Below are 57671 nucleotides of genomic sequence, written 5' to 3' on the forward strand. Positions count from 1 at the left end.
GAGAAGTACCAGCTACGCCCCCGCGACTGGGAGGCCGCCGCCCGCGAGGGCCGCACCATCGCCCCCCTCATCACCAAACTCAACACCATCCGACGCCACCACCCCGCGTTGCAGCGGCTCAGGAACCTCCGCTTCCACCACACCGACAACGACGCCGTCATCGCCTACAGCAAGCGCACTGGGGCCGACACGGTGATCGTGGTCGTCAACCTCGACCCCCACCACACCCAGGAGGCGACGGTCTCGTTGGACATGCCGCACCTCGGCCTGGACCAGGGCGCGTCCCTGTCCGTGCACGACGAGCTGACGGGTGCCACCTACCAGTGGGGCAGCACCAACTACGTGTGCCTGGATCCCGGCCGGGCGCCGGCCCATGTGCTCCACGTCAGGCGAGCCGCACCGCAGATCGGAGGGTCAAGAGCGTCATGACTGTCAACTCGCCCGTTCCGGACACCTTCGAGGACACACCGGCCAAGGACCGGGATCCGGACTGGTTCAAGCGCGCCGTCTTCTACGAGGTCCTCGTCCGCTCCTTCCAGGACAGCAACGGCGACGGAATCGGCGACCTCAAGGGCCTGACCGCCAAGCTCGACTACCTCCAGTGGCTCGGCGTCGACTGCCTCTGGCTGCCGCCCTTCTTCAAGTCACCCCTGCGGGACGGCGGCTACGACGTCTCCGACTACACGGCCGTCCTGCCCGAGTTCGGTGACCTCGCCGACTTCGTCGAGTTCGTCGACGCCGCCCACCAGCGCGGCATGCGCGTCATCATCGACTTCGTCATGAACCACACCAGCGACCAGCACCCGTGGTTCCAGGAGTCCCGCGCCAACCCGGACGGGCCCTACGGCGACTACTACATGTGGGCCGACGACGACAAGCAGTACCAGGACGCGCGGATCATCTTCGTCGACACCGAGGTGTCCAACTGGACGTACGACCCGGTGCGCGGGCAGTACTTCTTCCACCGCTTCTTCTCCCACCAGCCGGACCTCAACTACGAGAACCCCGCCGTGCAGGAGGAGATCCTGGCGGCCCTGCGCTTCTGGCTGGATCTGGGCATCGACGGCTTCCGGCTCGACGCCGTGCCCTATCTCTACGCCGAAGAGGGCACCAACTGCGAGAACCTCCCGGCCACCCACGAGTTCCTCAAGCGGGTGCGCAAGGACATCGACGCCCACTACCCGGACACCGTGCTGCTGGCGGAGGCCAACCAGTGGCCCGAGGACGTCGTCGACTACTTCGGCGACTACGCCTCCGGCGGCGACGAGTGCCACATGGCGTTCCACTTCCCCGTCATGCCCCGCATCTTCATGGCCGTGCGCCGCGAGTCGCGCTACCCGGTCTCGGAAATCCTCGCCAAGACCCCGGCGATCCCCTCCAGCTGCCAGTGGGGCATCTTCCTGCGCAACCACGACGAGCTCACGCTCGAAATGGTCACCGACGAAGAGCGCGACTACATGTACGCGGAGTACGCCAAAGACCCGCGCATGCGCGCCAACATCGGCATCCGCCGCCGCCTCGCGCCCCTCCTCGACAACGACCGCAACCAGATCGAGCTGTTCACCGCCCTGCTGCTCTCCCTGCCCGGCTCGCCGATCCTCTACTACGGCGACGAGATCGGCATGGGCGACAACATCTGGCTCGGCGACCGCGACGCGGTGCGCACGCCGATGCAGTGGACTCCCGACCGCAACGCGGGCTTCTCCACGGCCGATCCCGGCCGCCTCTACCTGCCGACCATCATGGACCCGGTCCACGGTTACCAGGTCACCAACGTCGAGGCATCCATGTGCTCGCCCTCGTCGCTGCTGCACTGGACCCGCCGCATGATCGAGATCCGCAAGCAGAATCCTGCCTTCGGACTGGGGTCCTACACCGAGCTGCACTCCTCCAATCCCGCGGTCCTGGCGTTCCTGCGGGAGGCCCCCTCGACACAGGACGGAGGGGACGACCTGGTGCTGTGCGTGAACAACTTCTCCCGGTTCTCGCAGCCCACCGAGCTGGACCTGCGCGAGTTCGAGGGACGCCACCCGGTCGAGCTGTTCGGCGGGGTGCGCTTCCCCGCCATCGGCGAACTGCCGTACCTGCTCACTCTCGCGGGCCACGGCTTCTACTGGTTCCGGCTCGCCCGAGTCGCATCCCGCATCGGCCGCCGCCACTGAGCGTGCGCCGAGGAAAGGACGCGTCACCATGCCGAAGACCGCATCTCTCGACCCGAGCAGTACCGGCATCGCCCAGCCGATGGCGTCGCTCGGGGAGTTGTTGCGCGAGTGGCTGCCGCGGCAGCGCTGGTTCGCCGGCAAGGACCGACCGGTCACGGATCTGCGTCTGCTGTCCATGACCGAGCTGTATCCGGGCTGTCTGCACCTGCTGGTGCAGGCGGACCACGCGCCGGTCCCCACTCCGGGCGGCGGCACCCCCACGCCCGGCGGCGACTGCTACCAGCTCCTCATCGGAGTGCAGGAGCATCTGTCGCCGCGTCTCGGCCGGGCCCTGATCGGACGGGCGGACAGCGGTCCGTTCGCCGGTCTGACGGTCTACGACGCGCTCCTGGACCCCCGTTCGGCGCATCTGCTCCTTGAGCGGATGCGGCACCCCGGCACGCTGGGTCCCCTGCACTTCCACTCGGACCCGGCGGTGCCGCTGCCCTCCGGCCTCGCGCCGCGGCTGTTGGACGCCGAGCAGTCCAACACCTCGCTGGTGTACGGCGACGCGTTCATCCTGAAGGTCTTCCGGCGCATCCAGCCGGGCGTCAACCCCGACCTGGAGGTGCCGGTCGCGCTGGCCGGCCAGGGCTGTGGGCGGGTGCCCGCGCCGGTGGCCTGGTTCCGCACGACGCAGCCGCAGGAGGCGACGCTCGGCGTGCTCCAGCCGTTCCTGCCCGACGCCTCGGACGGCTGGACGCTGGCCCTGCACGCGCTGTCCCGGGGCGAGGACTTCACGGCGGAGGCGCACGAGCTGGGGCGGGCGACCGCCGACGTACACCTGGCGCTGGCCGCGGCCTTCCCCGGGGGTGACCCCGGCGGGGGCGGGGCGATGGCGACGGCGATGACCGAGCGGCTGGAGGCGGCCGCGCTCGCCGTGCCCGCCCTGCGGCCGTTCGTGCCCGGGCTGCGGACCGCGTTCGCCGCCCTCGTCGCCTGCGACTCCGGGCCGAGCGCCCAGCGCATCCACGGCGACCTGCACCTGGGTCAGGTGCTGCGGGCGGGGCGCGAGTGGTTCGTCATCGACTTCGAGGGCGAGCCGTCCCGTCCGCTGGCCGAGCGGCGCAGTGTCCACTCCCCCGTGCGGGACATCGCCGGCATGCTGCGCTCCTTCGACTACGCCGCCCGGCAGCGCCGCCCCTGGCGGCCCGGGTGGGCGCGCCGCTGCCGCGAGGCCTACTGCGCCGGTTACGCCGTACGAGCGGGCTGGGACCCGCGCAAGAAGCACGCCCTGCTCCGTGCCTACGAGACGGACCGGGCCGTGTACGAGGTTCTCTACGAGGCCCGGCACCGTCCCGCCTGGCTTCCCGTACCGATGGCGGCGATCGAACGTCTCGCCGTCCGAGGAGGCTGACCCCGATGGTGGCACTGCGCGACACGTCGCTCCCCGAGTCGGCGGGCCCGATCCCGCCGACGGCCCCCGCCCTGGACGCCGGCGAGCGTGCGCGCCTGCTGTCGGGTGCCCATCACGACCCGCACGCCCTGCTGGGCGCGCATCCGGTGCCGGACGGGGTCGCCTTCCGTGCCCTGCGCCCGTTCGCCGACGCCGTGAGCGTCGTGATCGACGGCGAGCGCACGGCGCTCACCTCGGAGGGCGAGGGCCTGTTCTCCGCCGTACTTCCGCTCGACGCGATCCCGGCGTACACGCTGGTGGTGGTGTACGGCGGCGACGAGCACGAGGTGCACGACCCGTACCGTTTCCTGCCGGCGCTCGGTGAGCTGGACCTGCATCTGATCCGGGAGGGGCGGCACGAGCAGTTGTGGCAGGCGCTCGGGGCCGAGCCGATGACGCACCAGGGCGTGGACGGCACCCGGTTCACGGTGTGGGCGCCGAACGCGCAGGGCGTGCGGGTCGCCGCGGACTTCACGTGCTGGGACGGGACGGCGTTCCCGATGCGGTCGCTCGGCGCGTGCGGGGTGTGGGAGCTGTTCCTGCCGGGCGTCGGCGAGGGCACGAAGTACAAGTTCGAGATCACCTCGCGGTACGGCGAGCGGTTCCTCAAGGCCGACCCGATGGCGCGGCGCACGGAGGTGCCGCCGGACACGGCGTCGATCGTGACGGCCTCCCACTACGAGTGGGGCGACGCGGAGTGGCTGGCCCACCGCGGTGACACGCCGGTGCACGAGGCCCCGTTCTCGGTGTACGAGGTGCACCTTCCGTCCTGGCGGCAGGGGCTGACGTACCGTGACCTCGCCGAGCAGCTGCCGCCGTACGTCAAGGACCTCGGCTTCACGCATGTCGAGCTGATGCCGGTCGCCGAGCATCCCTTCGGCGGCTCCTGGGGCTACCAGGTCACCGGCTTCTACGCGCCGACCTCGCGGCTGGGCACGCCGGACGACTTCCGGTATCTGATCGACTCCCTGCACCGGGCCGGCATCGGTGTGATCATGGACTGGGTTCCGGCCCACTTCCCCAAGGACGACTGGGCGTTGGCCCGCTTCGACGGGGACGCGCTGTACGAGCCCGGGGACTCGCGCCGCGCGGAGCACCCGGACTGGGGCACCTACGAGTTCGACTACGGGCGCACCGAGGTGCGCAACTTCCTGGTCGCCAACGCGGTGTACTGGTGCGAGGAGTTCCACATCGACGGCCTGCGCGTGGACGCGGTCGCCTCGATGCTGTACCTCGACTACTCGCGGGAGTCCGGGCAGTGGGAGGCGAACGCCCACGGCGGCCGGGAGGACCTGGCCGCGATGACGTTCCTGCAGGAGATGAACGCGACCGTGTACCGGCGGGTGCCGGGTGTCGTGACCATCGCCGAGGAGTCCACCGCCTGGGGCGGGGTGACCCGGCCGACCGACGGCGGCGGTCTCGGCTTCGGCCTGAAGTGGAACATGGGCTGGATGAACGACTCGCTGGAGTACATCAGGCACGAGCCGGTGCACCGCAAGTACCACCACCACGAGATGACCTTCTCGATGGTGTACGCCTACAGCGAGAACTACGTCCTGCCGATCTCCCACGACGAGGTCGTCCACGGCAAGCAGGCCCTCGTCTCCAAGATGCCGGGCGACTGGTGGCAGCGGCGCGCCAACCACCGTGCCTACCTGGGCTTCATGTGGGCCCACCCCGGCAAGCAACTGCTCTTCATGGGGCAGGAGTTCGCACAGGGCGGCGAGTGGTCGGAGGCCCACGGTCCCGACTGGTGGCTGCTCGACCCGGCGTACAGCGCCGAGCCGGACCACCGGGGTGTGCGTGACCTCGTCCGCGACCTCAACGTCCTCTACCGCCACACCCCGGCCCTGTGGCAGCGGGACACCGACCCGTCGGGCTTCAGGTGGGTGGCCTGCCACTCCGCCGACGACAACGTCTTCGCCTTCCTGCGGTACGACGCCGACGGCACCCCGCTCCTCGCGGTGAGCAACTTCTCTCCCGTGGTGCGCCACGACTACCGCCTCGGCATCCCCGACGACGTCCCCGCCTGGCTGGAGGTCCTCAACACCGACGCCGCCCGCTACGGCGGCAGCGACGTGACCAACCCGGACCCGGTGAAGCCGGTGGACGGGTCGATCGGGCTCACGCTGCCACCTCTTGCCACGGTGTGGTTGATGCCTTACCCCGTGTGAACCACGCCCGACGGGGCATTCGGGGGCGTACGACCGGGGCGTCCCCGTCGTCGCCGCAGTAGGCCAGCAGAAAGGGCTGCATCCCGTGCGCACCGTCGGAGTGGAGGAGGAACTCCTCCTGGTCGACCCGGAGACCGGCGAACCGCAGGCGCTCTCCGCCGCTGTCCTCGCCCACGCCGAGCGGGAGGAGAAGGAGCAGGACGTCTTCGAGAAGGAACTCCACGACCAGATGCTGGAGTTCGCCACGCATCCGCAGTCGGGCATGGAGGCGCTGGGCGAGGAGATCGTCCGCTGCCGGAAGGAGGCGGCCCGGCACGCCCGGGAGACCGGGTGCGCGGTCGCCGCGCTCGCGACGTCTCCGCTGCCGGTGAGCCCCGCGGTGGGCATGAACCGCCGCTACCGGTGGATGGCGGACCACTACGGGATCGCGACCCGTGAACAGCTCGTCATGGGCTGTCATGTGCATGTGTCGGTCGAGTCGGACGAGGAGGCGGTGGCGGTCGTCGACCGGGTCCGGCCGTGGCTGTCGGTACTGATGGCACTGAGTACCAACTCGCCCTTCTGGATGGGCCGGGACTCGGGCTACAGCAGCTATCGCAGCCGGGTGTGGCAGCGCTGGCCGTCGGCCGGTCCCACGGAGCTGTTCCACTCACCGGAGCGCTATCACCGGCGGGTCGCCGACATGGTGGCCACGGGCACCATCCTCGACGAGGGCATGATCTACTTCGACGCCCGGTTGTCCCCCCGCTATCCCACGGTGGAGATCCGCGTGTCGGACGTGTGTCTGCACGCCGACACGGCCGTCCTGATAGCGGCGCTCGCCCGCGGCCTCGTCGAGACGGCCGCCCGGGAGTGGCGGGCCGGCCGGGAGCCGGTCGACCACAGCGTGAGCCTGCTGCGGCTGGCCGACTGGCGGGCCGCCCGCTCCGGCCTCACCGGCGAGCTGCTGCACCCGACGACCATGCGGCGCACGCCCGCCGAGATCGTCGTACGGGCGCTGCTGGAGCACGTCGAGGACGCGCTCGGCGACACCGGGGACCTCGACCTCGCCCGCACGACCTGCCGGGATCTGCTGCGGCACGGCAACGGGGCCCAGATACAGCGCGCGTTGCTGGAGCGGACGGGCAGCCTGCGGGACGTCGTCACGGAGTGCGTGCGCCAGACCCAGGCCGGCTGAGGTCAGAGGATCAGGATGAGCGCGTAGACCAGGAAGAAGGCCGCGATCAGCACGACGAGGCCGAGGATCAGGGTCAGTGGCGCCTTCGCCCAGCCCTTGGGAGGGTTGTGCGTCTCCCGCGGTCCGGCCCCTGGGAGGCTGCTCTCCGCGGGTGGGGTTTCGCCCGGGGGTACGCCCCCACCGGGTTCGAGACCGGTGGTGCGTTCGGGCTCGGGATCGGGATTGATGTGACTCATGCCGTCCGAGTCCCCCGATCCGCCCCGGACCACCCACCGTCGGAATACTTCTTGATTCCCGGCACCATCCGGATCTCACCTGGGCTACATTCGACCACCGCCGATGACGGTTCTCGTCGGTGGAGTCACACCCCGTACACGTCAGGAGCAGTGCATGCGCGACTTCGCTCTCGCTCCCCCAGTCGTCTCGCCCCTGGCCGGAGGGCTCGCCGACAGCGTCTTCGAGACCGCGGACCGCGCCCCCGCCCTGCCGGTGCTGGCGCGTCGGTCCGATCCCGCCTCTGCCAGGTGGGAGGCGGTGACCGCGATCGAACTGCGTGACCAAGTGGTCGATCTGGCCAAAGGTCTGATCGCCTCCGGAATCTCCCCGGGGCAGCGCGTGGCGGTGATGGCCCGCACCCGGTACGAGTGGACGGTGCTGGCGTACGCCCTGTGGGCGGTGGGCGCCGAGGTCGTCCCGATCCCGCCCGCGTCGTCGCGCGACCAGGTGGAGTTCATCCTGCGGGACTCCGGCTGCGTCGGCGTGGTCGTCGAGGACGAGCAGACCGTCATGACGGTGGGCTCGGTGTGCGCGATGCTGCCGACGCTGCGGCACGTGTGGCAACTGGACGCCGGGGCGCTGGAGCAGCTGGTGGCGCGGGGCGAGGACGTACCGCTCGCCACTGTGGACTCGCTGCGCCGGATCGTGATGCCGGACTCCACCGCGGTCGTCGCCTACACCTCCGGCTCCTCGGGCCGCCCGCTGGGCTGCGCGCTGAGCCACCGGGGCCTGGCGAACCCGTGCGACACGCTCCTCGCGGGCTGGGGCCACACGGCGGCGCGGCCGGGAGAGCAGCCGGCCGTCCTCGCCTTCCTGCCGTTCTCCCACGTCTACGGCCTGATGATCCAGGGCCTGTGTCTGCGCGGCGGTCTGCTGCTGGGGCATGAGCCCGAACTGGGCGAGGAGGCACTGGCGTCGGCGCTGCGGTCGTTCCGGCCGACGTACTTCTACGCCGTGCCGTCCGTGTTCGAGAAGATCTACAAGACGTTCCTGCGCACCGCCGAACAGGCGGGCCGGGGCGCGCTGTTCGAGCGGGCCGCCGAGACGGCACGGGACTTCGCCGCGGCCCTGGAACGGCAGCGGCTGGGCCGGGGGTCGGGTCCCGGTCTCGACCTGCGGCTGCAGCACGCGCTGTACGAGCGGACGGTGTACCGCAGGCTGCGCGCCGCGTTCGGCGGCCGGGTGATCCGCGCGGTGTCGGGCGGCTCCCCGCTCAACCGCGAGCTGTCCCTCTTCTACGAGGGCATCGGCATCTACGTGCACGACGGCTACGGGCTGACCGAGACCAGCGGCGGCATCACCATGCAGCCGCTGGGCCGGGAGAAGTCGGGCACGGTCGGGCAGGCCCTGCCGGGCTCGGAGATCGCGGTGGCCGAGGACGGCGAGATCCTGGTGCGCGGTCCTTCGGTGTTCCAGGGCTACGTGGGCGACGAGGCCGCGACCCGGGCGGCCCTGTGGGGCGGCTGGCTGGCGACCGGTGACCTCGGGCATCTGGACTCCGAGGGCTATCTCACCATCACCGGGCGCAAGAAGGACGTCATCATCACCAGCGGCGGCACGAGCGTGGCCCCGGCCCTGCTGGAACAGCGGCTGCGGATGCATCCACTCGTCCACCAGGCGGTGGTCGTGGGCGACAACCGGCCCTGCGTGGGCGCGCTGATCACCCTGGACCCGGACTTCTTGGCGCACTGGCGCGGCCGGCTGGCCATACAGGGCGACACGCCCAGCCGGGAGGCACGGGAGGAGAACGCGCTGCGGGACGAGATCGGGCGGGCGGTGGCCGCGGCCAACAGCGCCGTCTCCCGCTCGGAGTCCATCCGCGCCTTCCGGGTGCTGCCGGAGCCGTTCGACCTGTCCAACGGGCTGCTGACGCCGTCGATGAAGCTGCGCCGGGACTCGATCGTGCAGCACTACGCGGCGGAGATCGAGGCGATGTACCAAGCACGCGCTCCGCTGCCCCGGCAGAACCCGGTCGAAGACGTACTGAGCTGGGACGACTCGGACAACGTGTTCCGGTAGGAGCGGTTCCCCTTTTCCCGGCCGAGGATCATGCTGGGCGCACGCGTTCGTCTGCCTGCCGTGCCCGGCTGGCGGGAAGGCTCCGTGCGCGTTGGGATCAATGAGGTGCCAAGACGCGATCCGAGGGCACGCGAATGGCGTTGAGGCATACCGCCTGGAGCCGCAGAAGGGATGGAACATCGTGACACGACCCAGGATCCTGGTGGTGGGCGCGGGCTTCGCCGGCGTGGAGTGCGTACGGCGTCTGGAACGCAAACTCGCCCCTGACGAGGCCGACGTCACCCTGGTGACGCCGTTCTCCTACCAGCTCTACCTGCCCCTGCTGCCCCAGGTCGCCTCGGGTGTGCTGACACCCCAGTCGATCGCCGTCTCCCTGCGCCGCAGCCGCAGGTACCGCACCCGGATCATTCCGGGCGGCGCGATCGGCGTGGACCTCAAGTCCAAGGTCTGCGTCATCCGCACCATCACCGAACAGATAGTCAACGAGCCGTACGACTACATCGTGCTGGCTCCCGGCAGCATCACCCGCACCTTCGACATCCCCGGCCTCACCGACCACGCCTTCGGCATGAAGACACTCGCGGAGGCCGCCTACGTCCGCGACCACGTCATCTCCCAGCTCGACCTGGCCGACGCGAGCAACGACCCGGCGGAGCGCGCCTCCCGGCTGCAGTTCGTGGTGGTCGGCGGCGGTTACGCGGGGACCGAGACCGCGGCCTGTCTGCAACGGCTGACGCACGCGGCCGTCAAGCGCTATCCGCGCATCGACCCGTCGCTGATCAAGTGGCATCTGATCGACATCGCCCCGAAGCTGATGCCCGAGCTGGGCGACAAGCTGGGCCGCAGCGCCCAGGAGATCCTGCGCCGACGCGGCATCGAGATCTCCCTGGGTGTCTCCCTGGACAAGGCGGGCCCGGACGAGGTCACCTTCACCGACGGCCGGGTGGTACCCACCCGCACGCTGATCTGGACGGCCGGTGTGGCCGCCAGTCCGCTGATGGGCACGCTCGGGGCGGAGACGGTGCGCGGGCGGCTCGCGGTCACCGCCGAGATGAACCTGCCCGGCAACGACGGTGTCTTCGCGCTCGGTGACGCCGCCGCCGTGCCCGACAAGGCGAAGGGCGACGAGGCCGCCGTCTGCCCGCCGACCGCGCAGCACGCCATGCGGCAGGGCAAGCATGTGGCGGACAACGTCATCGCCACGCTGCGCGGCCGGCCCCTGGAGCCGTACGTGCACAAGGACCTGGGCCTCGTCGTCGACCTCGGCGGCACCGACGCCGTCTCCAAGCCGCTCGGCATCGAACTGCGGGGCCTGCCCGCGCAGGCCGTCGCCCGCGGCTACCACTGGTCGGCGCTGCGCACGAACGTCGCCAAGGCCCGCGTCCTGACCAACTGGACGCTCAACGCCCTGGCCGGCGACGATTTCGTACGCACCGGCTTCCAGGCCCGCAAGCCCGCCACGCTCAAGGACTTCGAGTACACGGACGCGTATCTGACACCGGAGCAGGTACGGGAACAGGTGGAGGCGGCGCCGAAGCGGGAGCTGTGACAGGCCTGTCGGGAAGCGTCCGACAGGCTGCCGGGGCCCGTCCGACACGGCGTTCGCCGGGCGGGCGGGCCCCGGGGCGTCCGTTACCGGTGCCCGGACGGGACTCGTCGGGCGTCGCATGCCATGCTGGCAGCGGGATCTTGGTGCGAGGCTAGGCGGGAGAGCGCGACGGCGTGAGGGTGGCGGGACGGTCGGTGTGGGCGGGGCTGCGGGATCGGGCCGCGGCGTCCGATCCGGGGCTGCTGCGGCTGGCGGCCGGGCTCAGAACCGTGTCGGCGATCGTGCTGACGCTGGTCGTCCTCAGCCTGCTGCGGGCCGATGTGACGCATCTGGTGGCCGGGGCCATGGCGGCGATGGTCTCCACCTTCGCCATCCGCGAGAAGCAGCGCGGCCCGCAGGCCGTCACGCTCGCCCTGGGCCTGCCCGTGGCGCTGGCCTCGGTGTCGCTGAGCGCGCTGCTCAACACGCGTGTCGTCGTCGGTGACCTGTTCTTCGTCGCGCTGATCTTCGGCGCGGTCTACATCCGCCGGTTCGGCGACCGCGGCACGGCGCTCGGGCTGATCGGGTTCCAGATCTACTTCCTGTCCCTGTTCGTCGGCGCCACCCTCGGGCAACTGCCCGAGCTGTACGCGGCGATCACGGTGGCCTTCGGATGCAGCGCGCTGGCACGCTTCGTCCTGGTCCCGGAGACGCCCACCGGTGTCCTGGAGCGGCTGCGCAAGGCGTTCCGGGCCCGGCTCGCCCAGCTGCTGACCGCGCAGATCGAGTTGCTGGACGCGGATCCGGACGACCTGGAGAAGGCGCTGGACGACGCCCGCGAGAAGACCGCGCGATTGCACGAAAGCGCGCTGATGATCCAGGCCCGGCTGGGCGAGGGCACCTCCGACGAGGCCGTGGCCCGGCTGGTGCAGCGCCGGATCGCCGACGCCGAGATCACCGCCGAGCGGCTGGGCCTGCTCCTGCTGAACCTGCGCAGCGCCGAGCGGGCGGACACGCTCACCATGCATCTGCCGGGCGCCTCCTTTCCCGCGGCGGCGCCGCTGCCCGAGCGGGACGAGGCCACCGTCACGCTGCGCCGGGACCTTCAGTCGCTGCGGCTGCTCGTGCTGCGGCCCGGCGGCGCGGGCCTGAGCACCGCGCTGGCCCAGATCCGCAACCGGCTCCTCGGCTACCGCGACGAGGAGAACCTCCCGCCGGCGTCACCGGCCGTCCAGGACGCCTTCCGGGGCGTCGGCGAGAGCGCGCGGGCCGTCCTGGGCCTGAGGATCGCGCTGGAGGGACCGCTGGACGAGTCCGACGAGTCCGACGACTCCCCCGCGACGACCCGCTCGCGCGAGGAGCTGGACGCCGAGGACGCGGCCATCGGCGCGGGCGAGGAGAGCGAGGACGAGGAGGCGCGGGACACCGGGCTGCGACGCCCGACCACCCGTGCCGCCGTGCAGGTCGCGGTGGGGTCGGCGCTCGCCATCGTCGGCGGTGAGCTGCTCTCCACCCATCGCTGGTACTGGGCGGTGCTGACCTGCTGGATCGTCTTCCTCAACACAGCCTCCACCGGCGAGATCCTGGTCAAGGGGTACCGTCGGCTGCTGGGCACCGTGTTCGGCGTCGTCGCCGGCATCGTGCTGGCGGGAGTGGTCGGGCAGCACACCTGGACGGCGTTCGGGCTGGTGCTGCTGCTGATCTTCGCGATGTTCTACTCGGCGCCGCTGTCGTACACGCTGATGTCGTTCTTCGTGACCGCGATGCTGGGGCTGCTCTACACCCTGCTGCACACCTACAGCATGTCGGTGCTGGTGCTGCGGGTGGAGGAGACGGCGCTCGGTGCGGCCTGCGGGGTCGTCGCGGCGGCGCTGGTGCTGCCGGTGCACACGGACCGCCGTACCAACGAGTTGCTCGCCACGGCGCTGGACCGGCTCTCCGACGTCACCGAGGCGGCCGTCGACCAGCTCAGCGGCGAGCCCGCGACCGAACTGCTGGACAAGGCGCGGGACCTGGACACGGCGGTGGCCGATCTGCGGGCGTCCACGAAGCCGCTGACCCACCCGATCACCCCGTTGCGGACCCGTCGCGACACCGCGCTGTACGTGGTCGCGCTCCTCGAGACCTGCGCGTACCACGCGCGCTCCCTGGCCGCGACGGCCGAGCTGCTGCCCACCCATCCGTCGATAGCGGCGGATCCCCGGCTGCGCAGGGCGGGCCGGCGCATCGCGCGCAACCTGGAGGTCATCGCCGCGCACGTGGCCAACGAGCCGGACGCGGGCGAGGTCGGGACGGGATCCAGCATCGCGTCCCTGCTCGGGCCCGACGTCCCCGGCTCCTCGCGGTACGGGCGCGTCACCGACCGGGTGCTGCGGCATCTGCAGCGCCTCGACGAGGGCGTGGTCGGCCTGGCCAGGCCGCTGAAGGTGCCGGTGGCCGAGCCGAAGCGGTGATCCCGCCCGGCCCGGCCCCCTGCCGGGTCACACCCGGCGCCAGCGTGCCATCGCGAAGGAGAACAGCCCGAACAGGACGAGCCCGACCGCGACGCAGACCAGCAGCCACGGTCCCAGCGGGGTGGCGGCGAAGGTGCGCAGGGTGTCGTCCAGGCCCTTGGCCTTGTCGGGTTCGTAGTCGACCGCCGCACGCACCGCGAAGGCTCCCGCCGCCGCGAACACCGCGCCGCGGGCCACGCCACCACCCACGCCCGTCACGTCCACCAGCCGCCGCGCGCGGGCCGACAGCTCACCGAACTTGAGCTTGTCGTGGTACGACCGGCGCAGCGCCTGTACGGCGATCCACACGCCCGCCACCACGACGCCGACGCCGACCACGGCGACGAGCCACTGTCCGGCGGGCCACCGCAGGACCTCGGCCGTGACGTCCTTGGACTGCTTGTCGCTGGATCCGCCGCCGTTCCCGGCCCCCGCTGCGAACGCCAGTACGGAGTACGCGACGAACGCGTAGAAGACGCACCGGACCAGCGACAGCAGCCGCTTGCGCGCCTTGCGGCCGTTCGGGCCGGTCGAGCCGAACAGCGCCTCGGACAGCCGCCACACCGCCATGCCCACCACTCCGATGCCCAGCGCCCACAGCATGACGGCGCCGAAGGGCTTCTGCGCGATCTCGGCGAGGGCGCCGCGCCGGTCCGCCTGCTCTCCCTTGTCGCCGAAGGCGATCTGCAGGGCCAGCACACCGACCAGGAGGTAGATCACTCCCCTCGCGGTGAACCCCGCCCTGGCGGCACCCTCCGCCACCGAACCCTTCGCCGCCCGCTCGGCCTCCCTGCGGCCGGTGCGTGCCATGACCCTCGTATTCATCTCGGCCTCCCGAAAATCCGGATGCCCCGGGCCGGGGCGGACATACGCGGCCCCGCCCGGCCAAGGGCGCGGGCGGGGCCGGAGGATGTTCATCCAGCCACTACCGGGTCATTCGGCCCCCGACGTCGCTCCGGTCAGGGGACCGCGTTCGGCGGCGGGGTCGGCCGCCGCGAGCCAGCGGCGGGCGGCCTGAAGGGCATGTCTCACGTCACGCGTCCCGGTCGACACGCACAGGGTGTACGCCAGGTCCTGGGCCCGCGGGTTCGACATGGACCCGCGTGTGGTCTGCTCCACTGCCAGCAACGCCTCGTACTCCTCGACGAGCCGGCGCAGGACGGCGGGATGGGGCCTCAGCATCTGTGTCGCTCCTTGGGTCCGTTCGGGGTGTCACACCGATCGAGAACACCGCGGAGACGTGGACACCGTCCGGACCGCCATGAAGGCGCTCGATGCGGTGGTACCGCTCCGCGGGCGCGCCTCCGGTCCGAAGCACGACACAGCGTCTGCCCCCCGCCCTTCACGGCAAACACACGTGTGTGAGGGCGAGTTCAGAACACGGGCACCACGGCCGTGATGCGTTTCCCCCCGGCGGGCAGATCGGACACACGGACGTCACGCGAGAGCCGGCAGACGATCGGCCAGCCGCGGCCGCCGGGGCGCCTGCGCCCCCGTTCGTCGAAAGGATCGGTGGCCACGGGCAGTCGATCGCTGCGGTCGCTGACGGACACCCGCACAGCCTGTCCGTCGACCTGGACGTCGTACTCCGTGACGCCGCCACCGTGCAGGATGGCGTTGGTGGTCAGCTCCGAGGCGACGAGCAGCGCGTCGGAGAGGCCGTCCTCGTCGCACGGCGAGCCGGTGTCCCGGCAGCGGCACGCCACGGCGCACCGTATGGCCCTGCGTACGTCGGCCGGACGACACGGTCCGTGCCCGTGGGGCCGGCCCCGGGCATCCGGCGTGTCGATGGGTTCGGTCCTGTACTTCGCACGCATCCCCTTCGCTCCCTGAGTCGTGCTGCCTCGCTGGTCTGGAAGTGCCGGGCCCGGCAGAGGTCCCTCTGTCCGGCTCACCGTTCGGTGGCTGGTCAAACCGGACCCGGCGCTTCATTCCGTCCCCTTCCGCCCGTTCCGCTTCCTTTGAGCCAGAGGTGATCGGGGGGTCATCGAAGTGCGTCGAAGGGGTAGGCGGACGCCATGACGGATGTCGTGGACTCAGACGAACTGCTGCGCCGTATCCAGCGCGCCAGGGCCTGCGCGGAAGAGGAGACGCGTACCTGGCGGGCGCGGGGAGAGGAACTGGAGCTGACCGATCCAGGAGGTGCGCGCGAGGCGGTCGTGCGGGGGCTGGCCTACGAGGCGGTGCTCAGGGTGCTGGACGAGATCGTCACGCCCGGGGCGCACACCGAGGAGGCCGGACCGGCGGCCGGCGGCGCGCGCTGATTGGGGGCCGTCGGCCAGGGAACCCGCCCCCCATGGCTGTCGATCACACCCGCGCACCGATCCTGGAAGCCCTGACCGACTATCGCCGCAAGGGGCGGCTGTCGTTCACGCCGCCCGGGCACAAGCAGGCCCGTGGCGCCGACCCGGCGGTACGGCAGGTGCTGGGGGACGCGGTCTTCCTCGGTGACGTCCTGGCCTCGGGCGGTCTCGACGACCGGCTCACGCGGGGGCAGGTGCTGGAGAAGGCCGAGCAGTTGATGGCCGACGCGGTCCATGCCGAGCACACGTTCTTCACGACGTGTGGAAGCTCTTTGTCCGTCAAGGCGGCGATGCTGTCCGTCGCGGGCCCGCACGAGAAGCTGCTGGTCGGGCGGGACGCGCACAAGTCGGTGGTGTCGGGACTGATCATCTCCGGCATCGAGCCGGTCTGGGTCGAGCCCCGCTGGGACGCGCGGCGCCACCTCGCCCATCCCCCGTCGGCCGAGGAGTACGAGGCCGCGTTCCAGGCGCACCCGGACGCGAAGGGCGCGCTGATCACCAGTCCGACGCCGTACGGCACCTGCGCCGATCTGCGGTCGGTGGCCGAGGTCTGTCACCGGCGCTCGGTGCCGCTGATCGTGGACGAGGCGTGGGGCGCCCATCTGCCCTTCCACCCCGATCTGCCGTCGTGGGCGATGGACGCGGGCGCCGACATCTGTGTGACGAGCATCCACAAGATGGGCAGCGGCCTGGAGCAGGGATCCGTCTTCCACGTCCAGGGCGACCTGGTCCCGCCGCAGCTGCTGAAGAACCGCGCGGACCTGCTGGGCACGACCAGCCCGTCGGTGCTGATCTTCGCGGGTCTGGACGGCTGGCGTCGGCAGATGGCGCTGCGCGGTCAGGAGATCATGGGCGGCACGCTGGCCCTCGCCGCGGAGGTCGGGGCGGCGATCGAGGAGATCGACGGGCTGCACGTCAACGACCGCGCCGACTTCTGCGGGCCCGGGCTGGCCGACGACTTCGACCCGTTGCCCGGCGTCATCGACGTGACCGGGCTCGGGATCACCGGCTTCCAGGCGGCGGACTGGCTGCGCGAGGAACGGCGTCTGGACGCCCACCTCACCGACCACCGCCGCATCGGTGCGCAGATCACCCACGGGGACGACCGGGAGACGACCGGCGAGCTGCTCGCCGCGCTCAAGGACCTCGCGCGGGCCGCGCCGGACCTGGCCCCGGCGCCGCGGGTGGACGTTCCGCCGCCGTCCGAACTGCGCCTGGAGCAGGCCATGTTGCCTCGGGACGCGTTCTTCGGGCCCGCCGAGGACGTGCCCGTGGGCGAGGCCGCCGGGCGGATCGCGGCGGAGATGGTGACGCCGTACCCGCCCGGGATCCCGGCGGTCCTCCCCGGTGAACGGCTCACCGAACCGGTGCTGCGCTATCTGCGCACCGGGCTCGCGGCGGGCATGCACCTGCCCGACCCCGGCGACCCGGAACTGGAGACCGTCAGGGTAGCGGCGAGGGACGCCGAGTGAGGTCGCGGGCACATGACGTGACATCGGAGCGCCGCGAAGTGAAACAGGTCACGCGGCCGGGTTTCGAGTACGCGAAATCCGCGTAGATGGTTTACCGTTCATTCATAAGTGGTCACGGGGCCGACGGTATCCGTCCCCCGGCGCCACCCTTGACGGCCCTGGCTGGCCTCCCCCGTCCAGCCAGGGCTTTTTCATGCCCGCGAGGAGACCTCCCGCACGCCGAGGTGCCCGTGGCGCCGTCAGCGGCTGAAATGGGCGTAGGGAAAGCACCGCATCCGCTCGTCGGCGAGGAGCTGCGCGCCATGACCAAAGCGACCAAACTCCTGACCGCCCTTCCCCCGCCTCAGCGCCAGCGCCTGATGACACTCGCACGGGAGGTGCAGTTCCGCGAGGACGCCCGCATCTTCGACGCGGGTGGCACCGCCGACCGCTTCTGGGTGATCCGCTCGGGCGCGGTCTCCCTCGTCCAGGAGGTGACGTCGCGGCAGTGGGTGACCGTCGCCGGCCTCAGCGCGGGTGACATGCTCGGCTGGTCCTGGCTCTTCCCTCCGTACCAGTGGGACTTCAGCGCGGAGGCCTTCAGTCCCGTACGGGCCTACGAGTTCGAGGCTCAGCCGGTGCTCAAGCTGTGCGAGGAGGAGCCGGCGCTGGGGCTGTCGCTGGTGCGGATCGTCGCCGAGATCCTGGCGCACCGGCTGGAGATGACCCGGGGCAAACTGCTGGAGGTGTACTCGACACCGCGGCGCGGCCGGCTGTAGGGCCTTCCCGCGCGCGTCAGATCCGGTAGCGGCGCAGGGCGGGTGCCGCCGCGGCCAGGCCCAGCATGAGGGCGACCACCAGCAGGCCGCCGCCCGCGACGGCCGCGCGCGGGCCGAAGGCCGAGCCCGCCGTGCCGTGCAGGACGTCGGCGAGGCGGGGGCCGCCCGCCACGACGACGGTGAAGACGCCCTGCATCCGGCCGCGCATCTCGTCGGTGGCGGCGGACAGCAGGATCGCCCCGCGGAAGACCATCGAGACCATGTCGGCGATCCCCGCGACGGCCAGGAACACCACCGCGAGCCACAGACTGCCGCTCAGCCCGAAGCCCGTGATCGCGGCGCCCCAGGCGACGACCGCGCCGATGACCATCCAGCCGTGCCGCCCGGCCCGCGAGAAGGTGCCGGAGAACAGCCCGCCGAGGACCGCGCCGATGGGGATCGCCGCGAACAGCAGGCCCAGGGCGAGTCCTTCGCCGTACGACGCGTAGGTCTCGGCGGCGAGTTGCGGGAACAGGGCGCGGGGCATGCCGAAGACCATGGCGATGATGTCGGCGAGGAAGGACAGCAGCAGCACCTTGTGCCCGGCGATGTAGCGGAAGCCCTCCGCGATCTGCCGTATCCCCGCCCGGCGCACGGTCGTGGCCACCAGCGGGGGCAGCGGGGGCAGGCGCAGCACCGCCCACAGCGTGACGCACAGCGCGACGGCGTCGATGAGATACAGCTCGGGCAGGCCGACGACAGGGATGAGGGCGCCGGCGAGCAGCGGTCCGGCGACCAGTCCGGTCTGCATGACGGTCGAGCCGAGCGCGTTCGCGGCGGCCAGTTCGTCGGCGGGGACCAGCCGGGCGATGGAGGCGTTGCGGGCGGGCGAGTTGAGGCCGAAGAACGCCTGCTGTACAGCGAGCAGGACCATCAGGGTCGCCACCGAGTCGAGCCCGCCGACGGCCTGCAGCCAGAACAGCACCGAGGTGACGGCGATACCGCCGTTGGTGACCAGCAGCAGCTTGCGGCGGTCCACGGTGTCGGCGACCGCGCCGCCCCACAGTGCGAACAGCACCATGGGCACGAGGCCGGCGAGGCTGGCGTAGCCGACCCATGCCGAGGAGCCGGTGATGTCGTAGATCTGCTTGGGCACGGCGACGGCGGTGAGCTGGCTGCCGACGGCCGTGACGATGGTCGAGGACCACAGCCTGCGGTAGGCCGGGCGGCGCAGCGGCCGGGTGTCCATCGCCCACCGACGCCAGCCACGCCGCGCCGCCCTCTCCTGTCCCCGGGCGTTCTCGTCCTCGGTCCCCGGTGCGGTGCTGCTCTCGCTGGTGTCCACGCGCTTCCTGGTTGCTCGTTACATCTTTCGATTCGGGGATCACTATGGCAGGGCTCGCTCGACGCGCCGCGGGAGATTCCACCGGCCGAGACGGCGGCTACGCTTCGCGCGTCGCGAGCCGGCCCGCCGCGCTGTCCAGGAGCATCTCCAGGGCGGTCGGGTAGGCGCTGGTCACCATGCGGGAGGCGAGGAGGGGTGCCGCCTCTGCGATGCGGGGGTGGGTGGTGCGGGGCAGGCGGGCGTACGTGGAGCGCCACATGTCCTCGTCGGCGCGCAGCGCGGCGCTCGGCAGGGCCAGCGAGGCCGCGTCCAGGGCGGCGAAGGCCAGGGTCTGGTCGATGAAGGCGTGGTAGATGCGGACGGTGTCCGGGAGGGGGAACCCGGCCGTGCGCAGGACGTCCAGGATGGCCTCGTCGGCGGCGAGTTCGTTCGCGCGGCCGGTGACACGGCTCGCCGTCAGCTGGGCCGCCTGCGGGTGCTCGAGGTACGCGGCGTGGATGCGCAGCCCGATGGCGTGCAGGTCGGCCCGCCACTCCCCCGTCGGCTCCCAGCCCCGCAGGGCCTGCCCGATGAGGGCGTCGCCGATGGCGAGGGTCAGCTCGTCCATGCCCCGGAAGTAGCGGTAGAGGGTGCTCGGGTCGCAGTCGAGGACGAGGCCGAGGCGGCGGGCGGTGAGTCCGGCGCTGCCGTGTTCGCGCAGCAGGCGCAGCGCGGTGTCGACGATCAGCCGCTCGGACAGCACGGTGCCGCTCCGGGTCGGCCGGCGCCGGCGTCGTTTCTCCTCGGGCACCACGGGCTTCGGCACAGCCGTCCTCCTTATGCCAACGCCATTGACCTTATGCGAGGGCGGGGCGTTGTATCTCGGCCGGGGCCCCGTCTCGCACATCCTTCGACCTCGACCGAGGAGTTCTTGTCATGCGCGTACTGCTCGTGGGCGCCGGTGGCGTGGGCACCGCCGTCACCCGGATCGCGGCCCGGCGTCCCTTCTTCGACGCGATGGTGGTGGCCGACTACGACCGGGCCCGCGCCGAGGCCGCCGTGGCGGCGCTCGGTGGGGGCGGGGGCCGGTTCCGTGCCGAGCGCGTCGACGCGGCCGACGAGGCGGCGGTGGTACGGCTGCTGGAGCGGCACGACTGTGACGTGCTCCTGAACGCCACCGACCCGCGCTTCGTCATGCCGCTGTTCCAGGCCGCGTTGAGCACCGGTGCCACCTATGTCGACATGGCGATGTCGCTGTCGCGCCCGCACACCGAGCGCCCGTACGAGGAGTGCGGGGTCAAGCTCGGCGACGCGCAGTTCGAGCGGGCCGCCGACTGGGCGAAGGCGGGCGCTCTGGCCCTGGTCGGGATGGGGGTGGAGCCGGGTCTGTCGGATGTGTTCGCGCGGTTCGCCGCCGACGAGTTGTTCGACGAGATCGAGGAGATCGGCGTCCGGGACGGCGCGAACCTCACGGTGGACGGTTACGACTTCGCCCCCTCCTTCAGCATCTGGACCACGATCGAGGAGTGTCTGAACCCGCCGGTGGTCTACGAGGCAGAGCGCGGCTGGTTCACGACGGAGCCGTTCAGCGAGCCCGAGGTGTTCGACTTCCCCGAGGGCATCGGCCCGGTGGAGTGCGTGAACGTGGAGCACGAGGAGGTGCTGCTCGTGCCGCGCTGGGTCGACGCGCGGCGCGTCACCTTCAAGTACGGCCTCGGTCGCGAGTTCGTCGAGACGCTGAAGACGCTGCATCTGCTCGGACTGGACCGCACCGACCCGGTGACCGTGCCGAGCGCGGCGGGACCGGTGGCCGTCTCGCCCCGGGACGTCGTCGCCGCCTGTCTGCCCGACCCCGCGACGCTGGGCGAGCGGATGCACGGCAAGACGTGCGCGGGCACCTGGGTGCGGGGTCTCAAGGACGGGGCGCCGCGCGAGGTGTACCTGTACCACGTGGTCGACAACCAGTGGTCCATGGCGGAGTACGGCAGCCAGGCGGTGGTGTGGCAGACCGCCGTCAACCCCGTGGTCGCGCTGGAGCTGCTCGCCACGGGTGCCTGGACCGGTTCGGGCGTCCTCGGCCCGGAGGCGTTCCCGGCCCGCCCCTTCCTGCACCTGCTGACGGAGTACGGCTCGCCGTGGGGGATGCGGGAAAAGGCGTAGGCGCGCCGCACTCGTCCTCCGGCACCGGCCTCCCGAGCGGATCCTGGACGTTCAGCGGGCCAGCGAGGCCCGGTCGCCCATGACGACGACGGGGTGGGCGTCGGGATCGAGTGCGAGGAGGAGGTCCTTCATGTGTTCCTGGTCGATGCTGACGCAGCCGTGGGTGGGGCCGTCGTGGTCGACGTGCAGCCAGATGCCGCCGCCGCGGTCCGCGCCGAGGGGGCGAGTCCAGTCCAGAGGCGATGTGCCGGGCTTGCGGTTGTAGTTGATGGCGATGACGTAGTCGAAGGAGCCGGTCAGGGGCTCGCCCTCGAAGCCGGTCCCGGGTGCGGTGAAGCCGTGGGAGTGGTCGTACGGCAGCCTGGTGCCGGGGTCGGGCAGGAGGCCGCCCGCGTCGGTGAGGGTGTAGACGCCGATGGGTGAGCGCAGGTCGCCGTCGGTGTGGTGGTCGGTCCAGCCCTTGAGCGCGTTGTGCGCGGGCCAGCTCGCGTCCGCCTGCCAGCCGGCCCCGGTGCGCTCGTACAGGACGACCGTCGATTGCGGGGAGTTCTTGTCGCGCCCGGTCACCAGGACGACCTGCCGGGACTCGCGCGGAACCTCGGCCCAGGTCCTGGGGCCCACACCGGGCACCTGGTGCGGGGCCACGTCGCGGAAGACCTCGGGGCCGGGTGCGGGCGCGTGCGAGGTCGCGGAAGGCATGGCCGCGGTGCCGCCGCATCCGGTGAGCAGGAGGGACGCGGCCAGCAGCGCGACACGGGAACTGCGTCTGATCATGCCTCGACCTTGGACGACAGGGGTGAGGAACTCGTCAACTTCTAGGGTCTGTTGGGTTTGCCGGGAGTGTAGAGCCATTTCTGGAACAGCCTGTCCAGGTTCTTGCCGGACACACCTTCCGACAGGGTGATGAACTGTGCGGTCGTGCCATGGCCGTCGCGGCGCCCGGTCGCCCAGGCCCGCAGGATCCGCTGGAAGGCGCGGTCGCCGACGGCGGTGCGCAGGGCGTGCAGGGCCATGGCGCCACGGGCGTAGACCGGGGTGCCGAAGATGTTGGCGCCGCTGCCGGGGTCACCGGGCGGGAACTCCCACAGGGCGTCGTCGGCCGGGCGGGCGTACAGGGCGTCGAACGTCTTCTGCGCACTGTCGCCACCGTGCTGTTCGGCGTAGAGCCACTCGGTGTAGGTGGCGAAGCCCTCGTTGAGCCAGATGTCCTTCCAGGAGGTGAGGCTGACGGAGTCGCCGAACCACTGGTGGGCGCTCTCGTGGACGAGGGTGGACAGGCTCGGCGCGGAGTCGTACACGGGCCGGGTCTGGGTCTCCAGCGCGAACCCGACGTTCGGGGCGCGGTCGACGATCGATCCGGCTGCGCGGTACGGGTAGGGGCCGAACAGCCTGCTCTCCCACTCCAGGACGGACGGCAGCTTCTTGAGCACCGGGGCCGCGGCGGTGGCCTCGCGGGGGTCCACGGCGTTGTAGACCCTGACGCCGTCGCGGGTCGTGTACTGCTCCACCTTGAACTTCCCCACGGTCGCCGTGGCGAGGTAGGCGGCCATCGGTTCCGGCTGGTGCCAGCGGAAGGTGGTCCTGCCGTGGGCGGTCCGCCGGCCGAGGAGGGTGCCGTTGGCGACCGCCGTGTGCCCTTCGGGGACGGTGACCGTGAAGTCGTACGACGCCTTGTCCGTGGGGTGGTTGTTGCCGGGGAACCACGTCATGGCGCCCTGCGGCTCCCCGGCGACGAACGCGCCGTCGTCGGTGGGGATCCAGCCGTCCAGGGAGCCGTCGGGGTCGGTGACCGGGCCGGGCTTACCCGTGTAGGTGACGGTGACGCGGAACCACTGGCCCTTGTGCAGGGCACGGCGGGGGGTGACGACGAGTTCCTGGCCGGCGCGGCGGTGGTCGGCCCTGGCGTGGTCGACAGTGAGTCCGGTGACCTTCAGCCCCTGGAAGTCGAGGTCGAACCGGGTGAGCCGCTGGGTGGCGCGGGCGGTGAGGACCGCTGTGCCGTCGAGGTGGCGGCTGCGCGGGTCGTAACGGAGGGTCAGGTCGTAGTGGCCGACGTGGTAGCCGCCGTTGCCGGCGAGCGGGAAGTAGGGGTCGCCGACGCCTGCGCCACCGGTCGTCCCGGCCGCTGCGGGTCCGGCGGCCGCGAGCAGCGCGGCGAGGGCGACGGGGACGGTCACGACGACGGCCTCTCGGCGCAGGACATGGGCGCGTCTGGCGGGGTGCGTCACATGCGCTCCTTGGGGGGTAGGGGTGGTCGCCCTCAGACTAGGGCGTGTTGCGAACGTCCCGTCGTCCGCCCGAAGGGCGGGCCCTGCGGCGTCCGGTGCGTGCGATCGCAAGGCGGAGGGTCGCCCGCGTACTGGGCGTACGTGGGCGACCCGACAACGCGGCGAGCGCGCGTGCCGGGCGTCGCAGGGCAGGCGGGACGTTCGCAACACGCCCCAGGTGCGCCCCACCGCCGATCGCCCCTCGTTCAGGTCAAGTTCCGCGCGCGTCGCCCGCGCCGCGGCGCCGCCGCCGGGGGGGCACGGCAGTACGCTCCCGGCACGACCCGCCCCGTGAGAAAGGCCGCCCCGTGAGCGTCCGAGTGCGTCGCGTCTACGATCCACCCGAGCCCGACGACGGCGTGCGTGTCCTCGTGGACCGGCTGTGGCCCCGGGGCGTCTCCAAGGACGCGGCGCAGGTCGACGAGTGGCCCAAGGGGCTCACCCCCTCCACGGAGCTGCGCCGCTGGTACCACGCGGGCGAGGCGTCGTACGAGGAGTTCGCCGGCCGGTACGAGGCGGAGCTCGCCGCGGCGGAGGCGTCCGAACTCCTCGATCACGTCCGTGACATGGCCCGCGAGGGCACGGTGACGCTGCTGACCTCCGCCAAGGAGCCGGAGCAGAGTCATGTGGCGGTGCTGGTCCGCCTCCTCGAGCCTGGGAAGGCGGACCGGCGCTGAGGCTCAGCCCGTCTGCTTGGCCGCCGCCCGTCCTGCCGCACGGCCGGAGAAGAGGCAGCCGCCGAGGAAGGTGCCTTCCAGGGCGTTGTAGCCGTGCACGCCGCCGCCGCCGAAGCCGGCGACCTCGCCCGCCGCGTACAGCCCCTCGACGGGCTTCCCGTCGGTGCCGAGGGCGCGGGAGTCGAGGTCGGTCTGGATGCCGCCGAGGGTCTTGCGGGTGAGGATGTGCAGCTTGACGCCGATCAGCGGGCCCGCCTCGGGGTCGAGGATGCGGTGCGGGGTGGCGACGCGGCCGAGGCGGTCGCCGACGTAGCGGCGGGCGTTGCGGATGCCCTGGATCTGGGCGTCCTTGGCGTACGGGTTGGCGATCTGGAGGTCACGGGCCTCGATCTGGCGGCGCACCTCGGCGGCGTCGAGGAGTGCCTTGTCGGTCAGCCCGTTCATCTTCTCGACGAGTTGTTCGAGGGTGTCGGCGATCACGAAGTCCGCGCCCTTGCGCAGGAACGCCTGGACCGGGGCGGGCGCGCCCTTGCCGAGGAGGCGGTCGCGCAGGACGGCCCTGCGGTCCTTCGCGGTGATGTCGGGGTTCTGCTCGGAGCCGGAGAGCGCGAACTCCTTCTCCACGATCTTCCGGGTGAGGATGAACCAGGAGTGGTCGTGGTCCGCGATGTCCTCGGTGGTGCGCAGGTGCTTGAGGGTGCCCAGGGTGTCGTAGCCCGGCAGGCACGGCTCCGGCAGTCGGCGGCCGAGGGCGTCGAACCACATCGAGGAGGGGCCCGGCAGGATACGGATGCCGTGGCCGGGCCAGACGGAGTCCCAGTTCTGGATGCCCTCGGTGTAGTGCCACATGCGGTCGCGGTTGACCAGCCGGACGCCGGCGTCGGCGCTGATGTCGAGCATGCGGCCGTCGACGTAGGCGGGGACGCCGGTGACCATCTCGGCGGGCGGGGTGCCCAGCCGCTCGGGCCAGTAGCGGCGGACGATGTCGTGGTTGGCGCCGATGCCGCCGCTGGTGACGATCACGGCCTGCGCGGTCAGCTCGAACTCGCCGATCGCGTCCCGGTTGGAGGCGACACCGCGCGGCGAGTCGTCGTCGGCGAGCACGGTGCCGCGCACGCCGCGCGCCACGCCGTCCTCGATGACGAGGGCGTCGACGCGATGGCGGTGGTGGAAGGTGAGGAGCCCGTCGCGCGAGGCCTGCTTCGCGTAGTCGACGAACGGCTCCACCACGCCGGTGCCGGTGCCCCAGGCGACGTGGAAGCGCGGTACGGAGTTGCCGTGTCCGTCGGCGCGCAGGTCGCCACGCTCCGCCCAGCCGACGGTGGGCAGCAGCTTGATGCCGTGCCCCTCCAGCCACGACCGCTTCTCGCCCGCCGCGAACTCGACGTAGGAACGCGCCCAGCGCACCGCCCAGGAGTCCTCGTCCTCGACGCGGTCGAACCGCGCGCTGCCCTGCCAGTCGTTCCAGGCGAGGTCGAAGGAGTCCTTGATGCCGAGGCGGCGCTGTTCCGGGGAGTCGACGAGGAAGAGCCCGCCGAAGGACCAGAACGCCTGGCCGCCGAGGTTGGCGGCGTTCTCCTGGTCGACCAGGGCGACGCGCCTGCCCCTGCTGGTGAGTTCGTGCGCCGCGACCAGGCCCGCGAGGCCGGCTCCGACGACGATGACGTCCGCATCCATGGCGACCGTTGCCCTTTCTCCTGAAGATGTCATTCCGAGGTGCCTGACTGGGTGTCAGACCGAGAGGTCAGTCCGAGAGGTCAGTCCGGGGTGCCGCTGCCGTCCGTCAGCAGCGCGGTGAGCAGTTGCTTGAGCCAGCCGCGGGCGTGGTCCACGTCCTTGTCGAGCAGCAGTTGGGTGGTGACCCCGTCGTACGCTGCGACGACCGCGTGGGCGGCGGCGTCGGCGTCGCCGAGGACGGCGGGCAGTGCGGTGTGTCCCCGGGCGCGGGCGAGCCGGTCGGCGACCGCGCGGCGCAGCCTGGCCCGGTGCTCAAGGAGGGACTGCGCGACAGCTGGGTCCCGGGCGGCGTGCACCAGGAAGTCCGTCTTCACCAGCAGCCAGTCCAGGTCGAGGAGCAGCACCTCGGTGACCCGGTCCACGGAGGCGGGCACGTCGAGGTCCGGCCCGTCGCCGGCGAGGGCATCAGCGACCTGCTGGGCGATGAGGTCGGCGCGCTCCTGGTAGAGCGCGAAGAACAGCTCGTCCAGGCTGTCGAAGTTGGAGTAGAAGGCGCCCCGGCTGTAACCGGCGGCCTCGCAGACCTCCTCGATCGAGACCCGGCCGAACCCCTTGGCGGCGAACACGGCGAACGCGGCGTCGAGGAGGTTGGCGCGCGTGCGGACACGGCGCTTGGTCACCCGACCCCTGGTCTGCTGTGCCGCCATGTCTCGCCCTCCCGTTCGATACAGGAATGTATCCGATACATTGTTGTATCGAAAAGAGGATTGTCCAGGGAACACATTTTCGATTCACGGGGGTAGGCTGGAGCGCATGGCCGCGCACCTCCAGGGCTCCCTCTTCGACCAGGCCGACGAGTTGCGGCTGGGCCCCCTCGCCGGGATCCGCCGGACCGAGCTCGGCCGCGGCGCCTGGCTCGACCTGCTGCCCGGCTGGCTCACCGGATCGGACGCACTGTTCGAACAGTTGGTGGCCGAGGTGCCGTGGCGCGCCGAGCGCCGGAAGATGTACGACCACGTCGTCGACGTCCCCCGACTGCTCTGCTTCTACGGTCCGGAGGATCCGCTCCCCCACCCGGTGCTGGCCGATGCGCGCCGGACTCTCTCCGCGCACTACGCCGAGGAACTCGGCGAGCCCTTCACCACAGCGGGCCTGTGCTACTACCGCGACGGCCGGGACAGCGTCGCCTGGCACGGTGACCGGACCGGGCGGGGCGCGCACGAGGACACCATGGTCGCCATCCTCTCCGTGGGCGCGCCCCGTGACCTGCTGCTGCGCCCGGTGGGCGGCGGCACGGCCGTACGGCACCCGCTCGGGCACGGCGACCTGATCGTGATGGGCGGCTCCTGCCAGCGGACCTGGGAGCACGCCGTACCGAAGAGCACACGCGCCACGGGACCGCGCATCAGCATCCAATTCCGCCCGCACGGCGTGCAGTAGGGGCGCCCCGGGCCCCGGAACGCTGTCGTCCGTACGCGCCTTCCCCGACACTGGGCCGAGGACGGGGAGGCCGTGTGAGGGCGGAGTCCGAACGACCCACCACCGCTCCCCGGCGCGGGGAGCTGGACGTACTGCGTGCGCTGGTCGTGCTCGGTCTCGTCTTCTTCCACGCCGGTCTGGTCTTCTCCCCCGACGACGACTTCTACGTCAAGAACGCCGAGACGACCGACGCGGTGACCGTCCTGGCCGGACTCGGCGTGGTGTGGGCGATGCCGCTGCTGTTCCTCGTCGCCGGCCTGGGCGCCCGGCACTCGATCCGCCGCCGTGGACCGGGCGGCTTCGCCCGGGAGCGCCTGCTGCGCCTGGGCGTCCCGCTGGTCTTCGCGACGGTCGTCCTGTGCCCTCTCCCCCAGTGGCTGCGGCTGCGAGCCGCCGACTCCGACCATCACGAGTCGTACTGGGCGTTCTGGCCCCGCTTCCTCACGGTGCGCCCCGACCCGGCCGACTTCCCCTTCGTCCTCGAAGGGGAGCACTTCGAGACCGGCCATCTGTGGTTCGTCGTGCTGCTCCTCGCCTTCTGTCTGCTCCTGGCCCCGGTCGCGGCGCGCCTGTCGGCCGGTGGCGCGCGAATGGCCGACGCCGTGTCCCACCGCCCGTTCCTGCTGTTCCTGCCCGCGCTGCCGCTCGCCCTCATCAACACGCTGCTGGGCCTGGAGGAGAGCTTCGCGGGCTGGCACCGCTGGGCCTACCTGCTCTTCTTCCTGTACGGCTTCGCCCTCGCCGACGACGACCGGGTCCGCGCCGCGATGCGCCGCCTGGCCGTCCCGGCCGGGGTGGCCGGCCTGCTGCTGTTCCTGGCGACAGCACCCGGCTTCCTGACCGAGGACGACCCCTTCACCGCCTGGACGCCGGTCGCGATGGTCAGCCGGGCGCTGTTCAGCGCGGCGGGCTGGTGTCTGGTGGTGGCGATCCTCGGCCGCCTGGACCGGCCTCACGAGCAGCGTTCACAGGAGCAGCGACGAGCGAACCCGGTCATGGGTCATCTCGTAGTCGCCGCACTGCCGTTGTACGTGCTCCACCAGCCGATCGTCGTCGCCTTCGCCTACGGCGTGGTCGGCTGGCCCGCGCCGATCACCGTCAAGTACGCAGTGATCGTGGCCGCTTCGCTGGCGGTGATCCTCGTGGTGTACGAGTGCGTGGTGCGCCGGACCCGGGTGACGCGGTTGCTGTTCGGGATGCGTCCCGACGCCGGAGCGCGCCCCGACCCGCCGACCAGGCCGGTTCCCTGATCTGCTTTGCTGTCTCCCGTCGGGCACGGACCTCACCACGCGGGACGATCATGCGGGCAGATGTGCAGCAAGTCGCCGACGGCATCCATCTGGTGCACGGCAGCAACACCAACTGGGTGATCCTCACCGAGGGGGACTCGGCCACGCTGGTCGACACGGGCTACCCCGGCGACCGCGAGCTGGTCCTCGACTCCCTGGCCCAGGCGGGCAGTTCACCCGAGGCGGTCGCGGCGGTGCTGATCACCCACGCCCACAACGACCACCTGGGCTCGGCGGAGTACCTGCGCGCCGCGCATGGCGCGCCGGTATACCTCCACGAGGCCGAAGTCCCGCACGCGCGCCGGGATTTCCTGCACCAGGTCACTGTCGGCGAGGTCCTGAAGAACGGCTGGCGGCCGGGTGTGCTGCCGTGGGCGGTGCACGCGATCCGGTCCGGCGGCACCGCGAAGGTGCCGGTGACCGCCCCCGAGCCGTTCCCGGCGTCCGGCGCGCTCGACCTGCCCGGCCGGCCCGTGCCCGTGCACACCCCCGGTCACACCCTGGGGCACTGCGCCTTCCACCTGCCCGACGCGGGGGTGCTGATCTCCGGCGACGCCCTGGTGAGCGGCCACCCCACCTCGCGCGAGCAGGGCCCGCAGCTGCTGCCCGACATGTTCCACCACGAGCGCGACCGTGCCGTCGCCTCCCTGGGCGTACTCGAAGAGCTGGCGGGCGACCTGCTGCTGCCGGGGCACGGACCGGTGCACCGGGGCACCGTGCGACTCGCGGCACAGCGCGCACGCGAGCTCGCGGTTTAAGGTCGGGCCATGGCATTGCAGATCAGCGCCACGAATCCGGAGCACCCCACGCTCCTGCTCACCCTGCCATGGCACCTGCCGTTGGAGGAGTGGCCCGAGGAATACCTCGTGCCGCTGCCGCGCGGCATCTCCCGCCACGTCGTGCGCTACGCGCGCGCCGGCGACGAGGTGATCGCCGTCAAGGAGCTCGCCGAGCGGCCCGCGCTGCGCGAGTACGAGCTGCTGCGCGACCTCGACCGGATCGGCATCCCCTCGGTGGACCCGCTCGCCGTGGTCACCGGTCGCCTCGACGAGGCGGGCGAGCCGCTGGAGCCTGTGCTGATCACCCGGCACCTCGGCGGGTCGATGCCGTACCGGTCGATGTTCGAGACGACGATGCGCCCGGCGACCATGCACCGCCTGATGGACGCGCTGGCCGTGCTGCTGGTCCGCCTGCACCTCGCCGGGTTCGCCTGGGGCGACTGCTCGCTGTCCAACACGCTCTTCCGGCGCGACGCGGGCGCCTACGCCGCGTATCTCGTGGACGCGGAGACCGGCGACCTGCATCCGCAGCTGAGCACCGGGCAGCGCGAGTACGACCTCGACCTCGCGCGCGTCAACATCAGCGGCGAGCTGCTCGACCTGGAGGCGTCCGGGGCGCTGCACCCCTCGGTGGACCCGATCGACTTCGGCACGGAGATCTGCGGCCGCTACGGGAGCCTGTGGGAGGAGCTGACCCGCACCTCGGTCTACCCGGCGGGCAAGTACCACTACATCGAGCGCCGGATCCGGCGGCTGAACGAGCTCGGGTTCGACGTGGCGGAGATGCAGATCGAGCACTCCTCCAACGGCGACACGGTCACCTTCGTGCCCAAGGTCGTCGACGCCGGTCACCACCAGCGGCAGCTGCTGCGCCTGACCGGTCTGGACACCGAGGAGAACCAGGCGCGGCGGCTGCTGAACGACCTGGAGAGCTGGATGGCCACCCAGGAGGACTACGCGCCCGGTGATCCGCTCGCCGCCCGCCCCGAGGTGCTCGCCCACCGCTGGGTGCGGGACGTCTTCCGTCCCACGGTGCGGGCGGTGCCGGTCGAGCTGCGGGGCTCCATGGACCCGGCGGAGATCTACCACGAGCTCCTCGAGCACCGCTGGTTCATGTCGGAGCACGCCCAGCACGACATCGGGCTCGAGGTCGCGGTCGCGGACTACATCGAGAACATCCTGCCGAAGGCGCGCGAGACGCTGGTGCCGACAACTCCCGAGTAGCCCGCCGACCGTGTGACTCAGTCGTGCGGGATCACGGCCACGGGGCAGTCCGCGTGGTGCAGCACGCCGTGTGCCACCGAGCCGATCCGGGCGCCCACGGCGGTGCGGTGAGCGCGGCGGCCGACGACCATCAGCTGGGCCCGCCCGGCCACCGACAGCAGGACCTGGCCCGCGCTGCCCATCTCCACGTGCTCGACGACAGGCACGTCGGGGAAGCGGTCCCGCCACGGCTTCAGGGCCGCGGCCAGCGCCTTCTTCTCGTACGGCTCCAGGCCACCGGCCTCGTCGAGCATCTTCAGCGAGCCCGGGCTGTAGGCGAACACCGGCGGCAGGGTCCAGGCGCGGACGGCGCGCACGGTCGCTCCGCGCGCGGCGGCCGTCTCGAAGGCGAACCGCAGGGCCGCGGCGCTGTCGTCGGGCTCGCCCTGCTGGCCGACGACGATGTCGCGGCCGGCCGCCTCGGCGGCGGGCTCGTCACCGGCGCGCACCAGGACGACGGGCCGGGCGGCCTCGGCGATCACCTGCTGGCCGACGGAGCCGAGCAGGAAGCCGACGACCGGTCCGTGGCCGCGCGAGCCGAGGACGAGCAGTTCGGCGTCGGCCGCTGTGGCGGTCAGGGTCTCGACGGGAGCCCCCTCCGGCAGCTCCGTGGTGATCTCCAGGCCGGGGTGCCGCTCGGCGACCGTCCGCACGGCGTCCGCGACCCCGTCCCGCACCCACTGCTCCTGCGTCGCCCGGTCCGCCCGCTCCGCCAGGTCCGACTGGAGCCGCCAGGCGTGCACCACCCGCAACGGCAGGCCGCGGCGGACCGCCTCCCTGGCCGCCCAGGCCAGCGCCGCCAGGCTCTCCTCGGTTCCGTCGACCCCAGCCGTGATCGGGCGCGTCATGCGGATGTCTCCTCGTCTCGTGCTCGGTCCTTCGTTCACATGCCTCGGCCCCAGTCTTCACTACGCTGGCCGTCATGACCTTGGAATGGGAACAGGTGATCGTCGACTCGACCGACCCCGTGGCGCTGGGCCGCTGGTGGGCCAAGGCGCTGGGGTGGGTGGTGGTGACCGACGCGCCCGACGAGTACGAGATCCGGCCCACGCCCGACCGGATGCCGGGCCTCCTCTTCGTCCCGGTGCCGGAGGGCAAGACCGTCAAGAACCGGCTGCACCTCGACTTCCGCCCCGAGGACCAGCGCGCCGAGGTGCACCGGCTGCTGTCGCTCGGGGCGCGGTACGCGGACCTCGGGCAGGGCGAGCAGCCGTGGGTGACGCTCACCGACCCGGAGGGCAACGAGTTCTGCGTGCTGGGCGGCCGCGTCCCGCATGCCTGAGCGAAGCGGATCGATCGAACATACGATGGCGTGAGGCGGGCCGGTGATATGGGGGGACCGGCCCCTGGACCCGGCCGCTCGGGGTGGGAGACGTATGCCAGAGGCCGCCGAAGCAGCGCGGACCGTCATTCTGACCGTGGACGACGACCCGGGGGTCTCCCGCGCCGTCGCCCGCGACCTGAGGCGCCGCTACGGCGCGTCGTACCGGATCGTGCGCGCCGAGTCCGGCGAGTCGGCGCTGGAGGCGCTGCGCGAGCTGAAGCTGCGCGGGGACCTCGTCGCCGTGATCCTGGCCGACTACCGGATGCCGCAGATGAACGGCATCGAGTTCCTCGAACAGGCCCTGGACGTGTATCCGGGGGCGCGCCGGGTGCTGCTGACCGCGTACGCGGACACCCACGCGGCGATCGACGCGATCAACGTCGTCGACCTGGACCACTACCTCCTCAAGCCGTGGGACCCGCCCGAGGAGAAGCTCTACCCGGTCCTGGACGACCTCTTGGAGGCCTGGCGGACCGGAGACCACCGGCCCGTGCCCAGTACCAAGGTGGTCGGACACCGCTTCTCGGCGCGCTCCTCCGACGTACGGGAGTTCCTGGCGCGCAACCAGGTGCCGTACCGCTGGTACTCCTCCGACGAGCCCGAGGGCCGACGACTGCTGGCTGCGGCCGGGCAGGACGGACAGCGGCTGCCGATCGTGATCACCCCGGACGGGACACCGCTCGTGGAACCGGAGGCGCCCGACCTGGCCGCACACGTGGGTCTCGCCACCACGCCCACGGCCGACTTCTACGACCTCGTCGTGATCGGCGGCGGCCCGGCAGGGCTCGGCGCGGCCGTCTACGGCGCCTCGGAGGGGCTGCGGACGGTGCTGGTCGAGCGGTCGGCGACCGGCGGGCAGGCCGGGCAGAGCTCCCGCATCGAGAACTACCTGGGCTTCCCCGACGGGGTGTCCGGCGCGCAGCTCACCGACCGGGCCCGGCGGCAGGCGTCGAAGTTCGGCGCCGAGATCCTCACCGCACGCGAGGTGACGGGACTGGAGGTCAGCGGGGCCGCGCGGGTCGTACGGTTCTCCGACGGCTCGGCGATCGCCGCGCACAGCGTGATCCTCGCGACCGGCGTGTCGTACCGGCAGCTGGGCGCGCCGGGAGCGGACGACCTGACCGGCTGCGGGGTGTTCTACGGCTCGGCGCTGACCGAGGCGGCCTCCTGCCAGGGGCACGACGTGTACATCGTGGGCGGTGCCAACTCGGCCGGGCAGGCGGCGATGTACCTGGCCCGGGGCGCCAAGTCCGTGACGCTGCTGGTGCGGGGTCCCTCGCTGGCGGCGTCGATGTCGCACTACCTGATCCAGCAGATCTCCGAGGCCCCGAACATCTCGGTGCGCTGCGGCACGGTCGTCGAAGCCGCGCACGGCTCGGACCACCTGGAGCAGCTGACGCTTCGGCACGTGGAGAGCGGCAAGAGCGAACTCGTCGACGCGCAGTGGATGTTCGTGTTCATCGGGGCGGCCCCGCTGACGGACTGGCTGGACGGGACGGTGCTGCGCGACGAGCGCGGGTTCATCCTCGCCGGGCCCGACCTGACCCTGGACGGGCGACCGCCGGCCGGCTGGGAGCTGGACCGGCCGCCGTACCACCTGGAGACCAACGTGCCGGGCGTGTTCGTGGCGGGCGACGCCCGGGCCGAGTCCGCCAAGCGGGTCGCGTCCGCCGTCGGAGAGGGAGCCATGGCCGTGATGCTCGTCCACCGGTATCTGGAGCAGTCGTGACCGGGCGGGTGATGCCGTGCAGCCCGGCGGAGATCGGTTCGCTGTTCCTGTTCGAGAAGCTGACGCCGGAGCAGCTCGGCAGCCTGTGCGCCGAGGGGCGGGTGGAGAAGTTCGAGCCCGGCCCGGTGTACACCGAGGGTGAGCCGGCCACCTGCTTCTTCGTGATGATCGAGGGCACGGTCGTCATCTCCCGGCGGGTCGGCGGCGACGACGTGGAGGTCAACCGGACCTCGCAGCGCGGGGTGTACGCGGGCTCCATGCAGGCCTTTCTCGGGGACCGGGTGCCGCAGGTCTACGGCAGCTCCCTGCGCGTGACGGAGCCGACGCGGTTCTTCGTGCTGCCCGCCGAGACGTTCTCGGCGTTCATGCAGGAGTGGTTCCCGATGGCCGTCCACCTGCTGGAGGGGCTGTTCTTCGGTTCGAAGAACACCCAGCGGGCGATCGGGCAGCGGGAACGGCTGCTGGCGCTCGGCTCGCTGTCGGCGGGGCTCACGCACGAGCTCAACAACCCCGCCGCTGCGGCCGTGCGGGCGACGTCGACCCTGCGGGAGCGGGTGGCGAAGATGCGGCACAAGCTGGCCGTGATCGCCCAGGGGTCCTACTCCCCCGAGACCCTCGCCGAACTCATCGACATCCAGGAACGCACCGCCGAACGGGTCGCCAAGGCCCCGGCGTTGAGCCCTCTGGAGGCGTCCGACCGGGAGGACGAACTCACCGACTGGCTCGACGACCACGGCATCCAGGAGGGCTGGCGGATCGCGCCCGCCTTCGTGCAGGCCGGTCTCGACGTCGACTGGCTGGAGCAGGTCGCGTCCGCCGTCGACGAGGAGATGCTGCCCGGGGCGGTCGGCTGGCTCAACTACACCGTCGAGACCGAGCTGTTGATGGACGAGATCGCGGACTCCACCACCCGCGTCTCCCGGCTCGTCGACGCCGCCAAGCAGTACTCACAGCTCGACCGCGCCCCCTACCAGGTCGCCGACGTGCACGAACTCCTCGACAGCACCCTGCTGATGCTGTCGGGCAAGATCGGGCAGCGCATCAAGATCGTCAAGGAGTACGACCGTACGCTCCCGAAGGTCCCCGCGTACCCGGCGGAGCTCAACCAGGTGTGGACCAACCTGATCGACAACGCGGTCTTCGCCATCAACAGCGCGGGCGGAGAAGGCACGTTGACGGTGCACACGGCCCGCGACCACGACCGGCTGCTGGTGGAGTTCCGCGACACCGGGCCCGGGGTGCCGCCGGACATCCGCAGCCGTATCTTCGACCCCTTCTTCACCACCAAGCCCGTGGGCGAGGGCACCGGGCTCGGTCTGGACATCTCCTGGCGGATCGTGGTCAACAAGCACCACGGTTCCCTCCATGTCGAATCCGCGCCGGGCGACACCCGCTTCCAGGTTCTGCTGCCGCTCACCGCGGCGGACCCCGAGACGGCCGAGGAGCCGGAATGACCAGCGAGAGCAACGCAAACGGCATCGACGCCACCGTCCCGCCGAGCGGCGCGGGGTGTCTGGAGTGCGACGAGGGCGGGGGCTGGTGGTTCCATCTGCGGCGCTGCGCCACCTGCGGCCACGTCGGCTGCTGCGACTCCTCCCCCGCCCAGCACGCCACCGGCCACTACAGGGCCACGGGGCACCCACTGGTGCGGAGCTTCGAGCCGGGCGAGGAGTGGTTCTGGGACTACTCCACGAACGAGCTCTACGAGTCCGGTCCGGACCTGGCACCCCCCGTCGGCCATCCCGCGGACCAGCCCGTGCCGGGGCCGGCGGGGCGCGTCCCGGCGGACTGGGCGAGGAAGCTGAATCGCTGAGGTGCCGCCGGCGGGATGCGCGGGGCAGGCGCTGAGCGGACGTCCCAGGTGGCAGGGGGCGTTGTCGGTCCGGCGTGCCAGGATGGAGCCGTGCCGCAGACCGTTTTCACCCCGCCGCTGATCGGCCGGGACGAGGAACTCGCCCTACTCGCCGGTGTCCTGGAACGCACCCGGGCCGGGGAGGCCCGAGCGGTGCTGCTCGCCGGGGACGCCGGTGTCGGCAAGACGCGGGTGCTGGTCGAGGCCGCCGCCCGGGCCGCCGGGGCCGGGACGACCGTGCTCACCGGTCACTGCGTCGACCTCGGTGACGTCGGTCTGCCGTATCTGCCGTTCACCGAGATCCTCGGGGCGCTCGCGGGTGACGAGCGGTTCTCCGACGTCCTCGCCGCGCATCCCGTCGTCGACCGGCTGCTGGGTGCCGGGAGCGACACCGTGCGGGACGACGGGGGTCCCCCCACGCGTTCCAGCGGTGGCGGAGGGCGGCTGCGGCTGTTCGAGGGCGTGGCCGGGCTGCTGGCCGACCTGGCACAGATCGCCCCGCTGCTGCTCGTCCTGGAGGACCTCCACTGGGCCGACCAGTCCTCACGGGACCTGCTGCGGTTCCTGCTCAGCCGCGGCATCCTCGGGCGCCCCGCGGGCGGTGCCCCCGGCCACCGGCTCGCGGTCCTCGCGTCGTACCGCGCGGACGACCTGCACCGCCGTCACCCGCTGCGCCCGCTGCTGGCCGAACTGGTGCGGCTGCCCGGTGTGGAGCGGCTGGAGCTGCGGCCGATGGCGGACGTGGAGGTGGCCCGGCTGGTGCGTTCCCTGGAGGGCCGTCCGCTGCCCGACGCCACGGTGCGCGGGATCGTGGAGCGCGCCGAGGGCAACGCCTTCTACGCCGAGGAGTTGCTCGCCGCGACGGGCACGCAGGCCGGGGGCGTGCCCAGCGGGCTGGCCGACGTCCTCCTCATCCGTGTCGAGCAGTTGTCCGACACGGCCCAGCAGGTGCTGCGCACGGCCGCCGTCGCCGGGCGGCGGGTGGAGCACGAGCTGCTGCGGCACGCGGTGCGCCTGCCCGAGGACGAGCTGGAGTCGGCGCTGCGCGAGGCCGTGGGACGCCAGCTGCTGGTCGCCGGGGAGGGCGACACGTACACGTTCCGGCACGCGCTGGCCCGCGAGGCCGTGTACGCGGATCTGCTCCCTGGCGAACGGGCCCGGCTGCACAGCGCGTTCGCGGGGCTGCTCGCCGGGGGCGGCCGGCCGGAGAACGCGGCCGAGCGCGCCCACCACCACCGCGAGGGCCACGAGCTCCCCGAGGCGCTCGCCGCCTCCTTGGAGGCCGCCGACCACGCCCAGCGGGTGGGCGCACCGGCCGAGGAGCTGCGCCATCTGGAGGCGGTCCTCGACCTGTGGGCGGCGGTGGAGCCGGCGGCGCGGCCCTCGGGCGACGGTGTCGACCGGGTCACGCTCACCCTGCGCGCCTCGGCGGCCGCCGCGCACGCCGGCGACACACACCGCGCGGTCGCCCTCGCCCGCTCCGCGCTGGCCGGGGTCGGCCAGGACGCCGATGCCGAGCTCGCCGCCCGGGTGCGCTACACGCTCGCCGGGAACCTGATGAGCGTCGACAGTCTGTCGGCGGCCTTCGCCCACAGCAGCGAGGCGCTGGCGATGATCCCCGCCGAGCCGCCCTCGCCCACCTGGGTGTGGGCCGCGGCCACCCATGTCATGGCGGCACGGCACGTCGGGGAGAACGACACCGCGCTGCGCGTCGCCCGACAGGCGCTGAGCGTCGCCGAAGGGCTGGGCCTGGCGGACGCGCAGGCCGACCTGCTGGTGTCGCTGGCCATCCTGGAGGGCGACGGCCGGCGGAGCGTGCACGGTCGCGAGCGGCTCCGGCAGGCCCAGGAGCTGGCCCGGCTTTCGGGCAACGCTCCCGTGGAGATGCGGGCGCTGTTCAACCGCGCCATCGGCTCCTTCGAGGCCGGGGCGCTGGAGGAGTGCGTGCCCTCGGTGACGGAGGGACTGGACCGCGCCCGCCGCGCGGGGCTGCTGTCGTCGCCGTATCCCCTGGAGATGCGCTACCTCCGGCTGCTGGTGCTGTACACGCTGGGCCGCTGGGACGAGTGCCTGCGTGCGGCGGCGGACGACGCCGAGGTGCTGCCCGCGGCGGGCGGATACACGGTCGGGCCCGCGCTGTACGTGTCGCTGGCCCGCGGCGACCTGGGGGCCGTGGAGCGCGCCGAGGCGCTGCTGAAGGGCCCGTTCGACTGGATGGCCGCGCTCGTCTCGGGCATCGTCCTGACCGACGCGGCCGCGCTGCGCGGGGATCCGCAGGGGGCGGTGGCGCGGATGCGGTCCGCCGTCGAGTCCCTCACGGACGACGCGGGCAGCCGCCCCGACGTCACGGTGCGTCTCGCCGCGCTCGCGCTCGCGGCCGTCTCCGACGCTGCCTGCGCCGCGCGTCTGACCGGCGACGAGGCGGCGGCGCGCCACTGGGCGGACACCGCCGCCGAGTGGGAGGAGTTGGCCCGGCCGGCAGGCCTGCGGGGCGAGAGCGGCGCGCGGCAGGGGCCGGAGGGGCTGGCCTGGCTGGCCCGCGCGGAGGCCGAGCGGATACGCGCCGTGTCGGGGCCGGATGTGGCGGCCTGGGAGAAGGCCGCCGCCGCGTTCGACTACGGCGACGTGTACGAGCGGGCGCGCTGCCGGCTGCGGCTCGCCGAGGCCCTGTTGACGGCCGAGCGGCGCGAGGAGGCGGCCGCCGAGGCCGGTGCGGTGCGGGAGACGGCCGTGCGGCTCGGCGCCGCTCCGCTGCTGGAGCAGGTGGACGCGCTGATCCGCCGCGGCCGTCTGACTCGGGCCGCCGCCGAGGGCACCTCCGCCGACCGCGCCTCACCGCTCACGGCCCGGGAGCAGGACGTGCTGCGGCTGCTCGCCCGGGGCCGCAGCAACCGCCAGATCGGCGAGGAGCTGTTCATCAGCGGCAAGACGGCGAGCGTGCACGTCTCCAACATCCTCGGCAAGCTCGGCGCGGCGAGCCGTACGGAGGCGGTGGCGATCGCCTACCGGCGCGGCCTGATCACACCGGAGCCGACGGCGTCCCCGTGACACACCGGAGCCGACGGCGTCCCCGTGACACACCGGGTCCGCCGTCGGCCATCGGTGCCGGCTGCCGTCAGTGGCGGGCGGCCGGCGTGTTCGCGGCGGTCACGTTGACGGCCGCCCAGGACTTGTTGACCGTCTTGTACTCGACGCTGGTCGCGCCGTAGAGGTCCTTGGCCGCCTTCAGGGTCGCGATGCGCGCGCCGTGGAAGTCGGTCGAGGAGACCATGTAGCGGGTCAGGGCCCGGTAGTAGATGGCCGTGGCCTTGGCGCGGCCGATGCCCCTGACCGTGGAGCGGTCGTAGGTGGGCGAGTTGTAGGTGACACGGCCGATGGTCTTGCGGCCGCTGCCCTCGGCGAGGAGGTAGTACGCGTGCGAGGAGACCCCGGAGCCCGCGTGGACCTCGGCGTTGTAGACGGCCGGTGACCAGTAGTCGATCGCGCCCTCCAGCCGGTCGAGGGAGGGGCGGTCAAGGCGGCGCAGGAACTTCTGGTCCAGGCCGAGCTTCTCGCCGACGAGGTAGTTCGGCGGGTTCTTCGGGTTGTTGGCGCTGAACTCGACGTTGGAGCCGAAGATGTCCGCGAGGGACTCGTTCAGGGAGCCGGGCTCACCGTACTGGTTGCCGGCGCTGTCGACCCGCGTGGGCTCCAGGCGGGCCGTCGCGTCGACTACGCCGTGGGTGAGTTCGTGGCCGGTGACGTCGAGGACGACGAGCGGCTTCTTGAGCATGTCCCCGTCGCCGTCGCCGTAGAGCATGCAGCCGCAGTCCGGGTCCCAGAACGCGTTGCCCACCTTGTTGCCGTAGTGGACCATGGCGAGGGCGCCCTTGCTGTTGTTCTTGATGCCCTTGCGGCCGAAGGTCTTCTTGTAGAAGTCCAGGGTCTGCGTGACGCCGTACTGGGCGTCGACGGCGGCGCTGGCGCGGTTGGAGACGGTCCCGTTGCCCCACTTGTTGTTCGTGGAGGTGAACTTCTTGCCGCGCGCGAAGTCCCACACTTCCTGGTTCTTGGCGTCGCGGGTCTCCGTGCCCCAGCGGGTGGGGTCCTTCAGGAGGTAGCTCGTGCGGGCGGTACGGGTGGTGGTGAGCTTGACCGTGCCCGCGAAGAGGGAGGTGCCGGTGCCCGCCGCGGTGGAGGGGTAGGCGGCGGCGCCCGGGGCGGGGGCGGCGGTGAGGCCGTCGGCGTGCGGGGCGGTGCCGGTGGCCGGGTCGAGCGTCTCGCCGCGCTCGCGCAGGGCGTCGAGCAGCCGGGGCGAGAGGAACTCGTCGCTGTCGGACGCGTTGCTGAGCACCTTGCCGCTGAGGGCGTCCACGACGACCGTCCGGGAACCTCCGGCGCCGCTGGTGCCGGCGTCGGTGACCCGCACCTGGTAGGCGAGGGTCGGGGTGCCGCCGCGGGCGTCGACCACGAGTTCGGCGGCGGCCGCCCGGCCCTTGGCGACGGCGGCTGCCTTCACCTCGGCCTGCCGGGCCGTCAGCTTCGCCTTGGCGGTGGCGGGGCGGACCGTGCGGTCGGTGGCGCGGGTGACACCGGCGTACGCCAGCCGCTGGGTGAGGTGGACGACGAGGTCGCCGCCGAGGACGGGCATGCCCTGGTGCGTCCGGACGAACCGGACGTGTCGTGCGCCCTCGGGGTCGATCAGCACGTCCTGGGGCGTCAGTTCGTCGCCGTCGGTGACGCCGGTCGCCGAGGCGTGGGCGAAGGCGGCGGCGCGGGCGGCCTCGACGACGGCGGCGGCCTGGGATCCGGCCTCGGTGGTCGTGGCTGAGGTGCGGGCATCGCCCGTGGACGGCGCCGCGAAGGCCGTGCCCGCCAGGCCCGTGGCGGCCGTCGCCACGGTGACGGCGACCGCGAGGCCGCGTATGTGTGCTCTACGCACGAATGAGGGTTCCTTCGTTCACGGGCGGCAGCGGTCGCCGGCAGGGCGACCAACCGCTCATCGACACGGCGCGGTTGAGCGCCATGGGGGCTGGTCGGGCCCCGGAGGAAACCCTTACGGATGCGTCATGTTCATGTAAAGCGGATAGGCCGTATTAAAGGCACTTCCAGGCGATACCCTGCGAATCCGCACCGCTCAGTGATCACCGGATGACCAACTGTGCGTCGGTTATGGAGATGTGACGGAGCGCGAGAAGGTTGCCCGCCCTCGGATGTGATCGATCTCGCACTGAACCACGCCGGGCAGGCCTCGGCGGAGACGGGAGAAGAACCGGATGATCTCAGCAACGGTGGGCAGAGGTACGGCGCTGGCGGCGGCCCTGCTGTCCCTCCTGGCAGTCCCGGCCCACGCGGCGCCGCAGGAGCCGCTGCCCGACCTCACCGGACTGCGCGGCTTCCTGAGCACGGCGCAGCAGCAGGGGGCACCCGGGGCGATGGCGCGGATCGACGACCACGGCACCGTCAGCAAGGTCACGGTGGGCGTCGCCGACCGTGCCACCGGGCGCGCCCTGAGCACCACCGACCGCTTCCGCATCGGCAGCGTCACCAAGACCTTCACCACCGTCGTCCTGCTGCAACTCGTCGACGAGGGGAAGCTGAGCCTGGACGCCCCGGTCAACCGCTACCTGCCGGGGCTGCTGCCGGACGGCCGCATCACCGTGCGGCACGTACTGAGTCACCGCAGCGGCCTGTACGACTACACCAACGACATGTTCGCGCAGACCGTCCCCGGCTTCGAGGCCGTCCGCACCAAGGTGTTCACCTACCGCCAGCTGGTGGACCGGTCACTGCGGCACCCCCCGACCGGCGCGCCCGGTGCCGCCTACGCGTACTCCAACACCAACTTCGTCGTCGCCGGGATGCTCGTCGAGAAGCTGACCGGGCACTCCGTACAGACCGAGTACCAGAACCGGATCATCAAGCCGCTGAAGCTGCCCGACACCTTCTACGTGCACCCCGACACGCACATCCCGGGCCGTTACGCCCGCGGCTACCTCACCCCCGACGAGTCCGGCGGGCGCCTGGTCGACGCCACCGAGCAGACGGCCTCCTGGGCGCAGAGCGCGGGCGCGATCGTCTCCAGCACACAGGACCTCAACACCTTCTTCTCCGCCCTGGTCGGCGGCCGGCTGACCTCGGCGACGCAACTGGCGCAGATGGAGCGCTGGACACCGGCGGGCACCGGCCAGGCGTACGGGCTGGGGCTGCGGCGCCGTGATCTGTCGTGCGGCGTGTCCGTCTACGGCCACACCGGCGCCGTCCAGGGCTATTACACGTACGCCTTCACGTCGAAGGACGGCAAGCGCAGCCTCACCGCCGCCGCCAACACCTCCAACAGCAGCGCCGTGCACAACACCATGCTGCGCACCCTGGAGTCGGCGTTCTGCGGCAAGCGGAGCGCACCGGCACGCGGGGCCAGTGCAGGGGTCGTGGAGCGACATGAGGACATCGCGCCGGGGATCGTTCGCGACTGAGCGCGGTAGTCGACTGCCGACCGGGGCCGGGGCCGGGGAGAACGGGACCTCGGCCCGGCCGACGGGGGGACCGACTCTGCGGGATCCAACTCCTCGATCCCGCAGAGCAACCTCCACGCGCACAACCACGTCTCGCTCTACACATCGCGTATACACACGTTGCATAGGCGCGCTGTGTGAAACGAGACGAAAGGCACGCATGTACGGCAAGGCATTCGCCCCCGAGTACCAGGGCGCCCTCACCGCCCTCTCCGTGAACTCCGACCTGGTCGACGTACTGGCCGCCGGCACCGAGCAGTTGCGGGCCGCCGAGCAAGCCGGGCACAGCGGGGAGGCGGCCCGCTCCGGGCTCGCGGTCGCCGAGGCGCACCGCCGGCTCGGTCAGGTGGGAGAGGCGGACCAGGCGTGGAAGGCGAGCTACCGCGCGGCCCGGGACGCCGGGGACACGGGGGCGATGGCGTGGGCGCTGTGGAGCGGCGGCACGCTGGCCCGCCAGCGCGGCGCGTTCCCGCTCGCGCGGAGGCTGCTGGGGCTCGCGGCCGAACTCGGTGAGCGGGGCGGCGACATCGTGGTCCGCGGCTACTCTCTGGCGGGCCTCGCCGAGACCGGCCGTATCCAGGGCGACTACGAGGCCGTCGGCAGGCTGCACGAGCAGTTGCTGGCCGAGGCCCGCAGGCGCGGCGAAGCGCGGCACACGGTGTGGGCCCTGGAGGGCATCGCGCAGATGCACCGCAACTCCGGCGCGTACGACACCGCGTACGCGTTGTTCGAGGAGGCGGCGGAGATAGCGGGACGCGCCGACGACCGGCGCGGGCACGCCTGGGCGCTGCGCGGGCTGGCCGACATCGTCTCGGTGCGCGACGGCGACACGGCGCGGGCCCTCGCCCTGCTCTCCGAGGCGGAAGCGACGTGCCGTGCGATGAGCCTGTCCAGCGCCCTGGCCTACAACCACAAGATGCGCGGCAACGTCCTGTACCGGGCCGGGCGTTACGCCGAGGCCCGCGACCTCTACGAGCAGGCCCTCGCGGAGTTCCGCGCGATGCGTGAGCCGCGCGGCGAGGCACTGTCCCGCCTGGGACTGGCGAAGTCCCTGGCCCGACTGGGCCGCGACCACACCGACACGGCGACCGAACTCGCCGAACTGGCGGGGATCCTGGAGCGGATCGGTCTGCGGCACGCACGGGAGATGGTGGCTCGGGCCCAGGATGAGCTCGGCGTGACGGTCGGGGACACGGCGGCCCAGGCCACGAGGGCCGCCCTGTGACCGCCCTCACCTCCGTCGAGCGGACCGCGCTGCCGCTTCCCGCGGTGCTCGCCCGCAGCCGCGCCCTCGTGCGGCCCGCGTTGCGTGAGGCCGTGGGGCGGTTGCATCCCTGGGTGGCCGAGATGGCCGGGTACTCGTTCGGGTGGTGCGAGGTCGGTGGCGCGCCGGCCGCCGACGCCGGCGGCAAGGGGGTGCGGCAGGCGCTGGCGGTGCTCGGGGCGGAGGCGGCCGGGGCGCCCGGTCGGTCCGGGGTCGCCGCGGCGGTCGCGGTGGAGCTGGTGCACACCTTCTCGTTGCTCCACGACGACATCATGGACGGCGATCCGACCCGGCGCCGCCGCCCCACGGTGTGGAAGGCGTACGGCACGGGGCCGGCCGTACTGGCGGGCGACGCCCTGTTCGCGCTGGCCGTCGAGACGCTCGCCGGGCATCCGTCGGGCGCCGGTGCCGTACGCCTGCTGTCCGGCGCGCTCACCGACCTGGTGCGCGGGCAGGCCGACGACCTGTTGTTCGCCACGCGCCCCTGGACGGGCCCCGGGCGGGTACGACCGGACGCCTACCGGGCGATGGCCGAGGCCAAGACCGGCTCGCTGCTGGGCTGCGCCGCCGCGCTGGGTGCCGCGCTCGGCGGCGCGCCCCCGGCGACGGTCGACGCCCTGGACCGGGCCGGGCGGCACCTGGGGGTCGCCTTCCAGGTGGCCGACGACGTGCTCGGGATCTGGGGCGACCCGGCGGTCACCGGCAAACCCGTCCACGCCGATCTGCGGGAACGCAAGAAGACGTTCCCCGTGCTGGCCGCCCTCGATTCTCCCGGCCCGGCGGCCCGGCGCCTGGCGACGCTGCTGGAGTCGGGCGGGGACCCGGGCGAGGCGGCCGTGCTGGTCGAGGAGGCCGGCGGGCGCGCGGCCGCACTGGCGGAGGCGCACCGGCATCTGGCCGCCGTGGAGTCGGCCCTCGCCGCCGTGCCGCTGGAGGCGACGGCCGTCGAAGAACTGCGGTCCCTGCTGGACTTCGTCGTACGTCGTGATCTGTGAGCCGTACGGCGTGATCTGTGCAAGGAGTTGCTCCCGCCGAGCCCTCGGGTCGGCGCGCCCGCGGTGTCGCAGCTGACCTACGCCCCTGTGCCGGCGCTGGTCGAGGACGTGGTGGTGGTCCCGGACCGGGAGGCCGTCCGGGGCTGTCCGGAGCTCGCCGAACACGCCAAGGCGTGGGCCGAACCTGCCGCGGGGTGCCTCCTGCCGGGGCCCGTCGGGTGCTGGAACGGATCGGCCCCGACGCCCAGTTGGGACTGGTGGTGTGCGGGGGCAACACGACGGCCGGGGACGTGATGGGCCGGGTGGAGCGCTTCGGCCCGCACCGGTAAATCGAAAAGGCGGTCGTATCTCATATATCGGCGCCCGGAGTTGGCTTCCTGGCGCCGACGGCTCGGTTTACCGCGGGTTACCACCAGTTCGACGTACGGATATTCGTACGGCGGCCCCTCGCGGCGGAATTGCCCGGGCGACGACGTGCGCGTGTACGGCATGGGCGCTTTTCGCCGCACATACGCTCGCCACTCCGCGCGCCACTCTTGAATGAAAGACAAGAAAGGGCCCGGAGTTGCGATTCCTTTGAACGCACACCGGCGCGCTCGCCGTACCACTGGGAAAGGGCCAGAACCGGGGGTTCAGCGAAGGGTGACCATGGTCAAGGCGCACGTCTCCACACACGGGTTGGTCGCCGGAAGGTACCGGCTCCTCGACGTGGTCCACCGGGAGACGAACCGTGTGTGCTGGTACGGCGAGGACGTCGAGACCTCCCGGCCGTGCCTGCTCACCGGCATCGGGCTGCCGCACGACGCGGGCGAGGAGACCACCGGCCGGGTGCTGCGCATGTCCGAGACGATGGCACGCCTGTGCCCCGGCCAGGTCGCCCCGGTGCTCGGTGCCCTGACGGAGTCCGGCACCCTGTGGACCGTCACCGACTGCGTCGACGGCACACCGCTGGGCGAACTCCTGGCCCAGCAGGGCACGCTGGGACATGTCAGGGCGGCCCGCATCGGCCTCGAACTGCTCGACGTGCTGGACACCGCGCACGGCCAGGGCATCACCCACGGCGAACTCAGCCCCGGGCAGGTGTTCGTGCGGGACCACGGCCCGGTCGTGGTCACCGGCTTCGGACTGGCGGGAGCGACCCTCGCGCCCCGGCTCACCGCACCGTCGTACGCCTCCCCCGAGCAGGCCCGCGACGAGCGCATCGGCCCCGCGGCCGACCTGTGGGCGCTGGGCGCGATGCTCTACACGATGGTCGAGGGGCGCCCGCCCTTCCGTGACCGGGGACGGCCCGAGGCCACGCTCAAGGGCGTGGACCGGCTGCCGCTGCGCACGCCGGTGCGGGCCGGCTCCCTCAACCAGGTCGTGCAGGGTCTGCTGCGCAAGAACTCCCGGGAGCGGCTGACCCGCCCGGTGGTCCGGGCGGCCCTCATCCGGGTCCTGACCGAGGAACCGGAGGGGGCGTTCGAGGAGGAGTCCGAGCCTCTGCTGCGCCGCGCCTACACGGCGGTCGTGCACGCCGGGCCCGGGTGGAGCGGGCGCACCATGGTCGCGGGGACGGCCCTGGCCGTGGTCACCGTCGCGGTCGCCGTCCTCGGCGCCACCGACCAGCTGTCCGGCGCCGACAACACGTCGTCCGACGCGCAGGCCCGCCCGTCCGCCTCGGCCGACGCCTCCCTGACCCCGTCCGCTCCGCCCACCTCGGGCAGTGCGTCGGCGCAGAGCCCGGACGGGCAGGCCACCCGGCCGCCCGACACGCCGACCGCCACCGCGTCGAAGTCCCCGTCGGCCTCCGCCTCGCCCTCGGCACCCCAATCCGCGCCCGCCTCCCCCGGTGGCCTGCCGTCCGGCTTCCATCGCTACGACGCCGCGGAGGGCTTCTCCGTCGCCCTCCCCGACGGCTGGAAGCGGCTGAAGACCGAGCGCCAGGGCGATCTGGCCTACCGCGTCACGTACGGCGCGGCGGGTGACGCGCGCACGCTCGCGGTGACCTACAGCGAGCGCGTCGGCCCGGATCCGGTCGCCGTCTGGCGCGACGACGTCGAACCCGGGCTGAAGAAGGAGGACGGCTTCCGGCGCATCGGCGACATCCGGGCGACGACCTACCAGGGGTACGAGGCCGCCGACATGGAGTGGCTCAGCGACTACCACGGAAGCCGCATCCGCACCTTCGGCCGCGGCTTCCTCCTCGGTGGCCACCGCGGCTTCTCGCTGCGCTGGACGGCACCGGCCGCCGACTGGGACGGCTCGACGAACCAGCGCGCCCTGGAGACCGCCCTGCGCGGCTTCCGACCGGCGTCGGACTGAGGGCGCACCGGGCCGGCGCGCCAGACGGTGTCCCCCGCCGCGCCGGCCCCCGCGCGATCGGCCGCCTGCCTCAGCCCTGCGACCGCGGCGCCCGCTGCGACCGGAGGGGGGCGCCGTGCAGCGGCTCGGTCGCCCAGCGGGCCGTGAACGTGCGGTCGGGGAGCGAGCAGGTCACGAGCAGGTGGTGCGGAGTCTCCAGGAACGCCACGTCGACGGTGAGGGTGTCGGCGTCGGTCCAGCCGCCGCTCACCGCGGTCGGAAGGGGGTCCTCGCCGACATTCCAGCCGCCGTCGCCGAGCGACAGCTCCAGCCGGTGCCCGTCCTCGGTGAGCGCGACCGTCCAGCCGTCCGCACCGGACGCGACGGCCACCGAGGTCAGGCGCCGCTGGGCCGCGCAGACACCGTCGGCCGGGGTGAACGCGGCGGCGGACCACTTCTCGGCCCGCTCCGGCGGTGCGGGCTTGCCGGGGGCGGGCGGCAGCGCGAGCCGGGTCAGGCGCTCCCGCAGAGCCGCGTCCGCGTCCTGGCCGTCGGGCAGCGGTCCGTCGGTGAAGGCGGGCAGCAGGTGCTCCCAGGCCAGGTTCAGCAGGGCCTGCATGTCCTCGGTCGCCGCGGTGGTCGCGATCACGGCGTCCTGGTCGGGCAGGACCACGCAGAACTGGCCGTACGCGCCGTCGCCGCGGTAGCCGTGCCGTGACTGCCAGAACTGGAAGCCGTAGCCTCGGTCCCAGTCCTGCCGGTCCTCCTCGGCGACTCCGACGCCCGTCGGGATGTGGGTGCGCGTCGCCTCGGCCACCCACTCCGGATCCAGCAGACGCTCGCCCTCCCAGACGCCGCCGTTCAGATACAGCTGACCGAGCCGGGCGACCACGTCCGTCGTGGCGTGCAGCCCGCTGAAGCCCAGCTCGCGGCCGGTCCGGCCACGCAGCCACGCCACCTCGCCGGCGCCCACCGGATCCAGCAACCGCGGCCGCAGGTAGTCGCTGAGCGACTGCCCGGTGACGCGCTGGACGATCGCGCCGAGGGTGTAGGTGGCCGGCTGGTTGTAGGCGAAGACGGTCCCGGGGTCGCGGTCCGGCGGCAACAGCAGGAAGCCCCGGACCAACTCCTCCCGGTCCAGCGCGCGGGCCCGCTCGTAGGTCTCCTCCTCGTGTCCGCTCGCCATCGCCGCGACATGCCGGACGAGCATCGCGCGGCTGCGCGGGTCGGTGATGTCGGCCTCGAACTCCGGGAAGTACGAGATCACGGGATCGTCGAGCCGGATCAGCCCCTCGGCGACGGCGAACCCGGCGGCCGTGGAGGTGAAGCTCTTGCTGAGCGAGTAGAGGAGGTGGAGGCGCTCGGGGGTGTAGGGCGCCCACCAGCCGGAGGCCACGAGATGGCCGTGGCGCAGGATCATCAGGCTGTGGGGTTCGATGTCCGGGGCGGCGTCGAGGGCGTCCAGGAAGGCGAGGACCCTGGTGGCGTCGACGCCCTGGGCGGCGGGCGTGCTCGAAGGCAACGGGCGAACACTCATACGGGCATCCTGCCCTGCTGATCGGACGGTGATCGAGGCGTTTTCCCCATCTCGTTTTCCTCGTCCAGGTCCGGGGACTCGCACCCCATGGTGCAAATCGGCTACACGATGATGACCGAGCAGGCCGGCCCCCGAGAGCTCGTGGACCACGTGGTACGGGCGGAGGAGGCGGGCTTCGACTTCTCGGTGACCTCGGACCACTACTTCCCGTGGCTGCGCACGCAGGGGCACTCGCCGTACGCGTGGGCCGTCCTGGGCGCCGCCGCGCAGGCCACGTCGCGGATTCCGCTGATGACGTACGTGACGTGTCCGACGTTCCGCTACCACCCGGCCGTGATCGCCCAGAAGGCGGCGACGCTGCAGTTGCTGTCGGAGGGCCGGTTCCGGCTGGGCCTCGGTTCCGGGGAGAACCTCAACGAGCACGTGGTGGGCGGCGGTTGGCCCGCCGTCGATGTGCGGCACGAGATGCTCGAGGAGGCCGTGGAGATCATCCGCGCGCTCTTCGAGGGCGGTCACGTCAACCACCGCGGCACGCACTTCGACGTGGAGTCGGCCCGGCTGTGGGACCTGCCCGACGAGCCGCCGCAGATCGGCGTCGCCGTCTCGGGCGAGCAGTCCTGCGCCCTCGCGGGCCGACTCGCCGACCTGGTCATCGCCACGGAGCCCAAGGCGGGTCTGCTGGAGGCGTTCGACCGGCACGGCGGCACGGGCAAGCCGCGCGTGGGCCAACTGCCCGTCTGCTACGACCCCGACCGCGACGCGGCCGTCAAGCGCGCCCACGCGCAGTTCCGCTGGTTCGGCAACGGCTGGAAGGTCAACTCCGAACTGCCGCACCCGGACGCCTTCGAGTCGGCCACGCAGTTCGTCACCCCGGACGACGTCGCCGCCTCGATCCCCTGCGGCGACGACCCGGACGACTTCGTCGAGGCCGTACGGCCGTACGCGGAGGCCGGGTTCACGGAGGTCGCCCTGGTGCAGATCGGGGGCGAGTCGCAGGCGGCGTACACCGACTGGGCGGCGAAGACCCTGCTGCCCGCGCTGCACGACGCCCTGGCCTGAGGTCGCCGCACGGGGATCCACGGCGAGCTGAGTAGCCGTACTCATGCCGCCGTCGCCGTGCGCCGCCACGATGGGGCTCCCACGACAAGGAGCCCCACATGTCCACTGCGCACCTGTCCAGGGCGCACCCGGCCCCGCGCCGCCGCTTCCCGCCCGTCCTGTCGGCGGGGGTGGTGGTCGCGGGGCTGGCCCTGTCCGCCTGGGCGCCGCACGACCGCATGACGTGGTTCCTGGAGACGGTGTGGGTGCTCGTGGGGCTGCCGCTGGTCGTGCTGGCCTGGCGGCGGTTCCCGCTGACCGACCTGCTGTGCTGTCTGCTCGCCGCGCACGCGCTGGTGCTCGCGCTCGGCGGGCACTACACGTACGCGCAGGTGTGCCGCTGGGCGACTGGGCGCGGGACACGTTCGGCCTGGACCGCAACCCGTACGACCGGTTCGGCCACTTGATGCAGGGCTTCGTGCCCGCCGTACTGGTGCGGGAGCTGCTCAGCCGGACCTCACCGCTGCGCGGCAGCCGCTGGCTCGCTCCGCTGACCGTGTGCGCGTGCCTGGCGTTCAGCGCGGTCTTCGAGATGTTCGAGTGGGCGGCGGCCGTGCTGGGCGGGCAGGCGGCGGACGCCTTCCTCGCCACCCAGGGCGATGTGTGGGACACCCAGTGGGACATGTTCTGCGCCCTGATCGGCGCCATCGTCTCGCTCCTGCTGTTGAGCCGCTTGCACGACCGTCAGCTGGCGGCGCCCCACCTCTCCCCTCACCGCGACGTGTAGCGGCGCCGCGTCCACAGGGGCAGCGCGAACCAGCACAGCACGTACCACAGGACCACCGCTGCCACCAGCCAGGGCACGTAGTCGTCGTGGGTCGCCACCCGCAGGACCAGCAGCAGCGCGGCGGTCATCGTGCCGAGCAGCAGCACCAGACCGACGAAGGTCAGCCGGGAGGCCCACTGGACCGCCTGGGGCTTCACCAGGCGCCCCGAGACCAGGCGGTGCAGGGAGACGGGACCGATGAGGGCGCCGGTCGCGCAGGCGCCCATGACCACGGTCACGATGTAGATCGTGTGGTCCGTGTCCCCCAGACCCCGGTAGACCGGCGTGAACACCACGGTGAGCAGGAAGCCGAAGAGGATCTGGACGCCCGTCTGGGCCACCCGGACCTCCTGGATGAGCTCCCCCCACATCCGGTCGGCTCTCTCCTCCTCCGTCTCGTTGCGTCCCCTGCGCCTGTTCTCACCGTCTCCGGTGACCGTCACCGTTCCTCCCGGGCTCTCGAACGTTCTTGCGTCCTTCTGCTCCCGCGAGTACCCCGTGAACGGCGATTCTGTCGGGCCGCCGCCGCCCGACCGTCCTACCAGCGGTCCTCGACCTGCTCCTTGATCCGCCGCTCGTAGAGGTCCCGGATCGCGGCCAGCGTGTCGTCGGACAGCTCCGGCAGCCGGGCGGCGGCCGCGTTGGCGCGAGCCTGCTCGGGCGAGCGGGCGCCGGGGATCACGGTGGTCACGCCGGGCTGCTGGACGACCCAGCGCAGGGCCAGCTGGGCCGGGGTGTACCCCTCGGGGGCGAGGGCGGCGAACTCGGCGGCCGCCTCCACGCCGGTGGCGTAGTCGACGCCGGAGAACGTCTCGCCCTGGTCGAAGGACTCGCCGTGCCGGTTGTAGGTGCGGTGGTCGTTCTCGGGGAAGACGGTGTCCTTGGTGTACTTGCCCGACAGCAGGCCGGAGGCCAGCGGCACCCGGGCGATGATGCCGACGCCCGCCTCCTGTGCCGCCGGGAGCACCTCGAGGAGGGGCTTCATACGGAAGGGGTTGAGGATGATCTGCACGCTGGCCACGCCCGGCCGGGCGATCGCGGTGAGCGCCTCGGCGCAGGTCTCGACGCTGACGCCGTAGGCGGCGACGCGCTCCTCCTCGACCAGGGTGTCGAGGGCGTCGAACACCTCGTCGCTGGAGTAGACGGGCGTCGGCGGGCAGTGCAGCTGCACCAGGTCGACGCGGTCGACGCCGAGGTTGCGCCGGGAACGGTCGTTCCAGGCGCGGAAGTTGTCCAGGACGTAGTTCTGCGGGATCTGCTCGACACGGCGGCCCATCTTGGTCGCCACCAGCACATGCAGGTCGGGGCGGCCGCTGAGGAACGTGGCGATGGTCTGCTCGCTGCGCCCGTCTCCGTAGACGTCGGCGGTGTCGAAGAAGGTCACCCCCGACTCGGCCGCCGTCTCCAGTACCGACAGGGCCTCCTTGTCGTCCACGTCTCCCCAGTCGGCGCCCAGCTGCCAGGTGCCGAGACCCACGACGGATGCGTGCTGACCAGATCTACGGAATTCGCGCTCGTCCATGGCGTCAGTCTGTCACCCGTAGCGCCCCTGCGCGGAGCCGGTCGCTCCGGCGCGGCACCTGGGAATCTTTCACCCACACGAGTGACGATGTTCGACAGGTGGGGATCACGTGTCAGCGGGCGCCTAGCGTGAGCGCGTGACTGATCGTTCAGTGAGCAACTTCCAGCCGGCAGAGCCCTCCTGGACCCGTCGGGGCTTTCTGCGCACCGCCGCCGCCCTGACTGCCGTACCCGTGCTCGTCGCGGCGGATCCGGCCGTCGCGGCCGAGGAGCTGCCGGACTTCCCGGCGGACGTCTCCCTCGCGCGCACCGCGTACCGCAACTGGGACGGCGAGATCACCGCGACCGGGCTGTGGGCCTGTGCGCCCGAGGCACCGGGGCAGGTCGTCGCCGTCGTCAACTGGGCCTGGCTGCACGGCTGGGCGGTCCGCCCCCGGGGCGCCTCGCACGGCTGGTCGCCGCTGACGATCGCGCCGGACACCCCGGCGGACGCCCGGGTCCTCCTGGTCGACACCGCCCCGCACCTCACCGGCCTGTCCCTGGAGTCGCCGAGCGCCGTGCGCGCCGGGGCCGGGGTCACGCTGGAGGCTCTGCTCACGTATCTGGAGGGCCACGGTCTGGGGGTCACGGCGAGCCCCGCGCCCGGGGACCTCACCCTGGGCGGCGCCCTGGCCATCGACGCGCACGGTACGGCCGTACCGGCGCGGGGAGAGGAGCGGTCGGCGGGGCACACGTACGGCTCGCTCAGCAACCTCGTCCTCTCGCTGACCGCCGTGGTGTGGGACGGGGCGAGCGGCGCCTACGCGCTGCGGACCTTCACCCGTGACGAGGCCGACTCCGCCGCCCTCCTCACCCATCTCGGGCGGTCGCTGGTCACCGAGGTGGTCCTGCGGGTGGGGGCAAACGCCAACCTGCGCTGTGTCAGCCGTACGGACATCCCGGCGGCCGAGCTGTTCGCTGCACCCGGAAGCGACGGGCGGGCCCTCGCGAGCTTCCTGGAGTCGGACGGGCGGGTCGAGGCGATCTGGTTCGCCTTCACCGAGTTCCCGTGGTTCAAGGTGTGGAGCGTCGCCCCGAGCAAGCCGCTGACCTCGCGCCGTGTGACGAAGCCGTATCCCTACCCGTTCTCCGACAACGTCCCCACGCCGGTGGCGGACCTGGCGGGGCGCATGGTGTCGGACGCGGCCTGGTATCTGGCGCCGGTGCTCGGCAACGCGCAGCTCGACGCGGCCTCGGCCGGGCTGGTGGCGACGCTGTCCGCCGACATCTGGGGGCCGTCGAAGAACACGCTGCTGTACATCAAGCCGACCACGCTGCGGGTGCACGCGAACGGGTACGCCGTGCTGACCGGCCGGGACCAGGTGCAGCGTGTCGTCAGCGAGTTCACCAGCTTCTATCGGGAGCGGCTCAGCGCCTACGCCGCACAGGGCCGGTTCCCGGTGAACGGCTCCGTGGAGATCAGGATCACCGGCCTCGACGACCCGGCGGACGCCGAACTCGCGGGCGCCCGCACGCCGTCACTCTCCGCGCTGCGTCCGGTCGACGGGCACCCGGAGTGGGACACGGCCGTCTGGCTGGACGTGCTGACGCTGCCCGGCACTCCCCACGCGGACGCCTTCTACCGGGAGTTGGAGCGGTTCCTGCTCGACACGTACGACGGCACGCACGCGCTCACCCGCGTCGAGTGGTCCAAGGGGTGGGGTTACACCGACGAGGCCGCCTGGAGCGACGAGGAGGTGCTGGGGACGGCCGTCCCCGCCTCGTTCGGCTCGGCGTGGGGCGAGGCGGCCGCCGCGCTCCGACGGCTCGATCCGCACCGGGTGTTCGACACCGCCCTGCTGGGCCGGCTCTTCGTGTGAGGCCGGCGTCCGGGCCCGGATCGTGCGGGCGGCCCGGGGCCCGAGCCACCGCTCGAACCGGCGCGGCACCTCCGCCGGCGGGCCAGTGCTCGTACCACTGGGCGCTGCGGCGGGTCGCGCTCCGGGCGGACAGCGGGGCCGCCTTGCGGTCCCGATCCGGTCTTCCGGCTGCAACGACGCCCGCACGCGGATCTGCTCGACCACACCGCGCACCACACCTTCGACACCGGCTGATGCGACACGCACCGGCGCCGGGGCGGTTTGCCCCGCAGGTCAGGGGTACTCGCGGCGACGTACCCGACAGAACGAAGGAGGAGACGACCGTGACGAAGGTCGAGGAATCCATCGAGGTCAGCGTCCCCGTGCACACGGCCTACAACCAGTGGACGCAGTTCGAGTCGTTCCCCGAGTTCATGAGCGGTGTGTCACGCGTGGAACAGCGCACCGACACGCTCACGCACTGGGTGACGGACGTAAGTGGCGTGCACAAGGAGTTCGACGCGGAGATCACCGAGCAGATCCCGGACGAGAGGGTCGCCTGGACGACGGTCGCCGGTGAGGCACGGCAGGCCGGCGTGGTGACCTTCCACCGCCTGGACGAAGAGCACACCAAGGTGATGCTCCAGCTGGACTTCGAGCCGGAAGGCATGAAGGAAACCGTCGGCGACAAGCTGGGGTTTGTGAAGCGGCAGACGAAGGGCGATCTCAAGCGCTTCAAGGAGTTCATCGAGGAGCGCGGCCGCGAGACCGGCGGCTGGCGCGGCGTGGTCACCTGAGCCACGCCGCCCGCGGTCACCCGACGGCTGCCGTCCGGCACTCCGGGTGACCCCAGCCCTGGTCGTTCTTGGCGATCTGTTCCCCGGCCGCGTACGTGCGTCCGCACATGCAGCGGCCGGGGAACTTCGCCTTGATCGTGCGGGACGACGAACCGCCGCCGCGCTGTCGGGGTGCCTTGGCCCCGGCGGCGCGGCGGCGCGTTGCGCCGGAGGCCCCGGAGGAGGGGGTGGCGGGCGAGGGCGGCGGCTCGGGGGAGCCGAGGGCGCTGCCCGCGGCCTCCTGGGCGGTCGCGGCCTGGCTTGCGGCGCGGTCGGCGAAGTCGTTGAGCGGGTCGCCGTCGACCTGGTGGGCGGGCACGTAGCGGAAGTCGACCTCGCGTCCGCCGAGCAGTTCGTCGATGCGAACGACGAGCTCCTGGTTGGCGACCGGCTTGCCCGCGGCCGTCTTCCAGCCGTTGCGCTTCCAGCCGGGCAGCCAGGTGGTGACCGCCTTCATCGCGTACTGCGAGTCCATGCGGACCTCGAGCGGCACGTCCGGGTCGGTCGCCGTCAACAGGCGCTCCAGCGCGGTCAGTTCGGCGACGTTGTTGGTGGCCTTGCCGAGCGGCCCCGCCTCCCAGCGGGCCGGGGCCTCGGTGTCGTCGGACACCACCCACGCCCAGCCCGCCGGTCCGGGATTTCCCTTCGATGCCCCGTCGCACGCGGCCACCACACGTTCACGCATGCGCACGATCATGCCATGACCGAAGGCGGCGTCGTGCCGTCGCTCAGGAGACGTCCGTGGTCTTCGGCATCTCGCCCTCGGTAGTGGTGACGTCGATCACCGAGAAGCTGGCGCCCTGCGGGTCGGTGAGGGCGGCGAACCGGCCGTACGGGGTGCCCATCGGCCCGAACCGGAGCGTGCCGCCGAGCTTGGTGGCCTTGGCGACGGCGTCGTCGCAGTCGGGGACGGTGAAGTACACGTTGATGTAGGGCGGGACCTCGGGCGGGAAGTCCTCGGTCATCTTCATCCGGCCGAAGGCCATGGCGTCGCCGACCTGGAACATGCGGAAGTCCATCGCGTCGTCCTGCATCTGCTTCACCCGGTAGGTGAAGACGGCAGGGAAGAACGCGTCCACCTTCTCGGGCTCGCGGGTGAAGACCTCGGCCCAGGCGTAGGCACCGGGCACACCCATCGCCTCGAACCCCTCGTGCCGCCCGGCCTGCCACACCCCGAACACCGCTCCGCTGGGTTCGCGGGCCAGGACCATCGTGCCGAAGTCACCGACCTGCATCGGCCCCATCAGCACCTCGCCGCCGTTGTCGCGGATCCTGCCGGCGGTGGCCTCAGCGTCGTCGGAGGCGAAGTAGAGGCACCACTGCGACGGGCTCTCCTGCCCCGGCATCGGCGGTACGACGGCGGCGACCGCCTTGCCGTCCGCGTAGGCCTGGGTGTAGTTGCCGTACTCCGACGACGCCTCGCCGAAGGTCCAGCCGAGTACGTCGCCGTAGAAGCTCTTGGCTGCCTCGACGTCGCTGAACATCGCGTCGGCCCAACAAGGGGCTCCTTGAGGTTGTGCGGCCATGGTGCGGCCCTCTTCCCAATCGGTGGGGTGCCCGGAACGGCTTGTCCGAATCATCACGCTAGCCACCCGTGCGTCCGCCCGCGCGCCGAATGCCTGCTTCCGCACGAGACTGGAGGTCTACGGCGGACGCGGGGGCGGTGGCATGGCGGACGAGACGATGGGCGCGTGGTCGGTGGTGGCGCCGGGCCCGGTCGAGGGCGGCTCACTGCGGCTGGTCGAGAAGCCCGTGCCCGTGCCCGGCGCCGACGAGCTGTTGGTGCGGGTGCGCGCGTGCGGGGTGTGCCGCACCGACCTGCACGTCACCGAGGGTGACCTGCCGGTGCGCCGACCGGGCGTGACGCCGGGGCACGAGGTGGTGGGTGTGGTGGCGGCGGCCGGGTCGGCGGTGAGCGCCTTCGCGGCCGGCGACCGGGTGGGTGTGGCCTGGCTCCGCCGCACGGACGGGACCTGCGCGTACTGCGCGCGCGGGGCGGAGAACCTGTGCCCCGACTCGCGGTACACCGGCTGGGACGCAGACGGCGGCTACGCCGCGTACACGACGGTGCCGGCCGCATTCGCCCACCCGCTGCCCGGCGGCGTCGACGACGTGGCGCTCGCACCGCTGCTGTGCGCGGGCATCATCGGCTACCGCGCGCTGCGCCGCGCCGCCCTGCCGCCGGGCGGACGGCTCGGCCTGTACGGCTTCGGCGGCAGCGCCCATCTGTGCGCGCAGGTCGCCCTGGCCGAGGGCGCCACGGTGCACGTCCTGACGCGCGGGGCCGCGGCGCGACGGCTGGCGCTGGACCTCGGGGCCGCCTCGGCACGCGACGCCTACGACCCGCCGCCCGAGCCGCTGGACAGCGCGATCCTGTTCGCCCCCGTCGGCGACCTGGTGCCGGTGGCGCTGCGAGCCCTGGACCGGGGCGGGGTGCTGGCGATCGCGGGCATCCACCTGAGCGACGTACCGCCGCTGCGCTACGAGAGCGAGCTGTTCTACGAGAAGGAGCTGCGCAGCGTCACCTCCAACACCCGCCGAGACGCGCGGGAGTTCCTGGCTCTGGCCGCTCGGCACGGCGTACGCGCGACCACGCACCCCTATCCGCTGTCGCGGGCCGCACAGGCCCTGGGCGATCTGAAGGCCGGACGTTTCGACGGGGCCGCCGTACTGGTGAACGACCTTTTCTGAGCGCCGCCCTCCGGCGTGCGGCGGCGGGGCCGACGCTCCCTCCGCCTCATCAGCAAGGTTTGCACCTCCAGGGCCCGAAGCCGCCCCTTTCACGCAGGTGCGCAGGAGCTGGCGAACGACCCCACCCACCTCCACCTGCCGCAGGTCGTGGCCGCGAACGAGCGGTGCGGGCTGAAGGCCGCCTGTCTGAGGTCCGTCGAGATCCACAACGAGATCATGGCGGCGTTCGAGGAGGAGTCCGCCCTCCTGTCCGCCACCTCGCCGCTCGTGGAGCGCTACGCCCGGGGTCTGTCCGACTGGGTGGCCGGCAACCACGAGTGGCACGCCACCAACACCCGTCGCTACCACCTGCCCAACTACTGGTAATGAGCGTCTGCTTGACACGAAGTCACACGCACCAGCACGAGGAGTCACCGTTGACCACAGCCCCCACCGCCGACACCTCGACCACCACCGTGCCGACCCGGTCGACGTACCAGAACCGCGTCGCGGACTACTGGAACGCCGAGGAGAACCCGGTCAACCTCGAACTCGGAAAGATCGACGACCTGTACCACCACCACTACGGCGTCGGCGAGGCCGACTGGTCGGTGCTCGACGAACCCGACCCCGATCTGCGCCGGGAGCGGATCACCGCCGAGTTGCACCGGCTGGAGCACGCCCAGGCGGAGCTGCTCGCCGGCATGCTCGGCCCGCTCACGCCCGCGGACCGCGTCTTCGACGCCGGCTGCGGACGCGGCGGCGGCAGCGTGG

General features: G+C 72.1%; 47 protein-coding genes and 4 pseudogenes (1 of these 51 running past the window's edge). 34 read left to right on the forward strand and 17 right to left on the reverse strand.

The genetic code is table 11. The features are described 5' to 3' along the window. The 5 genes from AC067M_RS42790 to AC067M_RS42810 all read left to right on the forward strand — a co-directional run. A partial coding sequence (locus AC067M_RS42790) for an alpha-glucosidase C-terminal domain-containing protein (protein ID WP_478702407.1) occupies positions 1-429 on the forward strand: 429 nt, incomplete at its 5' end. Beyond that, a complete protein-coding gene (gene treS, locus AC067M_RS42795) occupies positions 426-2162 on the forward strand; it encodes a maltose alpha-D-glucosyltransferase (RefSeq protein ID WP_478702408.1) in 1737 nt (578 codons plus the stop codon). The genes AC067M_RS42790 and treS, both read left to right, overlap by 4 nt. A gap of 28 nt (positions 2163-2190) precedes the next feature. Next, positions 2191-3558 carry a maltokinase N-terminal cap-like domain-containing protein gene (locus AC067M_RS42800; RefSeq protein WP_478702409.1) on the forward strand — a complete coding sequence of 456 codons (1368 nt, stop codon included), beginning with the start codon at positions 2191-2193 and terminating at the stop codon, positions 3556-3558. Positions 3559-3566: 8 nt separating this feature from the next. Beyond that, positions 3567-5771 carry a 1,4-alpha-glucan branching enzyme gene (gene glgB / locus AC067M_RS42805; RefSeq protein WP_478702454.1) on the forward strand — a complete coding sequence of 735 codons (2205 nt, stop codon included), beginning with the start codon at positions 3567-3569 and terminating at the stop codon, positions 5769-5771. Between the two features lie 85 nt (positions 5772-5856). Beyond that, the gene (locus AC067M_RS42810; RefSeq protein ID WP_478702410.1) at positions 5857-6948 is read left to right on the forward strand and encodes a glutamate--cysteine ligase 2; all 1092 of its coding nucleotides are present in this window, start codon (positions 5857-5859) and stop codon (positions 6946-6948) included. Positions 6949-6950: 2 nt separating this feature from the next. Here the strand turns inward: AC067M_RS42810 and AC067M_RS42815 are convergent, their stop codons facing one another. Next, on the reverse strand, positions 6951-7184 hold the full coding sequence (locus AC067M_RS42815) for a DUF6480 family protein (protein WP_478702411.1): 234 nt from the start codon (positions 7182-7184) through the stop codon (positions 6951-6953). A gap of 154 nt (positions 7185-7338) precedes the next feature. Between AC067M_RS42815 and AC067M_RS42820 the strand changes: the two genes are divergently transcribed. The 3 genes from AC067M_RS42820 (at position 7339) to AC067M_RS42830 (ending at position 13224) form a co-directional block, all read left to right on the forward strand. Beyond that, complete coding sequence (locus tag AC067M_RS42820; RefSeq protein WP_478702412.1) at positions 7339-9243, forward strand: AMP-dependent synthetase/ligase; 1905 nt, start codon at positions 7339-7341, stop codon at positions 9241-9243. Positions 9244-9445: 202 nt separating this feature from the next. Beyond that, positions 9446-10792, forward strand: coding sequence for an NAD(P)/FAD-dependent oxidoreductase (locus AC067M_RS42825; RefSeq protein ID WP_478702455.1), 1347 nt, complete (start codon positions 9446-9448; stop codon positions 10790-10792). Between the two features lie 173 nt (positions 10793-10965). After that, positions 10966-13224, forward strand: a complete 2259-nt coding sequence (locus AC067M_RS42830) for an FUSC family protein (RefSeq protein ID WP_478702413.1) — start codon at positions 10966-10968, stop codon at positions 13222-13224. 27 nt (positions 13225-13251) lie between these two features. On the opposite strand, the gene AC067M_RS42835 is transcribed toward AC067M_RS42830, so the two are convergent. The 3 genes from AC067M_RS42835 to AC067M_RS42845 all read right to left on the reverse strand — a co-directional run bounded on the left by AC067M_RS42835 (position 13252) and on the right by AC067M_RS42845 (position 15080). Continuing rightward, positions 13252-14088 carry a DUF1206 domain-containing protein gene (locus AC067M_RS42835; protein WP_478702414.1) on the reverse strand — a complete coding sequence of 279 codons (837 nt, stop codon included), beginning with the start codon at positions 14086-14088 and terminating at the stop codon, positions 13252-13254. A gap of 108 nt (positions 14089-14196) precedes the next feature. Further along, positions 14197-14445 (reverse strand): DUF5133 domain-containing protein, encoded by a 249-nt coding sequence (locus tag AC067M_RS42840; RefSeq protein WP_478702415.1) that lies wholly within the window; start codon positions 14443-14445, stop codon positions 14197-14199. A gap of 191 nt (positions 14446-14636) precedes the next feature. After that, complete coding sequence (locus AC067M_RS42845) at positions 14637-15080, reverse strand: ATP-binding protein (protein ID WP_478702416.1); 444 nt, start codon at positions 15078-15080, stop codon at positions 14637-14639. 201 nt (positions 15081-15281) lie between these two features. On the opposite strand from AC067M_RS42845, the gene AC067M_RS42850 reads away from it, so the two are divergent. The 3 genes from AC067M_RS42850 (at position 15282) to AC067M_RS42860 (ending at position 17796) form a co-directional block, all read left to right on the forward strand. Beyond that, positions 15282-15527 carry a hypothetical protein gene (locus AC067M_RS42850; protein WP_478702417.1) on the forward strand — a complete coding sequence of 82 codons (246 nt, stop codon included), beginning with the start codon at positions 15282-15284 and terminating at the stop codon, positions 15525-15527. Between the two features lie 32 nt (positions 15528-15559). Then, a complete protein-coding gene (locus AC067M_RS42855; RefSeq protein ID WP_478702418.1) occupies positions 15560-17038 on the forward strand; it encodes an aminotransferase class I/II-fold pyridoxal phosphate-dependent enzyme in 1479 nt (492 codons plus the stop codon). Between the two features lie 302 nt (positions 17039-17340). Then, on the forward strand, positions 17341-17796 hold the full coding sequence (locus AC067M_RS42860) for a Crp/Fnr family transcriptional regulator (protein WP_478702419.1): 456 nt from the start codon (positions 17341-17343) through the stop codon (positions 17794-17796). A 16-nt stretch (positions 17797-17812) separates the two neighbouring features. Here AC067M_RS42860 and AC067M_RS42865 read toward each other — a convergent pair whose 3' ends face one another. Both AC067M_RS42865 and AC067M_RS42870 read right to left on the reverse strand, forming a co-directional pair. Beyond that, positions 17813-19120, reverse strand: a complete 1308-nt coding sequence (locus tag AC067M_RS42865) for an MFS transporter (protein WP_478702420.1) — start codon at positions 19118-19120, stop codon at positions 17813-17815. Between the two features lie 97 nt (positions 19121-19217). Continuing rightward, the gene (locus tag AC067M_RS42870) at positions 19218-19925 is read right to left on the reverse strand and encodes a TetR/AcrR family transcriptional regulator (protein ID WP_478702421.1); all 708 of its coding nucleotides are present in this window, start codon (positions 19923-19925) and stop codon (positions 19218-19220) included. A gap of 110 nt (positions 19926-20035) precedes the next feature. Here AC067M_RS42870 and AC067M_RS42875 point away from each other — a divergent pair, with 110 nt between their 5' ends. After that, positions 20036-21259, forward strand: a complete 1224-nt coding sequence (locus tag AC067M_RS42875; protein ID WP_478702422.1) for a saccharopine dehydrogenase family protein — start codon at positions 20036-20038, stop codon at positions 21257-21259. A gap of 51 nt (positions 21260-21310) precedes the next feature. On the opposite strand, the gene AC067M_RS42880 is transcribed toward AC067M_RS42875, so the two are convergent. Continuing rightward, positions 21311-22033 (reverse strand): L,D-transpeptidase family protein, encoded by a 723-nt coding sequence (locus AC067M_RS42880; protein ID WP_478702423.1) that lies wholly within the window; start codon positions 22031-22033, stop codon positions 21311-21313. Between the two features lie 41 nt (positions 22034-22074). Next, a complete protein-coding gene (locus AC067M_RS42885) occupies positions 22075-23487 on the reverse strand; it encodes a M1 family metallopeptidase (RefSeq protein WP_478702424.1) in 1413 nt (470 codons plus the stop codon). Positions 23488-23834: 347 nt separating this feature from the next. Here AC067M_RS42885 and AC067M_RS42890 point away from each other — a divergent pair, with 347 nt between their 5' ends. After that, entirely contained in the window at positions 23835-24203 is a 369-nt protein-coding gene (locus AC067M_RS42890) for a DUF488 domain-containing protein (protein ID WP_478702425.1), read from the forward strand. 3 nt (positions 24204-24206) lie between these two features. Here AC067M_RS42890 and AC067M_RS42895 read toward each other — a convergent pair whose 3' ends face one another. Beyond that, positions 24207-25880 carry an FAD-binding dehydrogenase gene (locus AC067M_RS42895; RefSeq protein WP_478702426.1) on the reverse strand — a complete coding sequence of 558 codons (1674 nt, stop codon included), beginning with the start codon at positions 25878-25880 and terminating at the stop codon, positions 24207-24209. A gap of 80 nt (positions 25881-25960) precedes the next feature. Beyond that, positions 25961-26587, reverse strand: coding sequence for a TetR/AcrR family transcriptional regulator (locus AC067M_RS42900; protein ID WP_478702427.1), 627 nt, complete (start codon positions 26585-26587; stop codon positions 25961-25963). A gap of 106 nt (positions 26588-26693) precedes the next feature. On the opposite strand from AC067M_RS42900, the gene AC067M_RS42905 reads away from it, so the two are divergent. The 4 genes from AC067M_RS42905 (at position 26694) to AC067M_RS42920 (ending at position 30651) form a co-directional block, all read left to right on the forward strand. Beyond that, the gene (locus AC067M_RS42905; RefSeq protein ID WP_478702428.1) at positions 26694-27320 is read left to right on the forward strand and encodes an alpha-ketoglutarate-dependent dioxygenase AlkB family protein; all 627 of its coding nucleotides are present in this window, start codon (positions 26694-26696) and stop codon (positions 27318-27320) included. Between the two features lie 74 nt (positions 27321-27394). Continuing rightward, on the forward strand, positions 27395-28609 hold the full coding sequence (locus AC067M_RS42910) for an acyltransferase family protein (protein ID WP_478702429.1): 1215 nt from the start codon (positions 27395-27397) through the stop codon (positions 28607-28609). A gap of 50 nt (positions 28610-28659) precedes the next feature. After that, positions 28660-29406 (forward strand): MBL fold metallo-hydrolase, encoded by a 747-nt coding sequence (locus AC067M_RS42915; protein WP_478702430.1) that lies wholly within the window; start codon positions 28660-28662, stop codon positions 29404-29406. A 9-nt stretch (positions 29407-29415) separates the two neighbouring features. Next, positions 29416-30651, forward strand: coding sequence for a DUF4032 domain-containing protein (locus tag AC067M_RS42920; RefSeq protein WP_478702431.1), 1236 nt, complete (start codon positions 29416-29418; stop codon positions 30649-30651). Positions 30652-30668: 17 nt separating this feature from the next. Here the strand turns inward: AC067M_RS42920 and AC067M_RS42925 are convergent, their stop codons facing one another. Beyond that, positions 30669-31538: a universal stress protein gene (locus AC067M_RS42925; RefSeq protein WP_478702432.1), complete on the reverse strand. Its 870-nt coding sequence runs from the start codon at positions 31536-31538 to the stop codon at positions 30669-30671. 74 nt (positions 31539-31612) lie between these two features. Here AC067M_RS42925 and AC067M_RS42930 point away from each other — a divergent pair, with 74 nt between their 5' ends. The 5 genes from AC067M_RS42930 (at position 31613) to AC067M_RS42950 (ending at position 38643) form a co-directional block, all read left to right on the forward strand. Next, positions 31613-31972 (forward strand): VOC family protein, encoded by a 360-nt coding sequence (locus AC067M_RS42930; protein WP_478702433.1) that lies wholly within the window; start codon positions 31613-31615, stop codon positions 31970-31972. A gap of 94 nt (positions 31973-32066) precedes the next feature. After that, the gene (locus AC067M_RS42935) at positions 32067-33743 is read left to right on the forward strand and encodes an NAD(P)/FAD-dependent oxidoreductase (protein ID WP_478702434.1); all 1677 of its coding nucleotides are present in this window, start codon (positions 32067-32069) and stop codon (positions 33741-33743) included. A gap of 11 nt (positions 33744-33754) precedes the next feature. Next, entirely contained in the window at positions 33755-35197 is a 1443-nt protein-coding gene (locus AC067M_RS42940) for an ATP-binding protein (RefSeq protein WP_478702456.1), read from the forward strand. Beyond that, on the forward strand, positions 35194-35556 hold the full coding sequence (locus AC067M_RS42945; protein WP_478702435.1) for a UBP-type zinc finger domain-containing protein: 363 nt from the start codon (positions 35194-35196) through the stop codon (positions 35554-35556). The genes AC067M_RS42940 and AC067M_RS42945 overlap by 4 nt, the downstream gene beginning before the upstream one ends. 90 nt (positions 35557-35646) lie before the next feature. Continuing rightward, positions 35647-38643, forward strand: a complete 2997-nt coding sequence (locus tag AC067M_RS42950) for a helix-turn-helix transcriptional regulator (protein WP_478702436.1) — start codon at positions 35647-35649, stop codon at positions 38641-38643. A gap of 67 nt (positions 38644-38710) precedes the next feature. Here the strand turns inward: AC067M_RS42950 and AC067M_RS42955 are convergent, their stop codons facing one another. After that, positions 38711-40516, reverse strand: coding sequence for a M4 family metallopeptidase (locus AC067M_RS42955; RefSeq protein ID WP_478702437.1), 1806 nt, complete (start codon positions 40514-40516; stop codon positions 38711-38713). Between the two features lie 334 nt (positions 40517-40850). Here AC067M_RS42955 and AC067M_RS42960 point away from each other — a divergent pair, with 334 nt between their 5' ends. The 5 genes and pseudogenes from AC067M_RS42960 to AC067M_RS42980 all read left to right on the forward strand — a co-directional run bounded on the left by AC067M_RS42960 (position 40851) and on the right by AC067M_RS42980 (position 46652). Continuing rightward, positions 40851-42050: a serine hydrolase domain-containing protein gene (locus tag AC067M_RS42960; RefSeq protein WP_478702438.1), complete on the forward strand. Its 1200-nt coding sequence runs from the start codon at positions 40851-40853 to the stop codon at positions 42048-42050. 199 nt (positions 42051-42249) lie between these two features. After that, positions 42250-43314: a tetratricopeptide repeat protein gene (locus AC067M_RS42965; protein WP_478702439.1), complete on the forward strand. Its 1065-nt coding sequence runs from the start codon at positions 42250-42252 to the stop codon at positions 43312-43314. Continuing rightward, positions 43311-44348 carry a polyprenyl synthetase family protein gene (locus tag AC067M_RS42970; protein WP_478702440.1) on the forward strand — a complete coding sequence of 346 codons (1038 nt, stop codon included), beginning with the start codon at positions 43311-43313 and terminating at the stop codon, positions 44346-44348. Before AC067M_RS42965 ends, AC067M_RS42970 begins: the two co-directional genes overlap by 4 nt. Positions 44349-44396: 48 nt before the next feature. Continuing rightward, positions 44397-44677: pseudogene (locus AC067M_RS42975) on the forward strand (threonine/serine dehydratase); the annotation flags it as partial. 319 nt (positions 44678-44996) lie between these two features. Beyond that, a complete protein-coding gene (locus tag AC067M_RS42980; protein WP_478702441.1) occupies positions 44997-46652 on the forward strand; it encodes a serine/threonine protein kinase in 1656 nt (551 codons plus the stop codon). Between the two features lie 70 nt (positions 46653-46722). Here the strand turns inward: AC067M_RS42980 and AC067M_RS42985 are convergent, their stop codons facing one another. Continuing rightward, positions 46723-48168 (reverse strand): serine hydrolase domain-containing protein, encoded by a 1446-nt coding sequence (locus tag AC067M_RS42985; RefSeq protein WP_478702442.1) that lies wholly within the window; start codon positions 48166-48168, stop codon positions 46723-46725. Between the two features lie 87 nt (positions 48169-48255). Here AC067M_RS42985 and AC067M_RS42990 point away from each other — a divergent pair, with 87 nt between their 5' ends. Both AC067M_RS42990 and AC067M_RS42995 read left to right on the forward strand, forming a co-directional pair. Continuing rightward, the gene (locus tag AC067M_RS42990; RefSeq protein WP_478702443.1) at positions 48256-49227 is read left to right on the forward strand and encodes an LLM class F420-dependent oxidoreductase; all 972 of its coding nucleotides are present in this window, start codon (positions 48256-48258) and stop codon (positions 49225-49227) included. A 98-nt stretch (positions 49228-49325) separates the two neighbouring features. Continuing rightward, positions 49326-49960 (forward strand): annotated as a pseudogene (locus AC067M_RS42995) (DUF2238 domain-containing protein); the annotation flags it as partial. A gap of 17 nt (positions 49961-49977) precedes the next feature. On the opposite strand, the gene AC067M_RS43000 reads toward AC067M_RS42995, so the two are convergent. Together AC067M_RS43000 and AC067M_RS43005 are read right to left on the reverse strand one after the other, a co-directional pair. After that, positions 49978-50403, reverse strand: coding sequence for a DUF6328 family protein (locus AC067M_RS43000; RefSeq protein WP_478702457.1), 426 nt, complete (start codon positions 50401-50403; stop codon positions 49978-49980). 167 nt (positions 50404-50570) lie between these two features. Then, a complete protein-coding gene (locus tag AC067M_RS43005) occupies positions 50571-51554 on the reverse strand; it encodes an aldo/keto reductase (protein WP_478702444.1) in 984 nt (327 codons plus the stop codon). A 136-nt stretch (positions 51555-51690) separates the two neighbouring features. On the opposite strand from AC067M_RS43005, the gene AC067M_RS43010 reads away from it, so the two are divergent. Both AC067M_RS43010 and AC067M_RS43015 read left to right on the forward strand, forming a co-directional pair. Then, the gene (locus tag AC067M_RS43010; protein WP_478702445.1) at positions 51691-53412 is read left to right on the forward strand and encodes a cholesterol oxidase substrate-binding domain-containing protein; all 1722 of its coding nucleotides are present in this window, start codon (positions 51691-51693) and stop codon (positions 53410-53412) included. Between the two features lie 323 nt (positions 53413-53735). Beyond that, positions 53736-54188 carry an SRPBCC family protein gene (locus tag AC067M_RS43015; protein WP_478702446.1) on the forward strand — a complete coding sequence of 151 codons (453 nt, stop codon included), beginning with the start codon at positions 53736-53738 and terminating at the stop codon, positions 54186-54188. A gap of 16 nt (positions 54189-54204) precedes the next feature. On the opposite strand, the gene AC067M_RS43020 is transcribed toward AC067M_RS43015, so the two are convergent. Both AC067M_RS43020 and AC067M_RS43025 read right to left on the reverse strand, forming a co-directional pair. Next, positions 54205-54924 (reverse strand): ribonuclease H family protein, encoded by a 720-nt coding sequence (locus tag AC067M_RS43020; protein WP_478702447.1) that lies wholly within the window; start codon positions 54922-54924, stop codon positions 54205-54207. A 31-nt stretch (positions 54925-54955) separates the two neighbouring features. After that, entirely contained in the window at positions 54956-55753 is a 798-nt protein-coding gene (locus AC067M_RS43025) for a VOC family protein (protein WP_478702448.1), read from the reverse strand. 157 nt (positions 55754-55910) lie between these two features. On the opposite strand from AC067M_RS43025, the gene AC067M_RS43030 reads away from it, so the two are divergent. The 3 genes and pseudogenes from AC067M_RS43030 to AC067M_RS43040 all read left to right on the forward strand — a co-directional run. After that, positions 55911-56918 (forward strand): zinc-binding alcohol dehydrogenase family protein, encoded by a 1008-nt coding sequence (locus tag AC067M_RS43030; protein WP_478702458.1) that lies wholly within the window; start codon positions 55911-55913, stop codon positions 56916-56918. Between the two features lie 102 nt (positions 56919-57020). Continuing rightward, positions 57021-57284 (forward strand): annotated as a pseudogene (locus AC067M_RS43035) (family 2 encapsulin nanocompartment cargo protein terpene cyclase); the annotation flags it as partial. A gap of 50 nt (positions 57285-57334) precedes the next feature. Then, positions 57335-57671, forward strand: a pseudogene (locus AC067M_RS43040) (geranyl diphosphate 2-C-methyltransferase); it runs 541 nt beyond the window's last position.

It is taken from the genome of Streptomyces sp. NPDC043427 (assembly GCF_056436655.1).

Coding starts and splice junctions, on each gene's coding strand:
- AC067M_RS42800 (WP_478702409.1), top strand. CDS start 2,191: ATGCCGAAGACCGCATCTCTCGACCCGAGCAGTACCGGCATCGCCCAG.
- treS (WP_478702408.1), top strand. CDS start 426: ATGACTGTCAACTCGCCCGTTCCGGACACCTTCGAGGACACACCGGCC.
- AC067M_RS42875 (WP_478702422.1), top strand. CDS start 20,036: ATGCGCGTACTGCTCGTGGGCGCCGGTGGCGTGGGCACCGCCGTCACC.
- AC067M_RS42835 (WP_478702414.1), bottom strand. CDS start 14,088: ATGAATACGAGGGTCATGGCACGCACCGGCCGCAGGGAGGCCGAGCGG.
- AC067M_RS42980 (WP_478702441.1), top strand. CDS start 44,997: ATGGTCAAGGCGCACGTCTCCACACACGGGTTGGTCGCCGGAAGGTAC.
- AC067M_RS42860 (WP_478702419.1), top strand. CDS start 17,341: ATGACCAAAGCGACCAAACTCCTGACCGCCCTTCCCCCGCCTCAGCGC.
- AC067M_RS42925 (WP_478702432.1), bottom strand. CDS start 31,538: ATGACGCGCCCGATCACGGCTGGGGTCGACGGAACCGAGGAGAGCCTG.
- AC067M_RS43025 (WP_478702448.1), bottom strand. CDS start 55,753: ATGGCCGCACAACCTCAAGGAGCCCCTTGTTGGGCCGACGCGATGTTC.
- AC067M_RS42945 (WP_478702435.1), top strand. CDS start 35,194: ATGACCAGCGAGAGCAACGCAAACGGCATCGACGCCACCGTCCCGCCG.
- AC067M_RS42960 (WP_478702438.1), top strand. CDS start 40,851: ATGATCTCAGCAACGGTGGGCAGAGGTACGGCGCTGGCGGCGGCCCTG.
- AC067M_RS42920 (WP_478702431.1), top strand. CDS start 29,416: ATGGCATTGCAGATCAGCGCCACGAATCCGGAGCACCCCACGCTCCTG.
- AC067M_RS42990 (WP_478702443.1), top strand. CDS start 48,256: ATGGTGCAAATCGGCTACACGATGATGACCGAGCAGGCCGGCCCCCGA.
- AC067M_RS42820 (WP_478702412.1), top strand. CDS start 7,339: ATGCGCGACTTCGCTCTCGCTCCCCCAGTCGTCTCGCCCCTGGCCGGA.
- AC067M_RS42940 (WP_478702456.1), top strand. CDS start 33,755: ATGCCGTGCAGCCCGGCGGAGATCGGTTCGCTGTTCCTGTTCGAGAAG.
- AC067M_RS43000 (WP_478702457.1), bottom strand. CDS start 50,403: ATGTGGGGGGAGCTCATCCAGGAGGTCCGGGTGGCCCAGACGGGCGTC.
- AC067M_RS43005 (WP_478702444.1), bottom strand. CDS start 51,554: ATGGACGAGCGCGAATTCCGTAGATCTGGTCAGCACGCATCCGTCGTG.
- AC067M_RS42905 (WP_478702428.1), top strand. CDS start 26,694: ATGGCCGCGCACCTCCAGGGCTCCCTCTTCGACCAGGCCGACGAGTTG.
- AC067M_RS43030 (WP_478702458.1), top strand. CDS start 55,911: ATGGGCGCGTGGTCGGTGGTGGCGCCGGGCCCGGTCGAGGGCGGCTCA.
- AC067M_RS42845 (WP_478702416.1), bottom strand. CDS start 15,080: ATGCGTGCGAAGTACAGGACCGAACCCATCGACACGCCGGATGCCCGG.
- AC067M_RS42930 (WP_478702433.1), top strand. CDS start 31,613: ATGACCTTGGAATGGGAACAGGTGATCGTCGACTCGACCGACCCCGTG.
- AC067M_RS42855 (WP_478702418.1), top strand. CDS start 15,560: ATGGCTGTCGATCACACCCGCGCACCGATCCTGGAAGCCCTGACCGAC.
- AC067M_RS42965 (WP_478702439.1), top strand. CDS start 42,250: ATGTACGGCAAGGCATTCGCCCCCGAGTACCAGGGCGCCCTCACCGCC.
- AC067M_RS42900 (WP_478702427.1), bottom strand. CDS start 26,587: ATGGCGGCACAGCAGACCAGGGGTCGGGTGACCAAGCGCCGTGTCCGC.
- AC067M_RS42915 (WP_478702430.1), top strand. CDS start 28,660: ATGCGGGCAGATGTGCAGCAAGTCGCCGACGGCATCCATCTGGTGCAC.
- AC067M_RS42840 (WP_478702415.1), bottom strand. CDS start 14,445: ATGCTGAGGCCCCATCCCGCCGTCCTGCGCCGGCTCGTCGAGGAGTAC.
- AC067M_RS42935 (WP_478702434.1), top strand. CDS start 32,067: ATGCCAGAGGCCGCCGAAGCAGCGCGGACCGTCATTCTGACCGTGGAC.
- AC067M_RS42815 (WP_478702411.1), bottom strand. CDS start 7,184: ATGAGTCACATCAATCCCGATCCCGAGCCCGAACGCACCACCGGTCTC.
- AC067M_RS42985 (WP_478702442.1), bottom strand. CDS start 48,168: ATGAGTGTTCGCCCGTTGCCTTCGAGCACGCCCGCCGCCCAGGGCGTC.
- AC067M_RS42850 (WP_478702417.1), top strand. CDS start 15,282: ATGACGGATGTCGTGGACTCAGACGAACTGCTGCGCCGTATCCAGCGC.
- AC067M_RS42880 (WP_478702423.1), bottom strand. CDS start 22,033: ATGATCAGACGCAGTTCCCGTGTCGCGCTGCTGGCCGCGTCCCTCCTG.
- AC067M_RS42895 (WP_478702426.1), bottom strand. CDS start 25,880: ATGGATGCGGACGTCATCGTCGTCGGAGCCGGCCTCGCGGGCCTGGTC.
- AC067M_RS43020 (WP_478702447.1), bottom strand. CDS start 54,924: ATGATCGTGCGCATGCGTGAACGTGTGGTGGCCGCGTGCGACGGGGCA.